The sequence below is a fragment of the Neobacillus drentensis genome (assembly GCF_036962765.1).
GTDB lineage: Bacteria > Bacillota > Bacilli > Bacillales > Cytobacillaceae > Neobacillus > Neobacillus drentensis_C.
Genome location: NZ_JBALOS010000124.1, coordinates 1 through 41,827 on the forward strand (window position 1 = coordinate 1; position 41,827 = coordinate 41,827).

Annotated in this window: 36 protein-coding genes, 4 tRNA genes and 3 pseudogenes; 8 read left to right on the top strand and 35 right to left on the bottom strand. The window is 38.5% G+C overall.

All coding sequences use genetic code 11. From position 1 onward, the window contains the following. The first annotated feature begins 368 nt into the window (after nt 1–368). Entirely contained in the window at nt 369–749 is a 381-nt protein-coding gene (locus V7137_RS16120) for a hypothetical protein (RefSeq protein WP_335699024.1), read from the top strand. Between the two features lie 150 nt (nt 750–899). Here the strand turns inward: V7137_RS16120 and V7137_RS16125 are convergent. The 4 genes and pseudogenes from V7137_RS16125 to V7137_RS16140 all read right to left on the bottom strand — a co-directional run. Further along, nucleotides 900–968: pseudogene (locus V7137_RS16125) on the bottom strand (YjcZ family sporulation protein); the annotation flags it as partial. A gap of 398 nt (nt 969–1,366) precedes the next feature. Then, nucleotides 1,367–3,235 carry a squalene--hopene cyclase gene (gene shc / locus V7137_RS16130; RefSeq protein ID WP_420490141.1) on the bottom strand — a complete coding sequence of 623 codons (1,869 nt, stop codon included), beginning with the start codon at nt 3,233–3,235 and terminating at the stop codon, nt 1,367–1,369. Between the two features lie 1,227 nt (nt 3,236–4,462). Further along, nucleotides 4,463–4,615 carry a hypothetical protein gene (locus tag V7137_RS16135; RefSeq protein WP_335699026.1) on the bottom strand — a complete coding sequence of 51 codons (153 nt, stop codon included), beginning with the start codon at nt 4,613–4,615 and terminating at the stop codon, nt 4,463–4,465. A gap of 162 nt (nt 4,616–4,777) precedes the next feature. Then, the gene (locus V7137_RS16140; RefSeq protein ID WP_335699027.1) at nt 4,778–5,446 is read right to left on the bottom strand and encodes a restriction endonuclease; all 669 of its coding nucleotides are present in this window, start codon (nt 5,444–5,446) and stop codon (nt 4,778–4,780) included. 509 nt (nt 5,447–5,955) lie between these two features. Here V7137_RS16140 and V7137_RS16145 point away from each other — a divergent pair. Both V7137_RS16145 and V7137_RS16150 read left to right on the top strand, forming a co-directional pair. Then, the gene (locus V7137_RS16145) at nt 5,956–6,096 is read left to right on the top strand and encodes a hypothetical protein (RefSeq protein WP_335699028.1); all 141 of its coding nucleotides are present in this window, start codon (nt 5,956–5,958) and stop codon (nt 6,094–6,096) included. 325 nt (nt 6,097–6,421) lie between these two features. Beyond that, the gene (locus tag V7137_RS16150) at nt 6,422–7,282 is read left to right on the top strand and encodes a hypothetical protein (protein ID WP_335699029.1); all 861 of its coding nucleotides are present in this window, start codon (nt 6,422–6,424) and stop codon (nt 7,280–7,282) included. A gap of 141 nt (nt 7,283–7,423) precedes the next feature. On the opposite strand, the gene V7137_RS16155 is transcribed toward V7137_RS16150, so the two are convergent. From V7137_RS16155 to V7137_RS16230, 17 genes and pseudogenes are all read right to left on the bottom strand, one after another. Continuing rightward, a complete protein-coding gene (locus V7137_RS16155; RefSeq protein ID WP_335699030.1) occupies nt 7,424–9,529 on the bottom strand; it encodes a sensor histidine kinase in 2,106 nt (701 codons plus the stop codon). Continuing rightward, nucleotides 9,504–10,190, bottom strand: a complete 687-nt coding sequence (locus V7137_RS16160) for a response regulator transcription factor (protein WP_335699031.1) — start codon at nt 10,188–10,190, stop codon at nt 9,504–9,506. The genes V7137_RS16155 and V7137_RS16160 overlap by 26 nt, the downstream gene beginning before the upstream one ends. A gap of 356 nt (nt 10,191–10,546) precedes the next feature. Beyond that, nucleotides 10,547–11,482 (bottom strand): HPr(Ser) kinase/phosphatase, encoded by a 936-nt coding sequence (hprK, locus tag V7137_RS16165; protein ID WP_335699032.1) that lies wholly within the window; start codon nt 11,480–11,482, stop codon nt 10,547–10,549. A 339-nt stretch (nt 11,483–11,821) separates the two neighbouring features. Then, on the bottom strand, nt 11,822–11,992 hold the full coding sequence (locus V7137_RS16170) for a hypothetical protein (RefSeq protein ID WP_335699033.1): 171 nt from the start codon (nt 11,990–11,992) through the stop codon (nt 11,822–11,824). Next, nucleotides 11,989–12,996, bottom strand: a complete 1,008-nt coding sequence (locus V7137_RS16175; RefSeq protein ID WP_335699034.1) for a TIR domain-containing protein — start codon at nt 12,994–12,996, stop codon at nt 11,989–11,991. The genes V7137_RS16170 and V7137_RS16175 overlap by 4 nt, the downstream gene beginning before the upstream one ends. Nucleotides 12,997–13,131: 135 nt before the next feature. After that, on the bottom strand, nt 13,132–13,776 hold the full coding sequence (locus tag V7137_RS16180; RefSeq protein WP_335699035.1) for a hypothetical protein: 645 nt from the start codon (nt 13,774–13,776) through the stop codon (nt 13,132–13,134). Between the two features lie 370 nt (nt 13,777–14,146). Continuing rightward, nucleotides 14,147–14,266: pseudogene (locus V7137_RS30700) on the bottom strand (amino acid ABC transporter permease); the annotation flags it as partial. Nucleotides 14,267–14,759: 493 nt separating this feature from the next. Next, on the bottom strand, nt 14,760–16,748 hold the full coding sequence (locus V7137_RS16185) for a S9 family peptidase (protein ID WP_335699036.1): 1,989 nt from the start codon (nt 16,746–16,748) through the stop codon (nt 14,760–14,762). 162 nt (nt 16,749–16,910) lie between these two features. Beyond that, nucleotides 16,911–17,276: a DUF3899 domain-containing protein gene (locus V7137_RS16190; RefSeq protein WP_335699037.1), complete on the bottom strand. Its 366-nt coding sequence runs from the start codon at nt 17,274–17,276 to the stop codon at nt 16,911–16,913. A 107-nt stretch (nt 17,277–17,383) separates the two neighbouring features. After that, a complete protein-coding gene (locus V7137_RS16195; RefSeq protein ID WP_335699038.1) occupies nt 17,384–19,006 on the bottom strand; it encodes a peptide ABC transporter substrate-binding protein in 1,623 nt (540 codons plus the stop codon). A 21-nt stretch (nt 19,007–19,027) separates the two neighbouring features. Continuing rightward, a complete protein-coding gene (locus tag V7137_RS16200) occupies nt 19,028–19,981 on the bottom strand; it encodes an ABC transporter ATP-binding protein (RefSeq protein WP_335699039.1) in 954 nt (317 codons plus the stop codon). Further along, nucleotides 19,978–20,997 (bottom strand): ABC transporter ATP-binding protein, encoded by a 1,020-nt coding sequence (locus V7137_RS16205; RefSeq protein ID WP_335699040.1) that lies wholly within the window; start codon nt 20,995–20,997, stop codon nt 19,978–19,980. Before V7137_RS16205 ends, V7137_RS16200 begins: the two co-directional genes overlap by 4 nt. An 11-nt stretch (nt 20,998–21,008) precedes the next feature. Beyond that, nucleotides 21,009–21,896 carry an ABC transporter permease gene (locus V7137_RS16210; RefSeq protein WP_420490142.1) on the bottom strand — a complete coding sequence of 296 codons (888 nt, stop codon included), beginning with the start codon at nt 21,894–21,896 and terminating at the stop codon, nt 21,009–21,011. Between the two features lie 59 nt (nt 21,897–21,955). Next, entirely contained in the window at nt 21,956–22,882 is a 927-nt protein-coding gene (locus V7137_RS16215) for an ABC transporter permease (protein ID WP_335699042.1), read from the bottom strand. A 31-nt stretch (nt 22,883–22,913) separates the two neighbouring features. Continuing rightward, nucleotides 22,914–23,762, bottom strand: a complete 849-nt coding sequence (locus V7137_RS16220) for a M55 family metallopeptidase (RefSeq protein ID WP_335699043.1) — start codon at nt 23,760–23,762, stop codon at nt 22,914–22,916. Between the two features lie 71 nt (nt 23,763–23,833). Beyond that, entirely contained in the window at nt 23,834–24,895 is a 1,062-nt protein-coding gene (locus V7137_RS16225; protein ID WP_335699044.1) for a M42 family metallopeptidase, read from the bottom strand. A 13-nt stretch (nt 24,896–24,908) separates the two neighbouring features. Next, a complete protein-coding gene (locus V7137_RS16230; protein ID WP_335699045.1) occupies nt 24,909–25,355 on the bottom strand; it encodes an Lrp/AsnC family transcriptional regulator in 447 nt (148 codons plus the stop codon). Nucleotides 25,356–25,547: 192 nt separating this feature from the next. On the opposite strand from V7137_RS16230, the gene V7137_RS16235 reads away from it, so the two are divergent. After that, on the top strand, nt 25,548–26,696 hold the full coding sequence (locus V7137_RS16235; RefSeq protein WP_335699046.1) for an amidohydrolase: 1,149 nt from the start codon (nt 25,548–25,550) through the stop codon (nt 26,694–26,696). A gap of 380 nt (nt 26,697–27,076) precedes the next feature. Here V7137_RS16235 and V7137_RS16240 read toward each other — a convergent pair whose 3' ends face one another. From V7137_RS16240 to V7137_RS16260, 6 genes and pseudogenes are all read right to left on the bottom strand, one after another. After that, entirely contained in the window at nt 27,077–27,364 is a 288-nt protein-coding gene (locus V7137_RS16240) for a GNAT family N-acetyltransferase (RefSeq protein ID WP_335699047.1), read from the bottom strand. After that, nucleotides 27,361–27,570, bottom strand: a complete 210-nt coding sequence (locus tag V7137_RS16245) for a hypothetical protein (RefSeq protein WP_335699048.1) — start codon at nt 27,568–27,570, stop codon at nt 27,361–27,363. The genes V7137_RS16240 and V7137_RS16245 overlap by 4 nt, the downstream gene beginning before the upstream one ends. A gap of 238 nt (nt 27,571–27,808) precedes the next feature. Further along, nucleotides 27,809–28,132, bottom strand: a complete 324-nt coding sequence (locus tag V7137_RS16250) for a hypothetical protein (protein WP_335699049.1) — start codon at nt 28,130–28,132, stop codon at nt 27,809–27,811. Between the two features lie 91 nt (nt 28,133–28,223). Beyond that, a pseudogene (locus V7137_RS30705) lies at nt 28,224–28,361 on the bottom strand (alpha/beta fold hydrolase); the annotation flags it as partial. Nucleotides 28,362–29,201: 840 nt separating this feature from the next. Further along, nucleotides 29,202–30,146 (bottom strand): ABC transporter permease, encoded by a 945-nt coding sequence (locus V7137_RS16255; RefSeq protein WP_335699050.1) that lies wholly within the window; start codon nt 30,144–30,146, stop codon nt 29,202–29,204. Beyond that, on the bottom strand, nt 30,143–31,087 hold the full coding sequence (locus V7137_RS16260; RefSeq protein ID WP_335699051.1) for an ABC transporter ATP-binding protein: 945 nt from the start codon (nt 31,085–31,087) through the stop codon (nt 30,143–30,145). Before V7137_RS16260 ends, V7137_RS16255 begins: the two co-directional genes overlap by 4 nt. A gap of 636 nt (nt 31,088–31,723) precedes the next feature. Between V7137_RS16260 and V7137_RS16265 the strand changes: the two genes are divergently transcribed. The 4 genes from V7137_RS16265 to V7137_RS16280 all read left to right on the top strand — a co-directional run bounded on the left by V7137_RS16265 (nt 31,724) and on the right by V7137_RS16280 (nt 36,643). Next, nucleotides 31,724–32,569: a hypothetical protein gene (locus tag V7137_RS16265; RefSeq protein ID WP_335699052.1), complete on the top strand. Its 846-nt coding sequence runs from the start codon at nt 31,724–31,726 to the stop codon at nt 32,567–32,569. A 382-nt stretch (nt 32,570–32,951) separates the two neighbouring features. Continuing rightward, nucleotides 32,952–33,719: a MurR/RpiR family transcriptional regulator gene (locus tag V7137_RS16270; RefSeq protein WP_335699053.1), complete on the top strand. Its 768-nt coding sequence runs from the start codon at nt 32,952–32,954 to the stop codon at nt 33,717–33,719. A gap of 154 nt (nt 33,720–33,873) precedes the next feature. Further along, complete coding sequence (malX, locus tag V7137_RS16275) at nt 33,874–35,436, top strand: maltose/glucose-specific PTS transporter subunit IIBC (protein WP_335699054.1); 1,563 nt, start codon at nt 33,874–33,876, stop codon at nt 35,434–35,436. Nucleotides 35,437–35,449: 13 nt separating this feature from the next. Continuing rightward, nucleotides 35,450–36,643, top strand: coding sequence for a MalY/PatB family protein (locus tag V7137_RS16280; RefSeq protein WP_335699055.1), 1,194 nt, complete (start codon nt 35,450–35,452; stop codon nt 36,641–36,643). A 178-nt stretch (nt 36,644–36,821) separates the two neighbouring features. Here V7137_RS16280 and V7137_RS16285 read toward each other — a convergent pair whose 3' ends face one another. The 8 genes from V7137_RS16285 to V7137_RS16320 all read right to left on the bottom strand — a co-directional run bounded on the left by V7137_RS16285 (nt 36,822) and on the right by V7137_RS16320 (nt 41,663). Continuing rightward, entirely contained in the window at nt 36,822–38,222 is a 1,401-nt protein-coding gene (locus V7137_RS16285; RefSeq protein ID WP_335699056.1) for an Ig-like domain-containing protein, read from the bottom strand. Between the two features lie 164 nt (nt 38,223–38,386). Next, on the bottom strand, nt 38,387–38,653 hold the full coding sequence (locus tag V7137_RS16290) for a hypothetical protein (RefSeq protein ID WP_335699057.1): 267 nt from the start codon (nt 38,651–38,653) through the stop codon (nt 38,387–38,389). 855 nt (nt 38,654–39,508) lie between these two features. Continuing rightward, nucleotides 39,509–40,417, bottom strand: a complete 909-nt coding sequence (locus V7137_RS16295; RefSeq protein ID WP_335699059.1) for an RNA-guided endonuclease InsQ/TnpB family protein — start codon at nt 40,415–40,417, stop codon at nt 39,509–39,511. Nucleotides 40,418–40,705: 288 nt separating this feature from the next. Then, nucleotides 40,706–41,005: a hypothetical protein gene (locus tag V7137_RS16300; RefSeq protein WP_335699058.1), complete on the bottom strand. Its 300-nt coding sequence runs from the start codon at nt 41,003–41,005 to the stop codon at nt 40,706–40,708. A 258-nt stretch (nt 41,006–41,263) separates the two neighbouring features. Continuing rightward, nucleotides 41,264–41,336, bottom strand: a tRNA-Ala gene (locus tag V7137_RS16305). A 74-nt stretch (nt 41,337–41,410) separates the two neighbouring features. Further along, nucleotides 41,411–41,485, bottom strand: a tRNA-Lys gene (locus V7137_RS16310). 7 nt (nt 41,486–41,492) lie between these two features. Then, a tRNA-Thr gene (locus V7137_RS16315) sits at nt 41,493–41,568 on the bottom strand. A gap of 19 nt (nt 41,569–41,587) precedes the next feature. Further along, nucleotides 41,588–41,663 (bottom strand) — tRNA-Val (locus V7137_RS16320). Between the last annotated feature and the right edge of the window lie 164 nt (nt 41,664–41,827).

Sequence of the window (41,827 nt, forward strand, 5' to 3'; positions counted from 1 at the left end):
CCGATAGACAAAATCGATGAGAAAGTTGGAAAAATGTCTATCGTAATGCTACTGAATAACAACCCACATAATTACTGGCGGATAATTGCACTTTACTGGCGGATAAGATCTGACTAAGGTCTCGTTTTTGTAGGTTATATCGCACATTGAGTCTCATATATTTATAAAAAAGATTCAACTTTTCTGGTTAATCCTTTTTTGACGTCTTCTATGCCTTGTGAGTCTAATCATAACTACCTTTCTTCTAGGTCCATTGACAGCTAATGAAAATAATTAACTCAAATAACAGTGGACCATTCTCGTATCAAACCTGGCTGTAAAAAAATATGTCAGGCCTCATACTTTTATCAGACAAGGAGCTGATGCAAATGAGTAACATGTTACCTGTTAATGGATGGCTGCATTATACTTATCGTCCGCAACAATCGCCAGAAACCATGAATAGGCGCCCAGTTGATAGACGCTTTGATCTGAGTTTCCAAAATGCGTCCGAAGAGGATCTAGGACAAGGGTTCAAACGCTATACTTGGAGCACTGGAATCCGGGTAAATAATCATGAATATGTAGACTTTCGATTAGAAGCACAAAGAAATGAAAAAGTGATTAGTGCAGGATACTTAACTGATCCAATCGAAAACATATATTCAGTACAAACCGGTCCTAGAGACCCTAATGTCATGGTCGTTATACTTCATAATGCATCAAACGTAGATTCAAAAGTTTACCTGTGGCTAGTGGTTAAAGGATAGTAATTTTGATCTACCTATGGTGTCAGGGCTCTTGCGAAATACAACAGCCCAATCTCTACTATTAGATAAAATCTTTACAAGAAACTGCATTATGTAGCGAAAAAGAACTCCTTAACCGAAGACTTTTCTCAGGCTAAACAACGTTTATTATTAGACTGATGCACCAACAATAATAATCAGAATGAAAAATACAACAATGAATACGACAGTGCTACCCCCATAACCGAATCCTCAGTAACCGAAACCGTCCCATCCGAAGCACATAATTTTCACCATTAATCAAAACAGAATACAAGTGCTTAGTTAAATTAAAAATTAAAATAAAAAGGCTTAACCACCTTGGTTCTTCAAATAAACAGATGCATAATCTAGAAAGTAGCCGCTAAAAGACCATATTCAAGCCTAGCCTTACAACTTAAAACAGGGATAGTCTCAATCTAAAAAAGCCCTACAAGTTAGGGCTTTTTTAGGTACTTCTTAGAAACAAATTACTGCACCTACCATAATTGATACGAATTAGCCTTTGGGATTAAGGAAGGCTATTATATAAAAGTTCCAACACAACACCGGCTAAAATCCATCTAGTAAAATAATTTGCCCACAAAAGGGCGGTGAAATCACCCTTTGTATTTTGTTTGGTAATGCGATAAAGCAAGTAAAGGAAAAATGTACCGATAGCTGTGATAATGAATATAAAAAGCGCCAGCCATTCCTTGTCCCTTAGGATATGAAGTGGTCCAATCCTCCCGACTGATAGAATTGACCAGAAAGGAGATTCCTTTTTCAATCTCAGCAGTAGGTTGGTCTAAAGCGGAAATAAGTGCATCCAATGCCCAAGCGGAATGTGTCAACGTGCTTTCACCAAGGGGAATATATTTTCCTTTATGATCACTATTGCAGGACTCGCCCCAACCGCCATCCTCATTCTGAATGTTTTTTAGCCATTCAACGGCGGAATCAATTGAGGGGTGAAGACGGGAGAGGCCAACAGCCATCAATCCTGTCACCGCCGCCCACGTCCCATAGATATAGCAAATCCCCCATCTGCCATACCAGGAACCATTCTGCTCCTGATTTTTAACCAGCCATTTCACGGCTTTTTTTACCGATTCATTTTGTGCCGGTAGGTTCGTGTAGTTCCCCAGGAATTCAATTGTCCGTCCAGTGATATCCGCACAAGTGGGGTCTGCTAAAATAAACCTGCCCTTTTCAATCGGCAATAGATTAAGTAGCTTTGAGTTTGTATTTTTTTCAAATGCTGCCCAGCCGCCATCATTATTTTGCATGGACAACAGCCAACTGATTCCCCGGTCCCAGGAATGGAGATTCGTAGAAGCAACCCTTGCAACAACACGAAGGGAAGTAGTTGTGTCATCGACATCAGGATGTATGGTGTTTACATCAGAAAAACCCCAACCGCCTGGTAACTGGTTCCGATTATGAATAATCCAATCACCAAACTTATGATGTTGCTTTCCTAACAGGTACTGATTCGCCTTAACGATCATCTCGTCGTCTGTCTCTACCCCGGCAGACTGTAATGCATAGCCAATCAACGAAGTATTCCATACATTCGCAGTGGTGTATTGCATATGTGGCAATCCATTAATCTCGCATTTCATCGACATAATACCGGAAAGTGCATTCACAATTAGCGGGTCTGTTTTCTTATATCCAAGGGACATAAGAGCGAAAATCATTAAAAAGGTACTGCTGTAATAGCTGAAAAGTGTCCCATCTTCCTCAATATGGTCAAGCATATATTTTTTCGCCCGTTCGATCGCTAGTTTGTGCAGCTGGTCCGGTAAACCCATCAAGCTGCTAATGCCCTCTTCTAAAATCGAAAGAAATGACCGCCATTCATTTGGCTGAATCCAGGAAACCTCCTGGTCTCGGGTCACAGTTAAGTCCTGAAGATTCGGGCTCTTTGCTGTCTTAAGTGAAAATTTTTTATCCATTAGCAGCATAATTGGTGTCATATTCGCTCTCCCAAATACCGAAAACGAATAAAAATTTATTGGAAATGGAAGCGGAAGCAAAATGACTTCGACGGGTAGTGGGAAAAAACTAGGATACTTTAATTGACCCGTCATCGCAAACATGATCTTTGCAAATATATTTGCTTCCTCCAATCCACCTTTTGCTAAAATAAATTTTTTCGCCTTTTTTAGTTGCGGGTCATCCTTCTGATAATACCCTGAATAGAGCAAAGCATAATAGGACTCAACCGTAGCCGTCAGATTTCCCTCACCCTCATCATAAAAAATCTTCCAAGCCCCGTTTTTTTCCTGTCTCGATAAGATTCTGGCAGCCAGTCCTTTAATCAATTCTTCATCCTCAATTTCCAAAGTCCTTAATAAAATGATCATATAGGCATCTGTAGAAATGCCTGTTTCAAAAGGATAGTTCCATGAGCCATCAGGCAATTGATGACTTCTCAATCTTTCGATAATCCACTCAGTCCCTTTTCTTGTATTAATCATCATGATCAACTCCATTCCTCTCTGGGTAATCAAATCTCCAATGAACATGCGCTGTTTAATTTAAACGTGACATTGTTCAGGTTTTTTTCTTGGTTTGAAGCTTTATTTGTTCCAGTAAAGAGGATTCCTTGGTAGTAAGAACCTTTTGCTTTTCTTTTTTTTGCGTCATCTTCTTTTTTAGTGTTTTTTTTATTTTCTCATGCGGGAGCTTTTCCTGATTTCACCAGAAAATGGAACTAACCCCCTTTACAAATTACCAATCTATGAAGAAATACATGGGATTCCTTTCAACTTTTAAATGATATTAATAAAGTAAGTGGATTATGCTAAAGCAGAGATGGACGATACATAGACGGAACGGTACGACAAGAATCACCATGAATGTTATATTAAAAATGGAAGAATTAAATTAAAGTAGATTACGAGGAAAGAAGCACTTCCCCACTATAAAACCTTTCATCTTAGACAAAATCAGAAGCTCGACAGGTAAAAGGTTTATGAGAATTCAAACTTTTATTTTCCCTATATGGTTTAACGTCGTTATGGTTATTAATGAGGTTCATCCATAAAAACCTGCCCCATGGTCAACCGTCACGAAACGACGCTCTTTTGACTAAATTCCAAATAGGCTATACTAATCAAACGTTTGATTAATCCCGCCTCAGGTACTGATAAATCCATTCCCCGAAACCAACCAAGGAAGAAATCTGTCGAGTTTCGAACAATAATTCCGCAGGAAATATTCCATCTTTCCCCAAAATCAGATGGATTTCTCTTGAATCTACAACATTCTATAAATACCGCCACTTTTCCACACTAACCAAACGTTTAATTGAAAGTGGACACAACCCTTACCATTCCTAGATCCCCCCAATATTTGTAGAAAAATAATGTTGAGAGTTGTCTTCAACAAGGTGAAAAACAGTCCTTACAGGCGCGGGGGCCGAGGAGGAATATATAAAATGAATCCCCTCCACATGATATGTGAAGGGGAACTCATTTTTTACTTACGACTGCATAGTGGGGTCTTCTTGTTTTCTAGAAAGTCTTTCCGAAAGAAATAAGCGCCACTTCAGAACTTCTCGTTATCCTCAGGGGTGATTCTCAACATGGGACATGAATTTTTTCCCTTCTCAGCAGGAATATTTTTATATATAATGGATATATAATAAAAAAGAGAAGTGCGTCAACACTTCTCCTTGCAACTTCTACCGTCAGGGTGGTGGTTGTCTATGTGTTATTTTTATGAGAACCACCCTTTTGCTTGCGACGGCGTAGGGCGGTTTTCTTGTTTTCTAGAACTTTTTTCTGAAAGAAATAGGCGCTCAATTCACGCACAACTCCCTTCAGAACTTCTCGTAGAATTTCAAGAAATGTTTCCATGATCATCACCTCCTTCCCGAAACGGAAAGAAGCGTAACAATCCACCACCCCAACAATATTCAGTTGCAACTTAATTCTATCATTTTATTTCTATCTAGAAGCCTATCAATCTTCGACAAAATCCGGGGCGTGACAAGCACGGGATTTAAGAAATTTTCAAATCTATAAATCCTTCGTAATTCGGCACTTAGGAAAACCGCTGCACCCTAAGAATTCTCCTCTTTTTCCTGTCCTCAAGACCATTGGGCTGCCACATTTACTACATGTCCCATTAGTACTACTAGAGACAGATGTAGTTAGCGTCGCTGATTCCGGCTTTTCACTAGCAGGGTTTAAAACAAGAATAAAATCTATTAACGTTTCTCGGTCCACCAGCATAACATTGCCTTTTTGGGCCAATTCTTTAGCCGCTTTGGTAAAATAGCTATTAGAAACTACCCAAGCCTCATCTGCCTTGTAATAAGATTTTGCCCCCATAACTTCTTGAACTGCTTTTATGCCTACATCCTTCGAATAGCGTTTTGCTTGAACAACAATCTTTTTTCCATCCTTATTAAGCAAGAGGTCTGCACCATAGTCGCCGCTGGCATTCGTTACTTTTACCTCATACCCTCTTGATAGATAAAGTTCTTTCAAATAATACTCAAACTGAATACCATCCATAGAATCAATATCATTGATTCCAGATTTTCTTAACCGCTCTTTTCGCCTTTTATTTTGTAATACTGCTAGAACAATGATCAATATCATGACCACCGCTACAATAAACAATGTTACATAAAGTTTTTGGGTAAAATAATAGGAAACTCCTGCCACCAATAAAAGTATCAACTTTATACTATCTTCTAATTGTCTCTGTTTTTTTTTTTGGTTCTCTTTTTACTCACACTAAATTCCCCCAATATTTAGCTAATACACTAATAACGACCCTATCATTCCACCATTATTAACCAGTTGGAAACTCACCATTTTTTAAAAAATTCGACGAATTCCGAGATGCCGAGAGCAAAAGAAATTCTCTCAACATTATGTGAAGGGAATTTCTTTATAGTTTATTTCACTCTGACTTTTGTTGTCTTACTTACATTTCCTGCTGCATCTTTTCCCGTCACAGATTCCTATTTTTTGAATGATTGGAAAATCGTATTAGATCCAGTTCAATTAAAGGTATCAAGCACATATTTCTGCTGTTGCTTAAGATATCCTTTAGCTTCGATCGTAATCCTTTCAACATCCTTAATGAAAGATAAATATTTTGAGTATTTTGTATTTTGTTGTGTTTCTTGAATACTTGTAGAGAGATTAGTCAGTTAATCTTACTACACATGGAGGGAAATAATGTGTGGATTTTAACACTATATTTACAAGACAGCATCAAAATGTTCGAGTATCACAATAAGGATGAGGCAAGGGAGGAGTATGATAAGGCAGATGGGTGTAAAATCCTTTCAGAGATCATCCGTTATACGGATTTTGAATAAATGAGGTAAGATAAAATCAGGCTGTGTCAGAAACTGGCGTGAACAAATTAGAATATTCTGTACGTTCCCATTGGACATAAAAAGAATTTACCAAGTATGACGGTTCAAAAGTTTACCCGTTGCTAGTGGTTAAAGGATAGTAATTTTGATCTACCTATGGCAACAGTACAATAAAAGCCTCCCCTCCAGGAGGCTTTTTCCTTATTTTGGGTACGGTGCACCGAGACGAATCAAAATGAGGTATAAAAATTGGAGAATCTCTAATAATAAAAAAATATTTATTAAAACAAACTTTATGTATTCGGCTATTAACGGAGTGAACGGTGTGCATAATTCTTATTGGTTTTTTGCTCTACTTATTTCAAGCACAATATTGTTTTGTTTTATACTATTTAAAAAAAGAAACACGCAAACCCTGTTTCTTTACTTAACAATGGTTGGATATGGTTATATTATCGAGACCACCATATTTAATTTCTTAGGATCCTATGATTATAACCCAAATATTATCAAACATAATTCTTTTTATGACAGTGAATTGGGAGCGTTTTTCTCAAACGCATTATCTTTACCGGTCACAGCAACCTTGATAGCAACTTTCCAGTTAAATTGGATTTGGATCGTCTTTTTTTCAGGATACTTTGTAGGGGTTGAATGGTTATTTTTAAAGCTTGATATCTATACACATCACTGGTGGAGGTTAGAATATACCGGATTGGGTCTTCCATTATATTTTGCTTTGGCCAAGCTTTTTTATAAATGGATTTTACAACCTTCAAAAGGATTCAGACACAATTTGATTCTCTATTTAATTACAGGCGCTATTTGTGCAAGTGCCCATATTCTTCCGATGCTCTTTTTCTCCAATCGGTATTATCGCCCTGGATGGTTTGAAAATCTTGGCCGCGATTCCATTGCCTTATCAGCAATTTGGTATTTATGCGCAAGCCTTTTTTATTGTCTAATGGTAAAAATCAACTGGAAACCTAAGTGGATAAAATACATTTTGACGGGATTATTTATTTATACAGTGAATCAAGTTCTAATAAAGATTGGAATCCTTCACAGTCTCGTATGGTGGGACAAGATGTTTTATGTTGGTTTAGCCTTATTTCTTATACTGCTTGTTGGACTCATTGATAAAAGATTGTCTAATCAAATATTAGCCGTTAAAAGTCCATCCTAAGAAAAACAGGTGCTATCCATTAGAGGAAAGCATCTGTTTAGAATATCTTTATTTAGTAGAAACCTCATTTACTTATGATAGGTAACTTTCAGACCGATGATGCACCATTTATTAATGATTGGTGCATTTCTATACCACTTTTTATCTTTCTTCCACATCTTTCGATTGCGTATCAGACATCTTAGGGAAAGAAATAACAGCCTTAAATAAATCTCCGTCAACGTGGATGTTAAATTTCCCCTTTTGAACTTCGATGAGGCTTTTCGCAATCGATAACCCAAGCCCGCTGCCTTGGCTGGATCTGGATTCATCGCCTCGCTTAAAACGTTCCATTAATTCGTCTGCTGAAATATTTAACTCATAGGCGGAAATATTCTTAAAGGTAAGCTGAATTTCACTACCTGCATCCTCGATATCGATATATACTCTGGAACCATTGAGCGCATATTTAAAGATATTCGATAATAAGTTTTCAATGGATCTCCATAGTAATTTTCCATCCGCTTCAATATAAACCTTTTCTTTGGGATGATTCAGCTTGAATTGCAAATGGGAGGCTTCAATCCTATCATTCACTTCTCCCAGCCCCTGGGTGATTAAAGAGGCAATATCAATTTTCTCAAAAGCAACTGAAATATTTCCACTCGTCGCCTTGGCCGCATCAAATAAATCATCGGTTAATAGTTTTAGCCTTTTCGATTTTTGATCTAAGATCTCGATATATTCGGCAGCCCTTGGCGTAACCTCTTCGCCTTTTAGTAAATCCACATAGGTGATGATCGATGTTAACGGTGTTCTAATATCATGAGAAACATTGGTGATTAACTCCGTTTTTAACCGCTCACTCTTGAGCTCACGATCAACAGCCTTTTTCAATCCATCCGTGATGCTGTTGATATTGCTCGCAAGTGCCTTAAACTCTCCACGGTTAGCCACATCGATTCGATGATGAAGATTTCCAGCCTTAATTTTTTCCACTCCATCCTGGATAGCTTGAAAACTCTTCACCTTTTTATAAGCAAGCCAGGATGCCAGGCCAATGGTAACCGGGAACATAAAAAACGTTAACGCAATCAATACTGGGTAACCAATCACGATTAATACCGTCTTGACCGCGACATTTCCTGTCTCATAGACATTCCTTACGATGGTAATGAGCTTATGGATGATAGCAAAAATCAGGGTATGCTTAAAGAACGTTTTATGTTTAATATGTTTAACCAGTGAGAGAATCAGAATAAACACCGCTGCTGAAATCGGGATGGTGATGGGAATGGCTATTTTATCTATACTTTGGTGTGCCACATTATCCATCGATGTAACCCAAACAGCAATTAGGCTAATACACAGCACGATATTAATATCATTGTATAGTTTATTCACTAGATGAAGGTGTACATGATCATCTTTAAATGACCTTCTTCCTGTAACGAGGATGAGATAGCCAAATGAAAGGATGAAACCTAGCAAAAATGCGGCTAAAATAGAAAGGTTCTTTGTGACAACTGCTTTTTCTTCATTCCATTCGTTTATTTTTTGGTTTAAAAAGTCGTCTGTAAATGCAACATAAACCACCAACTTTTCCTGATTCAATTCCTCAATTGGTTCTGTAATGAAATGTAATTGCTCATTCTCATTGATTACTTTAGGATAAATCTCTCGCTTATAATCCTCAAACATCAAATAAGTAGGATACTCTTTAAACTGCCCTTTTTCTTTCTTTGTCGTGTTCGTATAGACATTTACACCATCACTGGCATAATACAACGGATTTTTCTGCTCTGAAAGCTCTTGCAATAAGGCATGATAATTTCTTAAATCCTCCTTTATCAACTTTTCCTTAACCTGAGCAATCTTGTTAGCATACTCTTTTTTAAATGTGGAATAGTTCTCCGCTTCACTTAATTCCGGCCGATAGTTCTTAGGATAGAGCTCAAAATCTGAATATAACTCCATCTCTTCAACCCTCAACCTTTCTTCACCAATCGACCCGCCCTTTAAAATATTTTCCTCACTCTTATATTCCCTAAGAAGGGTAGAGAGATTGCTCACGATCTTTTCATTTTCTCTAACATATGCCTTACTGAGAAAGTAGTCCTCTTCCATAACCATGCTAAAATAACCATCATTGACAACTTCAACATTGATCATCGCTTTGATGATCCCTGTAAAACAAACGACCGCGATCATAAGAACAATGATTTTCGTTGTTAATAAGTGGCTATATTTTTTCAACTTTATAACCAACTCCCCACACCACCTTTAAATATTTTGGTTCCTTCGGATTGATTTCGATTTTCTCTCTTATTTTTCTAATATGTACGGATACGGTATTTTCCGGACTAAACGCCGTTTCATTCCATACCCTTTCATAGATATCCTCAATCGAAAAGACTCTTCCGGCGTTTGCCGTTAGCAATTTCAAAATCTTATATTGCACCGGGGTAAGATGGACCTCTTCCCCATCGACTGAGATGATTTTACTTTCATCATCTATGACCAGCCCCCCCGTCCGAAAGACATTCCTTTTGGTTTCAAGACTTCCCAATGTGGTATATCTCCTCAATTGGGACTTTACCCTTGCAATCAGCTCCAGGGGATTAAACGGCTTTGTTAGATAGTCATCTGCCCCTAAATTCAATCCGATAATTTTGTCCGAATCCTCCGATTTAGCAGAAAGCATAATCAATGGTATATTATTTTCTTCTCTAATCTTCATCGTAGCCCTTAACCCATCCATCATAGGCATCATAATATCCATGATAATAAGATGAATCTCATGATCTTTGATGATCTCTATGGCTTCCAAACCATTAAACGCTTTAAATATTTGATAGCCTTCATTTTCTAAATAAATTCCGATCGCATCGACGATCTCCTTATCATCATCACAAACCAATACGTGCATGGAAATTCACTCCCAATTATGGCGGTTACCATTTCTATCATCCTTTAGTATGACTACAAAAAGAATCATATCAAGCAAATCTTAACAAACACATGATGTAAATCTTAAGATTTTCTTAACGTCTAAAAAAAAATGGCTTTATATTTAAGTTTTGTATAAAGTCTTTTATATTAATCCTTTATTGAAATGCTATGCTTGATTTAAGTACGGGAGGTCACAGGGACGGTTTTCATGGTTTCTGATCAGATCTATGTCAAAAAAATGACGGCAGAACCGTCCCCTTGACCTTCAATATCGACACCTAAAAAGAAGAAGAGAAACCATCATTAGACGATTTCTCTTCTTCAAAAATAAAGTTAATCCATACCAGATTTGATTATATCAGCCTCAACTCTGGACATGAACTCTTCTACTGCGCTGTATCCTTGCTGCTTTAAATACCAGTTATTGGCTGCTGCCTCTATTAATCCAGCCACATCACGTCCAGGCTGAAGTTGGATTTCAATGGAAGGAATTTTAACACCCATATAGTCAGTATGATGATATTCCTGTTCTAAATCATTGTATAAGGCGTCCTTTTCCCACTTCGTTAAATTAATATCAAGGGAAATTCGTGTTTCATCCTGAAAAGCCTTACGACCGTATAAGCGGACCACATTTAACAATCCAATACTACGGAGAGCCAAAAATTCCTTCGTTTTCCCATCATGAGTACCCAGAATGGTTTGCGTGCTCAGCTTCTTTAGGACAATGTTATCATCCGATACCAGCCGGTGTCCGCGGCGAATTAATGTGTGGGCCGTCTCACTTTTGCCTACCCCCGAACTTCCACGAAGTAAGATTCCAATGCCAGACACATTCATACAAACTCCATGAATAGTAATTTCAGGTGCTAGTTCCTTTACCAAAAACGCATCCAATCTAGTGATAAACTCTGAAGTTGTCTCAGGCTGGTTTGTTACTAACAAGGGAATACCTTGCTTTGTACAATGGTGAATTAAATAGGTAAGCCCTTCTTCACCAGCGGTTACGATAAAACATGGCGGATGATAGTGAACAATATTTCCGATTCGAATTTTCCGTTCCTCTCTACTTAACTTATGTAAGTAGGTAATTTCCTTTTTTCCTAAAATTTGAACCTGTTCTGTTGGAAAAAAGTCAAAATGGCCCACAAACTCCAGCCCCGGGCGATGCACCCGTGATTGTGTAATGACCTTCTGCAAGTGGTTTTCTCCAGCCAGTACTTTCAATGAATACTTTTGAACCAAGCTTTCTACTGTTAATTTTTTCAACCTAAACTCACGTCCTATTAGCCTTTTATAAGATTATACTTAAGTTCAATGGAAACGTCATCCATTTAGGAAATGATTGCTGAAAGGCTAGATATTGTGTGTGTCCGGGAATGCATATTTATTGTAAGGATAAAATCTAGAAAAAAAGAAGAGATATGATTGATCAAAGACAATCTTTCTCTTCCTACAAGTAAATATATCAATATTAAAGTAATCCCTCTATTTATGTAATGAAAAACTTACAGGCTGTGATGAAAGAAGGAAAATTGGATGACCCAAATATTTTAACAAACAAAAAAAAGAGAGTTACTCTCTCTTTAAAATGATAATCTTTGTTATTTAAGCCCGTTTCTTAAACGGGTCTTCCCTATAATCTGCTTTTCGTTTATAAACAACTTTTCCTGATTCTTCTTTTCCATATTTGGAGGTAATAATTGCTCTTACACCTGTAACAGTTTCTCCAAGCTTATACGAATTTTTTTCTTCTTTCGATATCACTGCTCTTTTCATGAAGAAGCACCTCCAAAAATATTATTTATAATACTCAAAAGATTATAATTATTAAGAAATATATCATCGATCTGTTCTTGACTTAATGTCCTTCTTCCGGATATTGCAACCGTCAGAACGAACTGATTCCCTATAGGATAGCATAATACATAAGTATTATCAAAGGCAGTACTATTTTTTTGTAAAACCAGCTCCGTACTTTGTAAAAAACAATCAATGACAATAATTCTATCAGTATATCCTCTATTTTCATTAACATTAAATGCGTAAAATTTTCCTTTTCCATCATTGCCAGCAATCTGTCTCAAGCCATCGTTGCCCTTCGCTTGCCAAACTCCGATTCCTTCAACATAATAGGAATCTGGGGCTTGATAAGCGTTCCTGACAGCTTCTTGTAGATGTTCAAACTTTTTTGCTGGATCCACTAAGAGCCTTTTAGATAGCGTTCTTAGTATACGAATCAAGGCATAGTCTTTATCCATGTTTGTTTGGGCTTCCGCTAATAGCCTTGCTGGGTCCTGAAAGATGCCCAATTCTGCGATTTTTCTTTTAATAAAACTGCAAGGAATATTTACTGCGGCATCGTGGTTATTATCCCTTCGAATTTCGTACCTTAATACAGCAAGACCCTCCAAATCTGAGGGTAGACGAAACCCTTTAGCACCCTCACTTTCAGGTGTATTTCTGGGAATCATGTAAAAAACTCGTCCTCTTCTTAACCTTCCCCAGAATAACCCCATTTCAAACAAAGTATTGTCCCTTGTAGTAAATGTTAAGGTGCCTCGAATATTTATAATGTCATCGGGTGAAAATACAAATACTGCAAAATCATTTTCATCTAATTGTCGTTCAAGATTTTCCATATTGTATTCGAGTGGGCGAAATGCACCCGCTGACCAAGGAGTTACTTCAGCAACATGGGCGAGTGAATTATGAATCGCATTAACATATTCAATGGATTCTTTTGCAGATCCTATAAATACTTTTGGTTTGATTTGAGTCATAACTCCTCCAACAAATGTAATGAACAATATATTTATACAAATATTATATCATTTTTTCCATATTTTAGATTATTTAAAAATTTTCAATAAAATAAATTCGGAAAAATGAAAATTTTTGTTAAGTAGTGCACAGCTTTAAATTCTCAAAATACTTTTAACTTTTAACCATAATTTCTTTATTTTTTTGAAATGCAACGAAAAAGAATAAACTGCGGTATAAACAAAAATCAATACACAAAAAACAATATCCAACACTAAGGTTAAATCAAAGAATGTTTTCGTCATTAATTCCGAAAATATTTTGTAACTTGTTAAGATAACCAGCAATAACGGAAAAACCAATATATACAAATAACCAGATAAAGAACTAAACAGTTTAAAATTGTTTAGGTATGACTTTCCTTCTCTAGTGAACATTTCCCCTTGAGGATCGTAACATGAATTTAACTCGCCCTCGACCTTATGGATATAATGGTATTGTCGTTCAACAACTATGTTGATTTGAAAATACCTGACCACCAAACACAATAAAACAAACCATAACATCGTGTGAATTGCATCTCGATTTATGCTCAATGCGACTTTGAGTTGTTCCTTAACAATGTCGGAAACAGCTTTTGACGGATCAACAGGTATGATCGTCAGAATAAACATTACTGCGAAAACTAGCAAAGTATAAACGAATAATCGGTCTCTTAACTTCAAGTATTCCCTCTGTAAAGCAAAAGTATCTTTATAATGATCATGGAGTGTTTGAAACTTTACATCTTCCTCACCCATAAGATTACCTCAACATATAGATTTTTTAGAACAGTCATGATTCATCTTTAGGAAATGAATGATTCCGTGATACCCTAGCACCCTTAAGTTTCTGTTTACATCAAGTTATGATAAGTTTCTAGAAACATGTCCCATTTCCTGCAAAATTTCATTTATTATTTCCATATACATGGTCTGAAACAAAAGCCCTTCCATTGTCATCAATACATGAAAAGGCATTGTTTTTAGTTATTTTACAACCATAAGCTCGATTTTATGTCTTCATGAAAGTCGAATACACTCTGTTTATCTCTTCTGCCGGCTTTTTAAAAGTATTAAATATTGAATTTGACTTTTGCTTCCTTCCTTGCTCTGTTACATTCATTCTTTATTCTAGTTTGCCGGAGAGGAAGGAGAAGATTAACACAAGAACAAAATAATACAATCCCACAATCACATACGAATTCAATTGTTGAAAGCTGGATGCCGCGACGCTAAGGCCCGCCCCCCAAAATCCGTCATTTATAGGGTATTCCTCATTGCAGATACGTATAAAAAAGAAAGGAGGACCTGCAAATGCAAACAGGTCCTCCAACTTCTCCAAATGGATTTCTCTCAATATTCCATTTTTTTCTATTAAAACTCTGCCTTTTCGAAACTACCCAAACGTTTAAAATTAGTCTCAGCTCTCTATATACCTGACTTTCCTTTTGCAGATGCCCGAAATGAATGTCGAAGGTTCTCTTTCTAGCTAATTCATAGGTCTCCATGGTATGCTTTGGTGCATTTCCAGAATCACCTCTATGAGCAATTACTTGTATGTTTTTTTACTAGTTTCTGCAGCATAATTGATCTCTAATTTTGTATCAGAAAGAGACTCTACCCTGACATCATTTCTTTCCTATTTGAAAGAAGGGGATTCCAAATTGGCCTGACCCCAAATCAATAAAACCACCCTTTGCATCCAAACAGGGTGGTTTCAAGTTAAATAGCCTTTAACATCACTAGATGTGTGCTTCAAACCAATCCACAATGTAGTTTAGCCGATCTTTACGAAGGCTTGGTTTTCCACTTCTGGATAGTTCATGATTTTCTTCTGGGAATCGCACGAATTTGGTTTCTTTGCCTAGTCGTTTCAGGGCAATGAATAATTGCTCTGCCTGCTCTATTGGACACCGGTAATCTTTTTCACTATGAAGAATCAATAATGGTGTTTCTACATTTTTAATATAGGCAAGTGGTGAATGCCTCCATAGCGTTTCCATGTCACTTAAATCGGCGCCAATTTGCCACTCCGAAAAATAATAGCCAATATCACTAACCCCATAAAAACTAATCCAGTTCGAAATAGAACGCTGGGTGACAGCCGCTTTAAATCGATTCGTATGGCCGACAATCCAGTTCGTCATAAAGCCGCCATAGCTGCCGCCCGTTACACCTAGACGAGTTTCATCAATGAAATCATACTGGTCTAAAACATAATCAACAGCCAGCATGATATCTTGATAGTCACCGTTGCCGTAATCGCCTCGAACAGCATTGACGAATTCCTGGCCATATCCGTGACTGCCCCTTGGATTCACGCACAATACTGCATACCCTTTACCAGCCAATATTTGAAACTCATTCATATACGTATTTCCGTACATCGCATGCGGACCACCATGGATTTCAAGGATTAAAGGGTATTTTTCCCCCTCTTCAAAGTGGGCCGGCTTCATCAGCCATCCCTGAACATCCCAGCCATTTGCACCTTTAAATTCAAACGTTTCAGGTTTAGATAGAATTAACTCGTTTAAGGCCAGCTCATTTACATTGGTCAATTTTTCAATCGTTCTATTATCAGCGAGCGACAACAAGTAAATATCACCGATTTGATCAGGTTTACTAAGGGTGGCTAGTGCCTTTTGCGAATCCGAATGGACTGATAGCCCATAAACATGCTGCTCTCCCACATAAACCGGATGAATTTCGCCGCTGATATCCCCAAAATAAATATTTGTACTGCCATGGTCCGTCCCAATAAAATAAAAGCCCTTGCTATCACTTGTCCATAATAAACCAGGAGAAGCCGCACCTTGATGGAAGTCTCCCACCATATAATCACCGGCGAGACCTTCCCACTCTGGTGTAAGGCATGAGAGCGTCTTCGTGGCTGCTTCATAAAGCCAAATCTTTGGATGGGTAGCATTTTCGAATTCCCGCTGATGGCCAAACATCGCCAGATACTTCCCGTCCTGTGACCAAGATGCGTTTCCAAAATAGCCCGTTCCATCGGTCACAGGAGTTAATTCTTTACGATCAATATCTAGCAAATAAACATCCTGGTTAAACGACAAATCGTCCTCATCAGTTGCGTCTGCACCAACGGCTAGAATCTTCCCATCAGGCGACCAGCCATAAAGGCTCACATCATAATTACCGGTAGTAAGTTGAGTCAATTCTCCTGTTTTTACATCAACCATAGCGATTTGTTTGTAATGACCTTGCCAAAAACCTTCCGCATCGGATTTATATTTCATTTTCGTTACTTCAAGCGGTACGAGCTTTTCCTGCTTCTTCTCTTCTTCCTTGTCAAAAAAAGTTTGATCAGGAGTTAAAGATGTCGTAAATGCCAATTTTGTTCCATCCGGGGACCACACAGGGTTGCTTGCCCCACTAGGCAAAAACGTTATCTGTCTTGCTTCCCCGCCCTTCACACTTAACACATAGAGTTGGTTTTTTCCGCTTCGATTGGAAACAAAGCCTACCTGCGTACCCTCAGGGGACCATCTGGGTGTATAATTTCTCCCTTTTCCAAACGTCCATTGGTCAGGCTTGCAACTACTTTCTAATGTCTGATAAAATAAATGAGCTTGATACTCATCGGTCTCTTGATCAATCGTGGTTTGAACATACACAAACGACTGGCCATCAGGAGAAAACTGCGGGTTTACTACTGACTTCAATTGATATAAATCTTCTGCTTCTACCCCTCTTTTTATTGCCACCATTCTTCCTCCCATTCTATGAACTTACTTTTCATAAAATCAAAAATTTTAACGTTGCATGTAAAAACATTTTTACACCGATTTCTAGTGCATCTTCATCAATGGTGAAACCGGACCTTATCTAGTTTGATTGATTATCCCCTTTTAAAAAAGGAATTCAGCATTCTAGTATAAAACAAGTCCGACCAAAGAAACCGCAATCGAGCTAAAGCCAATCAAAAAGGAGGAAAGAGCCATTTGTCCAGCTAGCTTATTCTTAAAATGCTGCCATCCTTCATCCTCGGAAACTAGTTGGTCGACGCGTTCCATTGCCCTTGACCTTGGCGTTGCAAACGAACCAAGCGTCCGGAATCCATGGAAAAATAATGATAGGAACCCGGATTGAAAGATAACAAAGCATGCTCCTGCCAAGAGGCTGATGATTCCAGCCAGGAAAGAATGGTTAATCAAATCAACCAGAGAAAGGTCCGCTGCCTTTTTTATAACGATCCATACCAAAGTAGTTAATAGAAATGGAATAAGTTTTTTCATGCTTTCTCTTCCTCCCTGTTGGAAAAAATATGTATGAATGTGTCTTTTAAAAGGGTAAGCAGACAGGATAAAACTAAATCCTGCCTGCACTCCAATCAAACTGCTTATTATTCAGAAACTTTTTTTGCCCATTTCACATTTGGATAGCGGTTAAATGGATAAACGACATCTTCAAATTTAGGTGATGTTAGGTACGTATTTGTATAATGGTAGACTGGTACAAAAGGCAGTTCTTCCATTAATACTTTTTCTGCATCATGCATCAACTGGAAGTGCTTGTCTGGATCTTGCTCTACCTTTGCTTGAGCGATTAAGCTATCATACTTTTCGCTCTTCCAACCAGTACGGTTATTTGGACTTTCTCCTAGGTAATAGTCAAGAATAACGGCTGGATCAAGCAGTACCCCAATCCATCCCATACGAGCCATTTGGTAGTTCTTTTGAGCAGTGGTATCTAGATATGTTTTCCATTCTTGGTTCGCTAATTTAATATTTACACCAAGATTCTTCTTATACATTTCTTGAACCGCTTCAGCAATTTTCTTGTGGTTTTCTGCTGTATTATACAATAATGTTACTTCAGGTAATGTTGACCAACCCTCTTCAGCCATACCTTCTTTTAGTAATTTCTTAGCTTCTTCAGCATTTTCTTTGAAATATTCTCCCCCAGCCTTACGGAAATCGCCTTTAGATGTTTCCACTCCAGGCGGAACAAATGCATAGGCAGGAGTCTCGCCAGCTTTCGTGATGTTTTTCGTTAACGCCTCACGATCAAGAGCCATGGCAAATGCACGACGAACTTTCGCATTTGTAAATGGAGCTTTCTCTACGTTAAACATGTACATATAAGTTCCAAAGTATGGAACATTTTTAAATTCTTTGTTGCTTTGTTCTTGTGCTACTACGTCTGTTGGTAATGTTTGAATTAAATCAAGTTCACCTGATTTATACATTTGATAATACGTTGTTGCGTCAGTAACCATCTTCCAAGTCACTTTTGTTAAGTTAACTTCTTTATTGTTCCAGTAGTTTTCATTCTTTTCCACCACTACTTGGCTATCATGCTTCCATTCTGTCATTTTGAATGGACCATTACTGATATATCCTGTTGCTTCTGCTGCCCAATTTTTGTTTCCTTCTACAAGCTCTTTCTTAACTGGGTAGAAGGTCCACATGGTTAATAATTCGTTGAAGTAGCCAAGCGGTGCATTTAATTCTACTACAAGCGTCTTATCATCTTTTGCTGTTACACCAACATTTTCAACAGGACCTTTTCCTTTGTTGTATTCTTCTGCACCCTTAATATAGTACAGATAAAAGGCGAATTGGCTTCCTGTTTCAGGATTCAATACACGCTTCCAAGCGTATTCAAAGTCCTGTGCGGTTACAGGTGTTCCATCAGACCATTTTGCATCATCACGAAGTGTGAATGTATACGTTTTTCCATCTTCAGAAGCCTTTGTTTCTTTTGCAACACCAGGTACTGGCTTTCCTTCTTTATCCTTTGTAAATAATCCTTCAAAAATATGATCCAATACCCAGCCTGAAGTTGTATCGGTTGCCATTGCCGGGTCGATTGCCGGTGGCTCACTCATGGCGTTTAACGTGAGTTCCTGTTTTACATTTTTTGCACTTGTGCCTGAAGCTTTTTCATCGTTCCCGCCGCTGCAGCCAGCTAGGACGGAACTTAGCATAAGTACTGCTGCAAGTGACCATAACCACTTTTTCATTTGATTTCCCCCTGATTTTTATTAGTTATATAGATGACAGGCTGTCCAATGATTCGCTTTTACTTCTTTCCAGACTGGAACAGATTCGGCGCAAATAGACATAGCATGTGGACATCTTGTACGGAACCGGCAACCGCTTGGCGGATTGACCGGGCTTGGCGGATCTCCCTGAAGGACAATTCGCTCTCGTTTTGCTGCGCTAGGATTCGCAACTGGTATGGCTGATAATAATGCCTGTGTATAAGGATGAAGCGGCTCAGCAAATAAATCTTGGCTATTGGCCAGTTCCATCATTTTTCCAAGGTACATAACCCCAATCCTGTCGCTGATGTGCTTAACCATGCCGAGGTCATGAGCAATAAATAAGTACGTTAACCCTTCCTGCACTTTTAAATCCTCCATCAAGTTGATGACCTGGGCCTGGATGGAAACATCCAAGGCCGAAATCGGTTCATCGGCGACGATAAACTTTGGATTCACGGCCAGGGCACGGGCAATCCCAATACGCTGACGCTGTCCGCCGCTAAATTCATGCGGATATCGTTTGGCTTGTTCAGGCCGCAGACCTACCCTGCTGAGAAGGTCAAAGATCCGCTCTTGTCTCTCTTTTCCCTTTGCCAAACCATGAGCATCCATTCCTTCGGCGATAATGTCACCAACTCGCATTCTTGGATTTAAAGAGGCATATGGATCCTGGAAAATAATTTGCATTTCACGATTAACGATTGCTTTTTCTTTTCGACCAAGCGTGTCTACATCCACACCATTGTAGAGGATTTTACCTGCAGATGGCTTTTGAAGTCCGACAATCGTTTTACCAAGTGTAGACTTTCCGCTTCCGCTCTCCCCAACTAGTCCAAAGGTTTCTCCTTTGCGGATGGTGATGGAAATATCATCAACGGATTTAACCGTTTGATCCCTTTTGATGTTGAAGTATTTTTTCATGCCTTCTACTTGAACAATCGTTCCACTCATTCTGTAACCCTCCCTGCTGCGACTTCCATTTCCTCTAATGGTGCACGAGGATCATTTAACCAGCATTTAGCAGAATGGCCTTTCCCTACTTCGAAGGCAGGAGGCATTTCCTCTAAGCAAATCTCCATGGCATATTTACATCTTGGCGCAAATGGGCAGCCCTTTGGTGGTGAAAATAAATCAGGCGGTGAACCCTCAATCGGAATCAAGCGGGATTTATGTTCCGACTCTAAATCCGGAATTGACTCCATTAATCCCCAAGTATATGGATGCTTCGGATTTTCAAACAACTCCTGTACAGTTGCGCTTTCTACCATCATGCCGGCATACATGACAATCACTCGTTCAGCAGTTTCAGCTACAACCCCCAAATCATGGGTAATTAAAATGATTGCAGTATTCATTTTTTCTTTTAAGTCTTTCATCAAATCAAGCACCTGGGCTTGAATGGTTACATCAAGTGCTGTTGTCGGCTCATCTGCGATCAGCAGCGCCGGATTACAAGAAAGTGCAATCGCAATCATGGCCCTTTGTCTCATCCCGCCACTAAACTCGTGTGGATACTGACTGTACCGTTCTTCAGGATTTGGAATTCCAACCAGGCGAATCATTTCTATCGCCCGCTTTTTTGCTTCTGACTTACTAAGTTTTTGATGGAAGATAAGCCCTTCCTCAATTTGCTTACCAATTTTCATGGTCGGATTTAAGGATGTCATTGGATCTTGGAAGACCATACTAATCTTCGAACCTTTTATTTTCTGTAAATCCCGTTTTGATAGTTTAAGAAGGTCTTGGTTTTCAAACAGGATTTCACCGTTTTTTACTTTTCCTGGAGGGGTTGGGATCAAACCCATAATGGTTTGGACAGTGACACTCTTTCCACTGCCGCTTTCGCCGACAATGGCGACAATCTCTCCTTTATCCACATGAAAGGAGACATTGCGGACTGCTTGAACCTCTCCCCCGTAGGTTTTAAAGTTAACTTCTAAGTTTTTCACGTCAAGTAAATGAGCCATGGTCACACCTCCTAGTTGCGGTTTCGTGGGTCTAAGGCATCTTGTAATCCGTCACCAAAAGCATTGAATGCGAACATCGTGAGGGAAATCATAAATCCTGGGAAAAATAAGCGCCACCATTGGCCGCTTAAGATAACCCCTAAAGCATCATTGGCCATGGTGCCCCAGCTCGCAAACGGAGCTTGGACCCCTAAACCTAGAAAGCTTAGGAAGCTTTCCGCAAAAATCGCCTGAGGAATCGTAAACGTTAAATTTACGATAATAATTCCAAGCGTATTCGGCAGCAAATGGCGTAAGATAATTTTCGCATGAGAAGTACCCAATTTCTCAGCTGCCAGGACATAATCCTGTGATTTCAATTGTAAAATTTGTCCACGGGTGATCCGGGCCATTCCGACCCATCCCGTTACCGTTAAAGCAATAATAATCGTGGTCATTCCTGGTTCCATCACAACCATTAATAAAATAACAACAAGTAAATAAGGAATACCATAAAGGATTTCCATCAATCTCATGATGATGTTATCCACTCTGTCCCCTAGTTTGCTTCTTCCTGCCATATAACCAGAAATACCGCCAATCGTTACCCCTAATAAAAGGTCAATGAGTGCTGCGACAATTCCTATTGTGAGGGAAACACGTGCTCCATACCATGTTCTTGACCACATATCCCGGCCTAAATCATCAGTTCCGAACCAGTGTTTACTATCCGGCTGCAGGTTTCCCTTCATTAAGTCTTGATCCGTCGGGCTAAATGGAACCGTATAAGGCCCAAATAGCGCGAGGGCTACAATGAGTAACAATAATGAAAATCCTACAACCGCCAGCTTATTTTTTAAAATGTTAATAATGGTTTCTTTCCAAATACTAAGGGAAGGCCGCTGTACGACTTCAACCATTCTTTTTTCAGGAGAAACCGGCCGAAACCGGTTGTTATCGATGGTTTTTGATTGCATGGTCAGTTCCCCCCACTCGTTAATTTAATTCTTGGATCAATTAAACGGTACGATATGTCGATCAAGAAAAGGATGGTGACAAGGATCGAACTAAAAAAGATGGTTGTTCCCATGATGACAGGATAGTCACGGTTAAATATCCCATCAACAAAATACTTACCCAAGCCAGGAATGGCGAAGATTTTTTCAATAACGAAGGTACCTGTGATTAAGGTTACAGCTAACGGACCGATAAACGTAATAACTGGTAAAATAGCATTTCTAATTCCGTGGCGTATTACAAGTTTAAAAGTAGATAAACCTTTGGCATCTGCTGTTTTGATATAATTCTGATTCATCACATCGATCATGCTTGAGCGCATGAACCGGGCTATAACAGCTAAAGGTGTTGCAGCAAGTGCAAATGATGGTAATATCGTGTGCTGCCAAGTTCCCCATGAAGCAACGGGAAGCATGTGCCATTGAACAGAAAAGTACTTTATCAACAATGGTGCGAGGATAAAGTTAGGTACCGATATCCCGATGATGGCTAACATCATTGCGGTGAAGTCAATCGCCCGATTATGATAAAGGGCGGCGATAATACCTAATATCAGTCCGAAAAAGAGAGCAATGACAAGTGCTTGAACCCCTAATTGAGCAGAGACAGGAATTCCGTCAGTAATAATGTCGTTCACCGATCTTGTTTCTGACTTTATTGAAGGACCCATATCAAGGGTGGCTAGGTTTTTCATATACAATACATATTGGACTGGAAGAGGCTCGTCCAAATTATACTTAGCCCTGATATTCTCAAGGACTTCCTTCGGCAATACATTTGCATCTGAAGCAAAGGGATCACCTGGAATAGATTTCATGATCACGAAAGTTAACGTGGCAATTACCCAGATTGTCAGCAGCATCATTAGTAATCTTTTTACAATGTACATGCCCTTCACCTCCTATTTATAAAGATTCTCTTTATGCATTTACAGACCCTAACACTCCGTTTGTCGCAGTCATAGCAATAATAACGCAGCCCCACATATGCTTATAGGCAGTAACCATATCATCACATGTAAAACGGATGCTTTTCGGACCAGTTAGTTCCACAGTCGGAAGAGTTGTTGTCATTTTTGCCTGCTGAGGTCCTTTAAATTGAAGATCAAAGGTAATTGGGCCCTCGAAAGCAATTGGCTTTATGGATTTTGCCTTTTTGACGGCGGCTTCTGCTTTCTCACGAATTTCGGCACGCGCCACTTCAGGATGAATCAATTCAGCAGCAAAACGGTCAACCGCTCTTTTTACTACCGCTCCTTCAACTTCCGGAAGGGTCTCTTTTACTTCTTTTACATAAGCATCATCACCGCTGATAAATAACGCTGGTACCCCAAATGCCCCGGCAACAAGAGAATTCATTTCGGTTTCACCGACAATTTTGCCATTGATTTTCATCTCATTGACACAAATGCCAGCAAGTGTGTGGCTGATAAGTGTTACATCAGAGCCGCCTTCACGCCCATGGTGCCCAACAAACATAATTCCATCAAATGTATCGTCCAGCCCTTCAAGCTGACACATTACGCGGTTGTTTCCAGAAACAAGGCGGGCACGGGAGTCTAAATCTTCTATTAAAATATTGGACATGTTGCCATGACCATCAGCAACTACCACTTCGGTTGCTCCCCCGTTAAATGCTCCTTCAATCGCCGCATTCACATCGGCCGTCATAAGCTTACGGAAACGCTGATACTCTGAATTTGTTTTAAGTTGTTGATTAGTGGCGACTCCTGAAATTCCTTCCATATCTGCTGAAATAAAAATTTTCATGATTAAAGCTCCTTTTATGTTTAATATTTTGAATTTATTGGTTATCGGAGGCTTATGTCCCTATCATTCTACTAAAATGGAAATGTCTGATTCTCGTGCAAGTTTAAGATAAAGGCTTTCACCAAATCTTTTGTTGCCTCGAGATCCCCGACATCGACTACTTCCACCGGTGAGTGGGCATAGCGGGAAGGGATGGATAGAACCCCTGTTGGAATTCCCTTATTGGCATAATTTACTGCCCCACCATCAGTCCCAATTCCCGGAAAGACCTCAAGCTGGTAGGGAATCTTGTTTTCCTTTGCCAACCTAATGAGCAGATCCTTCATCGTCTTCTGTACAATTAAGCTGAAATCCATTACCTTAATGCCTGTTCCGGCGCCGAGGGCCAGGCTTTGATCCATTGTTTCCTCCAAAGTATCACTTACTGCTGTCGTATCAACGGCGATGGCTGCATCGGCTTTCAAATGTTCTGCCGCCGTTTTCGCCCCTCTTAAGCCGACCTCTTCCTGTACGGCAAAAAGGAAGATTAGTTCCCCAGCAAAAGATTCCTCCTGAAGCTCCCTCAATGTCTGTAACAAGACGGCACAGCCAGCACGGTCATCTAACGATTTGGCTCTAATTTTTGGAGACGATTGCGGACCAAACTGTTGGAACTCGGTACCCCATGTGACCGGCGTCCCTACTTCAACGCCCATTTCCAGCACTTCACTTTTGGATAAGGCGCCGATATCGATGTACATCTGGCTATGTTTCCTAACCTTAGAGGAGTCATCGAATTTTGCATAATGAGCGGATATCGTTCCAATGACACCAGCAACCTCACCATCTGTCCCCATTACCCTTACCGGCTGTGCAAGCAGGATACGATCATCGTTACCCCCAAGCTTTTCAAACCGCAGCAACCCATTCGTTTCAATTTTTTTTACAATAAAGCCGATTTCATCGATATGGGCAGTTAAAAGAACGGTCGGACCAGGTTTATCCCCCCTTTTTTTGGCAATCACATTGCCAATAGGGTCAATGGTTACTTCATCCACCTTATCTTCTAAATACTCTTTTAAAAAATAAGACACCGAATGCTCATACCCACAAGGACCTGACAAGCTAGTTAGCGTTTTTAATATATCTATCATTTCAAAAACTCCCTTAAAAGTAGTCGTAGGTGTTTTTATAAACATCCAGTTGGATAATCGTATTCATTTCAGTAATGTAAGGTATTTCATTAATTTTATGAATAACAGCTGTAATATCATCCTGACCAGGTACCGCTATTTGGACGAGTAATGAATAAGGTCCTGTAGTCATCGTAATATAACGGATTTCGCGAAATTCCCTCATTGCTTCAATGGCCTTATTTAAAGATTGAGGAGTTACCTTTAATTGAATAATCGCACCGGATTTGATCCCAAGCGCACTCGGGTTAACGACACCAACAACCTCCATAACTCCATTGTCTAGAAGGTTCTTATAACGGAGTCGAACCGTTTTTTCCGTAACATTTAGGCCAGAGGCAATCTCAGTGAAGGACATTCTTCCATCCTTCGAAATGTACTTTAATATCCCTCTATCCAGTTCATCTATTTCGTATCTCAAAGTATTTCCTCATTTCAGTCGTGTTTTTTCAATTAGCTTCCTCATAAAAGTAGCAATTTATTAATTTACTGTCTATTTACATTATTTAAAATTTACTTTATTATCTGAATTAGGAATTTAAGGATATTATAATGAAAGAATTTCCAGATAGCAACATTTTTCAGCAAAAAATTTAATAGGAGGATGAGGAAGATGTTAGCTCTAAAAAATGTAAAAGGCTTTGATGGACAAGGGAATAGCTTAGATAAGACAACCATTCTTATTGAAGGAGGTAAATTTAAGGAGATAGGAGAAAACCTTCCGATACCAGCAGGGGCTGTTGTTATTGATGCCCAAGGAAAAGTGGTAACCCCTGGATTAATTGACGTACATACACATCTTGGCATCCATGAAGAAGGAATAGGAGCAGAAGGTCATGATTATAATGAAATAAGTTCTCCGACTACTCCAGAGGCACGTGCGTTAGACGGCATTAACCCACGTGATAAGGGCTTTGAAGATGCTCGCCGCGCAGGTGTTACAACGGTTCAGATTATGCCAGGAAGCGCAAATGTCATCGGTGGAGAAATGGTCGTTTTAAAAACAGCTGGACATATTGTGGATGAAATGCTGTTAAGGAGCCCTTCTGGGTTAAAAGCAGCCACCGGGGAAAATCCTAAACGTTTTTATGGAACAAAAGGGAAGCTTCCAACTACACGAATGGGAACCGCCTCACTGCTTCGTCAAAAATTGATCGAAGCACAGAATTATCTAAAAAAAAGAAAAGAAGGCAGAATAGAACGCAAACTTGATTTAGAAAACATCGCAAAAGTCTTAAATAAAGAAATCCCTTTACGTGTTCATGCACATCGTTCTGATGATATCGTAACCGTCCTTCGTCTAAAGCGTGAATTTGGCATTGACCTTACGATTGAACATTGTACGGAGGGTCACTTCATTGCTTCATTTATTGCGAAGCATGATGTAAGGGTTTCTGTGGGTCCTACTATGTCTACTCGTTCTAAAATTGAGCTTGCCGACAAAGGCTGGCAAACACTAACTGCCCTTGCTGAAGCCGGTGTACCGTTTTCTATAACAACAGATCACCCTGTGGTAGGCATAGAACATTTAACAACAAGTGCCATCTTAGCCGTTAAATATGGACTGAGTGAAGATCAAGCATTAAAGGCCATCACGATAAACGCTGCAAAACATTTAGGTGTGGAAGAAAGGGTGGGTTCCATTGAAGTGGGGAAAGACGCTGACTTCGTCCTTTGGAGTGGTGACCCCTTCGATCTAAGAAGCAAGGTCGAACAAACATATATAAACGGCGAATTGATATTCAGCTTGGATAATTTCTAATAGCTAAGTGGTTAAAGCAAAGGAGCGCCATGGGTCTACCCCCATGGTGCTCCTTCGATAATAGCTTTAATATCTTTTGCAGGCTGGAATCTTTAAATACTTTTTATTTGCTTGTTTACTATATGGACACTTTATTAATAATTTTTCGGAGATCTCCTTATATGTGCACCCCTTTTTTAAATAAAGGCAAACTTCATTTTCTACCATTTTTGGTAGTCAGATATTTACGTAGAGCACCTGTCCTTTAAATTTACTTTTAATAATAATTCAAAAACTATTGGAATTTCCTTGCTCCACTAACGACTGGTTAAGTTGAACATGAAAAAGCCTCTCCACTATTTTTGTAGAAACGCATCCTGTAGCTTAGGTTCAAAGCCGATTTAATTCATTGAGATATTCGGTGCAACTAAAGTTTTTTCCATTACAACAGTTTTCACTAAAAAGCCATTAGGATTCGTTACAACTTCCTCTTTAGAAATAAAATAACCCATGGACTGGTACCAACTAATATTTTTAGGTAATGACACTCGAACACGGCATGCCATTTTCCCTTTAAAATTGTCATAAGCATATTTTTCAAGCCACGATAACATAGCTTTTGCTATTCCTTTACCCCTTGCTGCGGGTGTCACAGATACTCGCGAAAAATATAAAGTATCCTCTTTCATGGTAAACCTGCAGGAACGAGTGGTCTCCCATTTATCGAACATAATAAAGCTTTCTCTGAATTACTCTTAATTGCAATTTGTAATGCTTCTAACGATTCATTAATTGCACTTGAAGGAACTTCAAGTGACCGATATTCTTCAAACGCCTCTAACATAAGCTTGTAAACAACAGGAACATCCATCTCTTTTGCGATTTTAATCTCCATTTTCATAACCCTACTAAAGCTAAAATTAGAAACTGTGTTTCTTATAATACGAAGTTTAAACAAGTAAATGTTTTTCGACATTAACTTTGTTAGATATCATAACAACATTTTATTAAACAACCTGATTACCAGTTAAGGTACCAGTGGGTCCAACAATGACATCCTGTGGTATAGTTTTAGATAATATAAAAAAAGAGAAGTGCTTCAACCTTCTCCTCGCAACCTTCCTGGTCCCACATTAGCTGAATAACGGTAAGGGAAGGAATATCCAATAATCGTCTACAAATACAACTATTAAAAAACCAACCAAACATCCAACTCCTAGAAACGCTGAAAAATGGAATTTGTTTTTTATTAATTTGAATGAATTTCCGATCGCCAAAGCTAAAAACACAAATGTAAATCCAACGGTGATTTGACCTATACTAAAACCAGTAATTACACTGAAAATGTATATTCCAATCGCGGCAATCCAGTAAAGATGATGCCTGCCTTTGATAGCAAAAAAAGTTGATACAATGGAAATACTCAAAGTTGCAAATGCGATTACAGAAAAAATCAACATCTCCTCCTCCTCTCCCCATTATCATATTTTGCCAGAAATTCTCCTATTCCTTGTGTTAATAGACCTAATCCGTCAGCTGATATTTATCTTAGTCCATGAACTGGAGGGTCCTAATTAACCAATCTTTAATTAGTTCTTGAACTAGTTCACGTTTTTCAATTTGAAGCATATGACCTGCTTGATCCAAAATGGAAAATGTGGAATTTGGAAATTTACCTTTCACGAAATCTTTTCTCTTTTCATAGTATCTTAAAGCTTATTATGATGAATGTGTACCACCAGAACCGTCCCCATGGTCCACATTACAATCGGTTAGATGACAAATCTCGCCCATTTTCCTCAGATTTCCCTTTTAACCAATCGTTTAATTGAAAGTGCCTCAACCCTTGATAATTAAGGGTCAGTCCTTCCATAAGCATTAATAATTTGTTGAAAAATGGATATAAAGTAAGTCGATTTATAGCGTTTCAACCTCTAATTGCACTAAACGACATCTTTTCGACTAAATTCCGTATATGATATACTAATCAATCGTCTGATTAAAACAGCTGCAAGTACTGACCTTTACTAATCTTCCCCACCAAGCAGGAAAGAAAATTGTCGAGAACAGTTAATTAATTTCGCAGGATATAACCTAACCTTCAACAAAATCAGATGGGTTTCTCTTGAACTTACACGATTCTAGTAACCTCCCGCCATTTCGACACTACACAAACGTTTGGTTAAAAGTGACCTCTCTGCGCACCATTACTGAATTTATCCCTTCAAATGCCTGAAAAGAATGTCGACAACTGCTATAAACCTGTATAAGCAAGAATAGGAAAACAGAACCGTTAAAACAAGCTGGTTCAGAGTGTATACAAAAGGCATCTGAATGGTCCCATTCAGATGCCTTTTTGTCCTTTTTATGCTTTCAATGTCTTAAATCAGACCTCTCCCGTATTCCTGAACGGACCCCAAAGGGAACAGTTCCCATAGTCTTTAATGAGAGGCAAGTTAATGCCACCAGAACGGTCCCCATGGTCCATTCCTCTAATCCCATTTTTTCAACAGTCGTTTTTATCTCTTATATACTAATATCCCGCCTCTGGAAAAACACGAAAGTCAGGATCATAAAAATGGCATAATACACAGCCAGGATTGCCAGTGATATCGGTAGGGTAATGTCTCCCAAAATCTTATCCTGCAACGCATAAATGGTTAAATCGAGATGCGGAAAAATTAAATATTTTGCCCATTCGTATTTTTCTGCAAGCAGCACAATTAACCCGCCCAAGGTGGAAGAGATAAACAGAACAAAGATTCCAATTCCCACCGCCAATGCCTGACTTTTAAATAAAGTGGAGAGCATAAAGGCAATGGCCGTTATAACCAACAAACTTGGAAGGTAGTAGGCAATTTTAAGGAAGAACTGTGGACCGACTTCTGCCTCCTTCTGCCCGTCTATCGCCATCTCAAAGATTTTCGCGGTAAAGTCGCCATTACCAAATAAAATGAAACCAACAAGATATCCAGCAATAATAAGTGTTGCTACAAGAATAAGCGAATAGATCATTAATGATAGATATTTGGACATAAGGATGGCCCATCTCTGATGCGGTCTGATTAACAGCTGCTTAATCGTTCCATCTGCAAATTCAGCGGATACACTGGCACTGCATACAATCACCGCCAGCAACGTCACCAAAGTCGTCACGCCAAATACAACATTATTCATAAAATGCCAATTACTGACGGAATTTGGGTTAACGTTTTCATCCAGATATTTCTGCTTTTGTTCAATTTCATCAGTAATAAACTGTTTTTCTTCATCTGGTGCCGTTTTTGCATTCTGCTGCAACTCAGCAATCTCAGCCTTCATACCCGCTTGCCAATTCGGATCGGGTTCACCTGATACTTTATTGTAGATAATTCCCCCCACAATGACTGCGAGTACTAGGATGATTGGATAAATCCAGCTCGATTTTTTTTGAAACAATTTCATAAGTTCATTACGAATTAAGGCAATCATTGCATGACACCTCCATTCTCTCTAACTTCTTTGTTTGTTATTTCTAAGAATCGGTCTTCCAGTGAAATGGTTACCCTACTAATGCCATAGACATCGATATCCTTTGAGATTAACAGCTTATTAATGGTACTAATAGTAGCTTTTTCTACATGGACTGAGAATTGGTCATCTGCAAGAATCTTGATATCGGTATCAGCTACTTCTTCTTTCAGCACATCTATTGCTTTTTTGCTGCTGCTTACCTCAAAAATGACTTCTGTCTTTTCGTCTTCTTCCATCGTTTCTTTCATGGAAGAAATATGTATTAGTTTACCCTTTTCAATAATGGCAAAACGATCACACATCAGTTGCATTTCAGCTAAAAGATGGGAGGATACCAGAACTGAAATTCCCTCGTGTGCAAGAGTGTGTAAGTAATCTCTAAATTCTCTAATTCCTTGAGGGTCCAATCCATTTGTAGGCTCATCGAGAATAAGCAGTGACGGGTTATGTAATAACGCTTGGGCCACTCCTAGCCTTTGTCTCATTCCAAGAGAATAGGTCTTAACCTTTTGGTTAATAGCATCTTCTAATTTTACTAACCTAGCAACTTCCATAATTCGCTCATCTGACACTTCTTTAATGGCCATATTTGCATAATGCTTTAAGTTCTTGTACCCACTCATATACTTGTAAAATTCAGGATTTTCAACAATCGCCCCAATTTCACTCATTGTCTTTTTAAATTGTCCATCGAGGTTATGGCCATTTACACGAACCTCTCCATCTGTCCGTTTGATTAAGCTGACAATCATACGGATAATGGTTGTTTTACCTGCTCCATTTGGACCCAAAAGACCAAAGATTTCCCCTTTTTTTATACTGAAGCTAACATCATCTACTATCTTCTTCTTGCCTATTAGCTTCGTTAACGATCGTACTTCTAAAGAATTTACCCCCATACGTTCCTCCTCTTTCTTTGTAAAAATAAAACCTTCTTTATAGCCATTTTAAAAAATGGCCTAACATTAGTACGATATAAAAACCAAAAAGTTCCATATTTATATAAATTTAAATTTCTAATAACTCCACCTAAAAATATTCATGCAAATCAAGAATTGTTATTGAGTTAGTGCGTAACCAATGGATGTACGACCCCTGAATAAAGAACTTAATTTACACGAAGCATTTAGAATTCTACATCCATATGCAAAAGTTACCTATAAAAAAGTCATTCTTTGCTGTTTATGTGCATTTAAATTAGAACGCAACACTATGACAAAGGTACGATAATGAACTGATTTTCTGCTATAAAAAAAGATAGTAACGATCAATCTTCGATAATTATCAGGCGGTGACAGGTACCGGAACTCTCCACAGCTAAAATCCCCAACAGACACTGTGAAATCAATTAAAAAATCGCCCAAAATGCAAAAATCGACTTCAAATGTCATTTTTGAAGCCTTTTTTTGACGTTTTGCTCTAAAAATGCCCGCAAAAAGTGAAATAGTGGAATTCGATTTACTCCGCCAAACCCTATATCTTAGAAGTGCCGTGATAAAGCGGGCTTCAGAAAAGCGATGGAAGGGTGTCATAAAATGGGGGGTATCAAATCGGGCAATACGGAAGGATTTAAGGAGTTCTCACAATTCAGTTCCCTTAAGGAATTTAATCATCATATGGAGATGTGGTTAGTGGAACACAAGCATGATTTTTCTAAAGGGGAATTGGTTGGATTAAAAAGGCTGGTACGGTTTGCAGCTAAAATCCCTGGGGTATGCAATGCGAAAATCGGGACGATCCTAAAGTCGATTCATGAACATTACCATGATAACGGCATTTCAAGGTCTACCTTTAAACGAATGATTTTGAAGGCAAGGGAATTGGGGGTCATTACGGTCTTTGAAACCGAACGGAAAAACGGTTCGCAGTCCAGCAACTTATACCAGTTTAATCGTTTTCCATCAAATGAACCGCCCAAAGAGGAAAAAACGAACCACCATAAAGAAACTAGTAATCTTTTAAAAACTAAAAATCAAAAGATAAATAAACGTTATGAAGAACCGTCAACATTAGATTATACCTATGTTAGCAGCCGAGTCCCACAGCCTTTTGTCCAACTGGCAAAATGCTTTTTCTCCGATGCAAAAACCATTGAAGAATTTTGGCATATGGTGCAAATTGCTGCGTTTCGCTTTGATTGTCAGCATGATACAACTGACATCCTGGATATCTCGATCCAGGCCTTTAGGCAGCTGATTCGCAAAATCAAATCAACCAATCGCGTTAAAAATCCGATCGCTTACTTTTATGGAATCGTAAACAACCAACTCATGGACTACTATTCGGAGAAGATAGCTGCATGGAGGAAGAATACGCATATACCCTATACGTTTATAGATGGAGTAGACCCAGACTGGGACTGGCTGCAGTCGAATGAATAAAGCATGTGACGGTTGGCATCGCAGAAATCTTTTAAAGTACAAAATGATAGTTTACCAAATCGCCTTTCACTGCAAGAAAAAATGGACAAAAAAACATACTATGCCTGCTACTGCGCGAGTTGATTTTCTTGTTTTCTAGAATCTTTTTCCGATTGAAATAAGTGCTCCATTCACTTATATCTCCCTTCATAACTTCTCGTTATCGGGCGGTGACACAGGCACTGGAATCAAAGTAAAAACTCGGTGGGGAAGTTATGATGAGGTTAGTGGAAGCCACAAGAACCGTCCCCATGGTCTAAAATTCCTTAATTTTATCAATGACAGGAACGGGAATTTTAAATATGATAGGTTAGTAAATGCACAAAAAAATGGGTGGGGTAATATGAATACATTTTTAAAAAGACTATCTCACTATCGAGAACAGTTAAGTCAATTAGAACGGCAAGTGCTGGATTATATCTTAGAAAACCCAGAAAGTGTCGCAAAACTAAATTTAAATGAATTATCAAGAGAGATATTTGTTTCGACCGCTACCATAAGCAGAACATGTAAGCAAATTGGATATCAAGGGTTCCAAGATTTAAAATATTCTTTAAATAAATATGTTAAAAGCAGCGATGAGGATCATAGGATTCCATCCCTAAATGAACTTACATCACATATTGACCGTGTAAAGCAGGAAATGGAGCTAACTCTTCAGTATGTAAACGAAGAAGATATTAAGCAAGCCGCAAACTACATCCGTGAAAGTAATTTTGTAGAGTTTTTTGGAGTTGGTGCGTCACTTCCAACCTGTGTGGACGCTGCAAGAAAATTAATGTTTTCTGGTAGAGTATGTAGTGCACGAGAAGACTGGGATGCATTATACAGTGTGGCGAGATGTTTAACTGAAAAGGATCTAGCTATTTTGGTTTCATATAGTGGTGAAACGAGTAGAATATTAGAATTCGCTAGCATTTTAAAAGAGAAAAAGGTAAAAACGATTGCGATTGTTGGAAGAAAGAATAGTAGTTTAAAGCAAGAAGTAGATCTAACTTTCCAAGGGCATGTAGTGGACTGCTATTACGGAGATATCGATATGAGTTCAAGATTCCCATTAAGTGTATTATTAGATTTTATTATTTTGACCTATTTGAATGGAAGAAATTAATGGTTTCGAACATTGTGGCAGATGCAATGTTCTTTCTTTTTGTAAACCTATACACAAAATGTAAGTGCATACATTAAACCTGAAAGCGGTTGCTACATGACATTCAGGCAGTTATTCTAAACACATAAGTTGATATCACAAAGGGGATTTTGATATGAGCAAGAAGAAGAATATAAAGTCAAGTTTCTGGGAGTTCTTTCAAGGATTAGGAAAAACGTTTATGCTTCCTGTCGCTTTATTGGCGTTTATGGGATTGATGCTAGGGATTGGAAGTAGCTTTACAAGTCCCTCGACAATTGAAACGTTACCGTTTTTAGGAAATCCAGTTTTGCAAGTAATTTTTAGCTTTATGTCTACGATCGGTGGATTTGCCTTTACTTATTTACCAGTATTATTTGCTATGGCCATTCCGCTTGGGCTTGTTCGTTATGAAAAAGGAGTCGCTGCTTTCTCTGGATTTGTTGGATATGTCATCATGAACTTATCGATTAATTTCTATTTAACCCAAACACATCAATTAGCAGCAGCAGATAAATTACGTGAAGCTGGACAAGGCATGGTCATGGGAATACAAACCATAGAAATGGGCGTTCTTGGCGGGATTATCGTAGGGATTATTGTTTATCTATTACACAAACGTTTCTATGATGTTCAATTACCAGATGCCTTAGCTTTCTTCGGTGGAGCACGTTTCGTTCCAATTATTACATCTATTATACTTTCCATTGTAGGACTTCTACTTCCGATGATTTGGCCGATTTTTGCAATGGCTATTGCTGGAATTGGCAATATCATTTATAAATCAGGACCATTTGGACCATTTATCTTTGGTTCTGGAGAGCGTTTGTTACTTCCATTTGGATTACATCATATTCTAGTAGCAATGATTCGCTTTACTGAAGCTGGCGGTACACAAGTAGTAGATAGTAACACAGTGTCAGGTGCTTTAAACATTTTCTACGCTCAATTAAAAGCTGGTGCGCCGATTAGCTCTTCCGCTACCGCTTTCCTTTCACAAGGAAAAATGCCAACATTTATGTTTGGCTTACCAGCAGTGGCATTAGCAATCTATCATACTGCTCGTCCTGAAAATCGTAAAAAAATCAAAGGGTTATTAATTTCAGGTGTTATTGCTACATTTGTAACTGGTATTACAGAGCCAATTGAGTTCTTATTCTTATTCATTTCCCCAGTATTATGGGTATTTCACGTAATCATGACTGGGTTTGGTTTCATGATGATGTCTTTATTAGAGGTAAAAATTGGAAACACAGACGGTGGAATTTTAGATTTCCTCATCTTCGGAGTATTACAAGGGACTTATACAAAATGGTATCTTGTACTGGTTGTTGGTGCTATTTGGTTTACTGTTTACTATTCAGTCTTCCGTTACGCGATTGTGAAATTCAACTTGAAAACACCTGGTCGTGAAGAAACGACTGAAGAGGTTAGCAAAGAAGAGTTATCTCATAAGACTAAAGGTAAATACGATGTAGAGCGAATTTTAGGAGCTTTAGGTGGAAAAAGCAATCTTCAGTCTCTAGACAATTGTATTACTCGCTTACGACTAGTCGTAAATGATATGAGTAAAATAAATCAATTGGAATTAAAAAGATGCGGAGCACTTGGAGTTGTCGTCCTTGATGATCACAATGTACAAGTTGTCATTGGAACACAAGTAGCGTCGGTGAAAACACAATTGGAGAAAATAGTATAAAAGAGGTTTACAAATGAAACATCTATTTGACCAAGAAATAAATCGATTAGGGACCTATTGCACACAATGGGATTATATTGAGGATAGGTTTGGCGAAAAGGATCTTTTACCCTTTTCTATTTCAGATACAGACTTTCTATGTCCGCCTGAAGTACTTCAAGGTTTAAAAAAACGCCTAGAGCATGGTGTTTTTGGCTACACCAGATGGAATCATGATGAGTTCAAAGGGGCTATTGTGAAATGGTTTAATGAAAGATTTTCCACCGCCATTGATAAAGATTGGATTGTGTACAGTCCAACAGTTATTTACACGATTTCTAAAATCGTTCAAATGCTGACAGATGAGGGAGATTATGTGGTGACACAAACTCCTGCCTATGACGCTTTTTTTAAACTAATTGAAGATAATAAGAGAAATTTATCTAGTAATAAATTACTTCAAGAAAATGGTAAGTATATCATTGACTTTGATGATTTAGAGAAAAGACTTGCCCATCCGAGAGCGAAGGTACTTCTATTATGCAGCCCTCATAATCCAACAGGACGTGTTTGGACAAAAGAAGAACTTGAACGAATCATAGGGCTTTGTAAAAAACATGAAGTATTTATTATTTCAGATGAAATTCATATGGATATTGTACGTAAGCCCTATGTTCATATTCCAATTGTAAATGCTGCTCAAGATTTAGAAAATATTTGTATTTGTACATCAGCAAGCAAAACCTTTAATACACCTGGATTAAGTGGATCCTATGCGATTATTCCTAACCAAGAGCTAAAAGAAGAGTTTCTAGTGACATTAAAAAATCGAGACGGCCTTTCTTCAGCAAGTACGCTAGGTTCTATTGGAATGATGACAGCGTACAATGAATGCGGCCGATGGGTAGAGGAATTAAATGATTATATAGAAGGAAATATGATAGCCATCAAATACTTTTTAGAAGAACATATACCATTGGCCTGTCTAAACGTATCTGAATCAACTTACTTAGCATGGATTGATATTTCCAAGCTTCCTTATTCGAATGAGGAGCTCCAACATGCTCTTGTTCATCATGGGAAAGTAGCCATTATGTCTGGACAAACCTATGGTGATAACGGAAAAGGATATTTACGTATGAATGTCGGATGCCCACGTTCAAAAGTAATGGAAGGATTACAGCGATTTAAGAAAGCAATCGAGTATCTTGAAAGTAAGGATTACTAAAAGCGCCACAAAATCGATAAAGCAGATACCTTAATAATTGGTATCTGCTTTTGTTTCTTGAAAAACGCCACAGTGACGGTTTTTATAGGGGACAATCGGAAGTTTTGGGTAAACTTTCCCCCACCCCGCTAAAGGGGCTTTTTTCAAAAGGAATTAACCCTTTACTCTTTCATTAGATTTAATGTTTTACAACTTTGATCGTTCTCTTTTGACTTTTATTACCTGCCTTATCCTTTGCAGTTACAGCAAGTGTTGTTCCTTTTTTCTGTGCTTTTATCTTTACTGAGTAGTTTCCTTTTGAATCAGCATTAGCTGAACCAAGGGATTTACTTCCTACCTTCACAGTAACTCTTGAGTTCACTTCAGCCTTCCCTGTTACCTTTCTATCGTTATCATCTACTTTATTAACAGTTGGCTTTCTCGGCGCAATAACATCTGCTACAGTTACTGATGCACTAAAACTTACATTTCCTGCTCCATCTTTAGCTGTAACCTTTATTTTCGCACCTGCTTTTTGGACAGCTATTTTAACAGAAAAAGCTCCAGTAGATGCTGCTTTCGCCGTTCCTAGCACTTTGGTTCCATTTTTAACCGTAACTGAAGAGCCAGCCTCTGCCTTCCCAGTTACTACTTTGTCGTTATTATCAACCTTTTTAACAACTGGTTTACTTGGTGCAACAACATCTGCAACAGTTACTGTCACACTTGCACTCACATTTCCAGCGCTATCTTTAGCTGTGACCGCTAACTTTGTACCTGCTTTTTGAACAGCTATCTTTGCTGAGAAAACTCCATTAGAGGCAGCATTGGCAGTTGCTAGTACCGTATTACCACTTTTAATAGTAACGGTAGATCCGGATTCTACCTTTCCAGTTACAACTGTATCATTATTATCCACCTTGTTTACACTCGGCTTACTTGGTGCAACATTGTCTATAAATGCAGGAGCAATAGCGTATAAATCACCTTCTGTATTATTGTCATAGTAGTCGTTATCTAAGTCTAGAACACCCACAAAGTATGTACCCACTTTAGCTTGGTACGCTTGATATACAAACCCATCCTCCTCATATTCAGAGCCTAAATATACTAAGTTATCATTCTCAACAAAATCCTTTTGCACAACAGCGAATCCTAGATCAATAGCACTTGAGTTAGTGCCCCCAGCTACTAATAAAATTCCATCTCTAGGCACAACTACTTTATGAATATCTATATCATACAAAGGAAGTAATTGACCAATTGTTGGTTTTTCATATGAAGTAACATTTGCAGAATCAAAATCATTGTTGTACTCCGTTTCAATTAAATAATCTTCACTACTGGAAATACTACTACTCGCTGCTCCCATTTTATTAAAACTTTTTGCTGAATAGGATTGAGAACCTTTCACTTCTTTTTCAAGTTGATTTAGCGCATGAGAATCAATGATACCTTGTTGGAGTGGCTTTTCAACCTGACGTTCAATTAATTTCTTTGATAATTCATACTCGTTTCCTTCTGCCTTAACAGTACCTACAGACAAAGATGAAACTAATAACCCTACTGCAACCAACGATAAAACTCCTTTATTACGCACACAACCACCTCTTTTTTTCATTATAAAGAACACCTTACAAATACCATACTACTACATACTTCCCGGCACGACCATTAGATTCTATAGGCATTTTTCTACAAAAAATATATCATTAAAGACTAGGCATTAACTCTTTAAACAACAACCACGATTGTCAATATAGCTTAATATTTAAGAAGGAAACTATAAGACCAATACAATAATTTCATAACGGTTGTGAGGATTTTTGCTACAATTCCCTTTTGCGTCTGAGAGCTGGTATCGTCATCCTGATAGTCATCTAAAAATTCACAAAGGAAAAATTCACCGTACTGATTTCTGTAAGCTGTATTTAATATTTTGTATCTTCCTTCGATCGATGAAATAATATCACCTTCGTTCAATCCTTGCTGGTAAAAGTCCGCTCTAACCTTCCATACATGCTTTCCCATTCCAACACCCCCAATGAGATTAACGCTAAAATATTCCATTTCCACAAAACAAATTGTAGCACTCACCCACTACTTATTAAGTAGTAGTTTAAGGACTAATAAACATTTAGCTATACAAACTTTCACTCCATTACAATCGGTTAGATGACAAACTTCGCCTATTTTCCTCAGATTTCCCTTTTAACCAATCTTTTAATTAAACGTGCTTCAACCCTTGATAATTAAGGGTCAGTCCGTCCATAAGCATGAATAAATTGTTGGAAAATGGATATACAGTAAGTCGATATATAGCGTTGCATCCTCTAATTGCACTAATCGACATCTTTTCGACTAAATTCCGTATAAGATATACTAATCAATCGTTTGATTAAAACTGCTTCAAGTACTGACCTTTAGTAATCTTCCCCGCCAAGCAGGAAAGAAAATTGTCGAGAACAGTTAATATATTTCGCAGGAAATAACCCAATTTCCCACAAAATCAGTTAGGTTTCTCTCGAACTTACACGATTCTAGTAAACTCCCGCCTTTTCACCACTACACAAACGTTTGATTAAAAGTGGCTCTCTGCGCACCATTACTGACTTTATCCTTCCAAATACCTGAAAAGAATGTCGACAACTGTTATAAACCTGTATAAATACAAAAGCATCTGAATGGTTCCATTCAGATGCCTTTTGTCCTTTTTATGCTTCAATGTCTTTTCTAATTTTCCTAAATATATGGATCTGGGTGACCATTTTTCAATAACTAAATTCTTGAGCATGAGTATCCCCATAGCTAAAGCTAGGGGTTTCGAAAGAATAGGCTGTTAAGCCCATTGTCTTTACGAGGGCTACCACAAGTCCCGCTACTACATCAGGCCGTGGCCTTCAGCTTTGCCTTTCTCTTCTTCATGATAATTATTTTTCGTGGGGATTGGAGGAACTGTTTTCTCTCCAGTCCTTTGAAAACATCCTTCGTATGTTTACGGACAATATTCAAAGCTCCATTCACATCCGCATGGATCAAAATCTTAGAGCCTTTGATTTTGTAAAAAGCTCGACTGCTTCTATACCCGCTAAAATAAGTTTGGTTCTCTCCCCCGTAAGTCGGAATTGGGTCATGATTCAAGAAACTAGACTTGGAGGTATAGCTTTCTTCCCGAACAATGACTTGAATTCCGTGGCGTTCTGCTTTGTATCGAATCATCCCGATGAAAGTGGCATATGAGATTTGTATGAAGGCTTGTTTACTCGTCTTTTGCATCTCAACCTCCATCTTCCAACCCTCATTTTTTCCAATGATGATTGTATCTATGGTTCTTTCTTTCGCGATCTCCACTACTTTTGCACTGGCCTTATGTAAAAAATCCATGACTCGATTGTTCCTTTTTCGGTCTAATGAAATTAATCTTGTGGTGTTAAACTTCCCTTCCTTTGGTCCTTTTCCATTTCGAAGGATACTCATGTATTCGGCTCTTAATTTGTTATAGTATTGATTGATCGATTTTAACCATTTGCCCTTGATAAGCAGAGGCTTTAGCCCCATGTTATCAATGATAGTTGCAAGGTTATCAACGCCCAAATCAATCCCCATTACTCGTTTCGGCTCAAATATCCACTCATTTAATTGTTTTTCTGATCGTTTGATCTCCTTTTCCTGTTCACATTTAAAAACAACTTCTATCACATACCGACCATAGGACGGGACAATACGCACCTGTTGTAGTTTACCATCATTATGTGAGATTTTCCCCAGTTTTAATTTATGAGAGTTCCCGGAAATGAAAGTACATCTCGATTTTTAATTTTAGTAATTTGATTGGTTAAATAAACTGTCGTACGTCCATTCTTCGGTTTATACTTAGGTATCTTTGGTTTTCCTGAAAAACTAGCAGGCTTGGTTTTATATTTCTTTGAGGCTTCGAAGAAACTTTTCCAATCATCATAGACCTTTTTGATTGTTTGTTGATTGGACTGAGAGGGCATAGAAATGTAATCGGTTTGTTTCATCACTTTAAATAGTGCTTCTACAAAGTTATAGGGAAGGAAGGCTTTCTCTGGGTGGGGCATTTCAAAATAGCTTCAGTTTTGGCTCCAATGCATGACCACTATTATTGACTTTTTTAGGCTTAGATTTGGCTCTCTCAAAACTTTTTAGTCGAATTTTATTCATTTGAGGTAAATGGTCTTGAATATCTGTTAAAACTTGAAGCTGATTTTCAGTTCTCGTTTCTTTTTTTAAAGCTGTATAAACCTGTCTAATATAGTAGTTGGTGATATTGTACAAGTTTTTCGCTTTAAAACAGAGGGAGTCACAGTAGTCAAACAATTCATGTTCCGGCTGAATTTGTATTTTATAGGATCGATACATTTTATTCCCCCCTTCATAAACAGAACGAACGTTCTGTACACACTCTCATTATACCAAATAACTCCAAGGGATGTATAGCAAAATTACTGGTATTATCCTAAAAAAATTCGAAAAAAATACAGCTTATATCCCCATATCTGAAGCTAGGGGATTTACGCTGCTTTTTGATAAAAACAAAGGGAATGGCTATCCATTCCCTTTGTTTTGCTATTTCATCTTATAATATTCACATAACCAAACTTGGGTCTTCCTAACAAGTGGAGCCTAGCGGGATCGAACCGCTGACCTCCTGCGTGCAAAGCAGGCGCTCTCCCAGCTGAGCTAAGGCCCCATAATATAAAAAAGGTCGTGAACACTGGAATTGAACCCGCCAATTCCGCAACACTTTCATATTAATTCAAAATAATGAGTCATGAAGGACTCGAACCTTCGACCCTCTGATTAAAAGTCAGATGCTCTACCAACTGAGCTAATGGCTCATAAAAAATGGTGCCGGCGAGAGGACTTGAACCCCCAACCTACTGATTACAAGTCAGTTGCTCTACCAATTGAGCTACCCCGGCATTTGTTCGGGAAAAAATATGGTGGAGGATGACGGGATCGAACCGCCGACCCTCTGCTTGTAAGGCAGATGCTCTCCCAGCTGAGCTAATCCTCCAATTATGGGACTACTACAGGATTTGAACACGTGTTACCTCCGGAAAAGGGAGGTTTCTTAACCACTTGACCAAGGGGCCAGATCAAATTTGGACAAAAAAATAACCCCTAAGGGTTAGCCTGGCAACGTCCTACTCTCACAGGGACGCGTGTCCCAACTACCAT

Excerpts from the sequence above, each read along its gene's own strand:
- V7137_RS16120 (WP_335699024.1), top strand. The coding sequence starts at position 369 with ATGAGTAACATGTTACCTGTTAATGGATGGCTGCATTATACTTATCGT.
- shc (WP_420490141.1), bottom strand. The coding sequence starts at position 3,235 with ATGATGATTAATACAAGAAAAGGGACTGAGTGGATTATCGAAAGATTG.
- V7137_RS16135 (WP_335699026.1), bottom strand. The coding sequence starts at position 4,615 with ATGGAAACATTTCTTGAAATTCTACGAGAAGTTCTGAAGGGAGTTGTG.
- V7137_RS16160 (WP_335699031.1), bottom strand. The coding sequence starts at position 10,190 with ATGCACGTATTGGTTTGTGATGATGATAAGGAGATCGTCGATGCGATC.
- V7137_RS16170 (WP_335699033.1), bottom strand. The coding sequence starts at position 11,992 with ATGAAAAGAGCAGTGATATCGAAAGAAGAAAAAAATTCGTATAAGCTT.
- V7137_RS16175 (WP_335699034.1), bottom strand. The coding sequence starts at position 12,996 with ATGACTCAAATCAAACCAAAAGTATTTATAGGATCTGCAAAAGAATCC.
- V7137_RS16180 (WP_335699035.1), bottom strand. The coding sequence starts at position 13,776 with ATGGGTGAGGAAGATGTAAAGTTTCAAACACTCCATGATCATTATAAA.
- V7137_RS16185 (WP_335699036.1), bottom strand. The coding sequence starts at position 16,748 with ATGGTGGCAATAAAAAGAGGGGTAGAAGCAGAAGATTTATATCAATTG.
- V7137_RS16190 (WP_335699037.1), bottom strand. The coding sequence starts at position 17,276 with ATGAAAAAACTTATTCCATTTCTATTAACTACTTTGGTATGGATCGTT.
- V7137_RS16195 (WP_335699038.1), bottom strand. The coding sequence starts at position 19,006 with ATGAAAAAGTGGTTATGGTCACTTGCAGCAGTACTTATGCTAAGTTCC.
- V7137_RS16200 (WP_335699039.1), bottom strand. The coding sequence starts at position 19,981 with ATGAGTGGAACGATTGTTCAAGTAGAAGGCATGAAAAAATACTTCAAC.
- V7137_RS16205 (WP_335699040.1), bottom strand. The coding sequence starts at position 20,997 with ATGGCTCATTTACTTGACGTGAAAAACTTAGAAGTTAACTTTAAAACC.
- V7137_RS16210 (WP_420490142.1), bottom strand. The coding sequence starts at position 21,896 with ATGGTTGAAGTCGTACAGCGGCCTTCCCTTAGTATTTGGAAAGAAACC.
- V7137_RS16215 (WP_335699042.1), bottom strand. The coding sequence starts at position 22,882 with ATGTACATTGTAAAAAGATTACTAATGATGCTGCTGACAATCTGGGTA.
- V7137_RS16220 (WP_335699043.1), bottom strand. The coding sequence starts at position 23,762 with ATGAAAATTTTTATTTCAGCAGATATGGAAGGAATTTCAGGAGTCGCC.
- V7137_RS16225 (WP_335699044.1), bottom strand. The coding sequence starts at position 24,895 with ATGATAGATATATTAAAAACGCTAACTAGCTTGTCAGGTCCTTGTGGG.
- V7137_RS16235 (WP_335699046.1), top strand. The coding sequence starts at position 25,548 with ATGTTAGCTCTAAAAAATGTAAAAGGCTTTGATGGACAAGGGAATAGC.
- V7137_RS16240 (WP_335699047.1), bottom strand. The coding sequence starts at position 27,364 with ATGAAAGAGGATACTTTATATTTTTCGCGAGTATCTGTGACACCCGCA.
- V7137_RS16245 (WP_335699048.1), bottom strand. The coding sequence starts at position 27,570 with ATGGAGATTAAAATCGCAAAAGAGATGGATGTTCCTGTTGTTTACAAG.
- V7137_RS16255 (WP_335699050.1), bottom strand. The coding sequence starts at position 30,146 with ATGATTGCCTTAATTCGTAATGAACTTATGAAATTGTTTCAAAAAAAA.
- V7137_RS16260 (WP_335699051.1), bottom strand. The coding sequence starts at position 31,087 with ATGGGGGTAAATTCTTTAGAAGTACGATCGTTAACGAAGCTAATAGGC.
- V7137_RS16265 (WP_335699052.1), top strand. The coding sequence starts at position 31,724 with ATGGGGGGTATCAAATCGGGCAATACGGAAGGATTTAAGGAGTTCTCA.
- V7137_RS16270 (WP_335699053.1), top strand. The coding sequence starts at position 32,952 with ATGAATACATTTTTAAAAAGACTATCTCACTATCGAGAACAGTTAAGT.
- malX (WP_335699054.1), top strand. The coding sequence starts at position 33,874 with ATGAGCAAGAAGAAGAATATAAAGTCAAGTTTCTGGGAGTTCTTTCAA.
- V7137_RS16280 (WP_335699055.1), top strand. The coding sequence starts at position 35,450 with ATGAAACATCTATTTGACCAAGAAATAAATCGATTAGGGACCTATTGC.
- V7137_RS16290 (WP_335699057.1), bottom strand. The coding sequence starts at position 38,653 with ATGGGAAAGCATGTATGGAAGGTTAGAGCGGACTTTTACCAGCAAGGA.
- V7137_RS16300 (WP_335699058.1), bottom strand. The coding sequence starts at position 41,005 with ATGTATCGATCCTATAAAATACAAATTCAGCCGGAACATGAATTGTTT.